Below are 57,671 nucleotides of genomic sequence, written 5' to 3' on the forward strand. Positions count from 1 at the left end.
CGGGATGGACGCACCGCTGGTGTACCAGTTGTTCCGCCAGGAGCATAGCTGGGTAGCTATGTGCGGAAGGGATAAGCGCTGAAAGCATCTAAGCGTGAAGCCCCCCTCAAGATGAGATTTCCCAATTTAGTAAGACCCCTTGAAGACGACGAGGTAGATAGGTTGGAGGTGGAAGCACAGCAATGTGTGGAGCTGACCAATACTAATCGGTCGAGGGCTTATCCTAAAAGATATACCCCAAAAAGTGACGTGAAGCTTTGCAGCAACACCGATTACTTTTCGGGGGCCCCGGATGAACATCTTAACACGAACTTTCGCATTCAGTTTTCAGGGTGCAATGTTTTGGAGTCTGACTAGTGCAGATGAAGAAACGCACACAGCACTTGGTCGTGCTGAACCTGAATTAAATATTGGCACTAAGCCAATGCTGTTTGGTGGCGATGGCGGAGGGGTTCCACGCGTACCCATCCCGAACACGACCGTTAAGCCCTCCAGCGCCGATGGTACTTGGACCGCAGGGTCCCGGGAGAGTAGGACGCCGCCAAGCAATATTCCCTGATAGCTCAGTTGGTAGAGCACTCGACTGTTAATCGAGTTGTCACAGGTTCGAGTCCTGTTCGGGGAGCCATGGAGAGATGTCCGAGTTTGGTCGAAGGAGCACGATTGGAAATCGTGTAGGCGCCACAAGCGTCTCGAGGGTTCGAATCCCTCTCTCTCCGCCAGTTATCTGGCCCGTTGGTCAAGGGGTTAAGACACCTCCCTTTCACGGAGGTAACAGGGGTTCGAATCCCCTACGGGTCACCATATGGACACTTAGCTCAGCTGGGAGAGCACCATCTTGACAGGGTGGGGGTCAGCGGTTCGAACCCGTTAGTGTCCACCATAAAAAGCTATGAATAATGGTTAATAGATTAAGATACATAGCACTTATATGAACTAGTATATGGACGCTTAGCTCAGCTGGGAGAGCATCTGCCTTACAAGCAGAGGGTCGGCGGTTCGATCCCGTCAGCGTCCACCATCATATCGCGGGGTGGAGCAGTTGGTAGCTCGTCGGGCTCATAACCCGAAGGTCGCAGGTTCAAGTCCTGCCCCCGCAACCAAATATGGAGCTGTGGTGTAGAGGCCTAACATGCCTGCCTGTCACGCAGGAGACCGCGGGTTCGAATCCCGTCAGCTCCGCCATTTTCTCTTTTGGGAAATGAAAGAATAGAATAAGGCCCGTTGGTCAAGGGGTTAAGACACCTCCCTTTCACGGAGGTAACAGGGGTTCGAATCCCCTACGGGTCACCATTTCTCTCTTATGAGAGCCATTAGCTCAGTTGGTAGAGCACCTGACTTTTAATCAGGGTGTCGAAGGTTCGAGTCCTTCATGGCTCACCAGTTTGTGCAATATTCAGTCTGATGCGGAAGCGTCAGGCTTTTTTGTCGTTGTTCGGACAAGAAGAGCTGATTCGAGAGAGCGTAAGATGCTATGAGTAGGCAATATTTGATGTATGGGTGTCAATTAGTACTACCCTTAGAATTATGATAGTGTCATGCTCTATTGATGTTTTTTTCTAAAGACATTATGATAAAAAGAATAGATAACTAACTCCTTTTATAAAAGGGTTTCAATAAGGTGGGACGCTATGATGGGAGACAAAACCGTTAATATTAAGGAATTCAATCGAAATCGAATATATAAGCTGCTGCGGCAAGAAAAAAACTTATCTAAGCAAGATATTGTGCAGCTTTTGCAGATTAGCTTGCCAACGATTACGCAGAATTTAAATTATTTGCTGCAGGAGAAGCTGATCGCGAATACGGGAACCGTCGGCAATACCGGAGGACGCAATGCACAGGTTTATTCTTATATCAGCGATGCCAAAGTGGCCATTGGCTTAGACATTACGCGGAACCATGTCACAACTGTGGTTGTTGATTTAAATGGGGATATTATCCGTATCAACAGAAGAAGACAAAAATTTGAAACCTCTGACCCTTATTTTCAACTATTGGGAAATATCATTCAGGAAGACGTAAAGGAACTGGATATTGACGATTCGAAAATATTAGGTGTCGGTATCGGGGTGCCAGGATTAATTACGGAAGATCATCAAACTGTTTTTTATGGGAAGATCCTGAATTTCACTGGAGAGACGCTGCAGCGCTTCGCCAAGTACATACCATATCCCGCCATTCTTGTGAATGATGCGAATGCAGCTGGGTACTCAGAAATATGGGCAACGCCGGATACGCAAAATGCTTTTTATATTTCACTTAGCAATAATATTGGCGGAGCCGTTTATATTGGAAATAAGGTGTTTGCCGGAGAGAATCAAAAGAGCGGAGAAATCGGACATATTACGATTATTCCGGACGGTCTCCCTTGTTATTGCGGTCAAAAGGGGTGCCTAGAGGCTTATTGCTCGGCTTCTTTATTAGCAGATACAGCTGATGGGAGTTTGGCACGTTTTTTTGAGGGGGTACAGAATAGCGACCGTGAAAAGCAGATCGTATGGGACAACTATTTGCGCCATCTTTCAATCGCCATTAATAATATTCGTATGCTGTTCGACTGTGACATTATCCTTGGCGGTTACGTAGGGGCTTATATGGAGGATTATATTGATACGTTGAAGGAGCTGGTGGCCAGCCGCAATACGTTCGAAGATCATGCAGATTATGTTCGCATATGCAATTATAAAACGGAGGCTATTGCCGCAGGGGCTGCCCTGCCTTTCATCGATCGGTTCATTAATCAAATATAAGAAGATGCCAAGCTTACAGCATATCGCATGGAGTCGGTCAAATGGAACCAAGTTCCTTTACCTGCTTCATGCGATTTTTTTATCCTTCAATCGGCTGAACAAGAAGGGAAATGCTTCGGATCTTGTTCTCCAAAATAAATTATTTTTTTAAAGCATATTGACAAGAACGACGAGAGGGAATATCCTTGCATTAAGTAGTTTTATAAAATAGTTTAACAAAACTAGTTTACTTATGGGGAAGGCGGATGCATAATGAATCAACAATCTACCAGCTTAAAAGCCACAACAGGAAACGTACCGGCAACTATGAAAGCGCTTGTAGCCTATGGGAAGCATGATTACCGCTTTGAAGCCAACTATCCTACACCCGAATGCGGGCCAGACGATATGATTATTAAAACGGAAGCTTGTGGCATTTGTGCAGGAGATCTTAAGTGCATGCACGGGGCAGCAATGTTCTGGGGCGATGAGACACAGCCGGAATGGGTGAAGCCACCGTTTATTCCGGGTCATGAATTTTTAGGAACGATCGTAGAAATTGGTGAAAATGTAACCGATTTCAAAATAGGCGATCGAGTAACTGCGGATCAGATCGTTCCTTGTCAAGAATGCAGATTTTGCAAAAGAGGGGAGTACTGGATGTGCCAGCCCCATAATATTTTCGGATTCCAAGGTACAAACAACGGGGGAATGGCGGAATATGTCCGATACCCGAAAACGGCGGTTGTCCATAAGGTGCCTGGACAGATGGAATTGGAGTCCGCGTTGCTGATTGAGCCTTATGCTTGCTCGAAGCATGCCGTGGATCGGGCGCAAATCGGATGCGAAGATGTCGTCGTGATCTCTGGGGCAGGGCCTCTGGGCTTAGGAATGATCACGTATGCGAGAATGAAAAATCCAAAAAAATTGATTGTACTGGATTTGATCGAGAACCGTTTGGAAAAGGCGAAGGAATTCGGCGCGGATATCGTCCTCAATCCGAAAGAGACGGATGTGGTTCAAACGATTTTGGATATGACGGAAGGTTACGGTTGCGACATCTACATTGAAGCGACAGGGCATCCATCCAGCGTGACGCAAGGATTGAGCATGATTCGCAAGCTAGGACGCTTCGTGGAGTTTAGCGTGTTCGGGGAGCCGACTACCGTAGATTGGTCCATCATTGGCGACCGCAAGGAACTGGATGTATTAGGCTCACATTTGAGCCCCTATTGTTACCCATTCGTCATTGAAAATGTTGCGAACGGCAATTTGAAAACGAACGGCATTGTGACTCGCAAGTTCCCGATTGAGCAATGGGAAGAAGCCTTTGAATATGCATCCGGGAAGCATGGTGATTTCAAGGTCGCGATTACGTTCTAAAAAGGGTGAATGCTAAATGGAGAAATATGTAGTTGGAATTGATTATGGCACATTAAGCGCCCGTACGATACTTGTTAACGTATCCACCGGAGAGATATGCGCTTCTGCAGAGATAAGCTATCCTCACGGCGTAATGGATCAGGTGCTGCCGGACGGCGTAACGAAGCTGGGGCCGGATTGGGCTTTGCAGCATCCGCAGGACTATATACAATGCACCTCTGCAACGCTAACAAAGGTTCTAGAAACGAGCAGCATTGATGCTAGGCAGATTATTGGCGTCGGCACCGATTTTACGGAATGCACAATGCTTCCCGTAAAGAAGGATGGAACACCTCTGTGCATGCTGGATGCATACAAGAACAATCCGCATGCGTATGTGAAGCTGTGGAAGCACCATGCGGCGGCAGAGGAAGCCGATCGGCTCAATGAAATAGCCCGTATGCGGGGCGAGGAATTTTTGGATTATTACGGTGGGAAAATCTCCTCAGAATGGATGTTTCCAAAAATATGGCAAATTCTGAATGAGGCACCTGAAGTATATGATGCTGCAGATCGCTTTATGGAGCTTGCCGATTGGATCACACTGCAGCTTACTGGTACAGAAACACGGAATAGCTGCACAGCTGGATATAAGGCCATATGGCACAAACAGAACGGATTTCCATCGAATGCATTTCTGAAATCGCTCGATCCAAGGCTGGAATACGTCGTTGACGAGAAAATGTCGAGAACCATTTATCCGGTCGGCACCAAAGCAGGATCAATTACAGAAGAAAGTGCAAAATGGACGGGACTAGCTGCAGGGACAGCGGTGTCCGTAGGAATAGGCGATGCCCACTGTGCCGTAATCGGCTGCGGGATTACGACCCCCGATATTTTATTGATGGTAATGGGGACCTCCGGCTGCGATATGCTGGTCAGTGAAACGGCAGTAAAGGTGCCGGGCATTAGCGGCATTTGCGAGGATGGCATTTTGCCTGGGTTCTACGGCTATGAAGCAGGACAATCTTGCATGGGAGACCATTTCTCATGGTTTGCGAACCATTGTGTGCCAGAGCGCCTGGAGCAAGAGGCAAGAGCAGCGAACAAGCATGTGCTGCAGCTTCTCAATGAGAAGGCTGAGAAGATTAAGCCAGGCGCCAGCGGCTTGATTGCGCTGGATTGGTGGAATGGGAACCGTTCCGTTCTGGTGGATGCGGATCTGACAGGATCGATGTTCGGCATGACGACGGCTACGACAGCCGAAGAAATGTACAAAGCATTGGTTGAAGCCGTTGCGTTCGGTAAGCGGATGATTATTGAGAATTTTGTAGAGCACGGAGTTCCGATCACCAAAATCATGGCTACAGGCGGGATTGCGGAAAAAAGCCCATTCATTATGCAGACCTTCGCGGACATTATCGGCATGCCGATTCACGTGGCGGCAACTCAGCAAGGGACAGCGATGGGGGCCGCCATGCTCGGAGCCGTCGCAGCAGGCAGTACTAATGGGGGATATGATTCCATTCAGCAGGCTGGGAAATCAATGGGCGGAGGCATTAAGAAAACGTATGAGCCGCAAAGGAAGCACCGGGACATTTATAATCGACTCTATGCCCAGTATGTGCGGCTGCATGATTATTTCGGTCGCAATGAGCAGAGTCCGATCAAACAATTGAAAGCGATTAAATTAGAAGTGATGAGTAAGGATCGTTCAATTAAGACCTCTATTGATTAACTGCATTGCGGACAAAGAAGGAAATGATCATTCAGGAAAGAAGTGATGCACTTGAAAGGCAGACATATTTTGGACAAAGTAGGTATTCCTTCTTCTCTAGCTTGGGGCTATCTCGGCATTCTGATCTTTATGATGGGGGATGGGTTGGAGCAGGGATGGTTAAGCCCATATCTGGTTGAACAAGGTCTCACCGTACAACAATCTGGAATTTTATTTACGGTATACGGGGTTACGATTGCATTGTCTTCTTTCCTGTCCGGATTATTCGTTGACGCGATAGGCCCTAAAAAAGCAATGTTGACCGGGTTAATCCTATATATTCTCGGATCCGTAGGCTTTATCGGTTTAGGAATTACCCAACTTTCGTTTGCAACGATGCTGCCGACGTATGCGTTTAAAGGACTAGGCTATCCTTTGTTTGCCTATTCGTTTCTTGTATGGATCGCTTATCGGACACCGCAGAAGAAGCTGGGCACGGCTGTCGGCTGGTTCTGGTTCGTGTTCACTGGTGGCATGAACGTGCTCGGCGCATACTATTCCACCTGGGCATTGAAGAACTTGGGGCATATTAACACACTATGGAGCGCAATCGTATGGGTACTCCTTGGGGCATTGTTCGCACTGGTTATCAATCCCGGCGGCAAGCTGGATAAGACTAAGGCAGAGCAGCACGACAACAACAAATTAAAAGAGCTTGCAAAAGGATTGGCAATTGTCAAACAGGAACCGAAAATCGTATTGGTCGGCTTGGTTCGTATTATTAATACGGCTGCACAATTCGGCTTCCCTGTATATATGCCGCTGTACATGGAGAGTCAGGGCATAAGCATTGCATCTTGGCTGCATCTATGGGCAATGATCTTTATTGGCAATATTGCGTTTAACCTGCTGTTCGGCATTGTGGGCGACAAGCTTGGCTGGCGAAATACGGTGATGTGGTTTGGATGCGCGGGTTCGGCCTTCTTTACGATTGTGCTCTTTTACGTTCCTCAACTTGCGGCAGGAAATGTATGGCTTGTGCAAATTGTCGGGATTTTGTGGGGAGGATGTCTGGCAGGATTTGTGCCATTGTCCGCGATAGCCCCGTCTTTGGTAAAGGAAGAAAAGGGTGCAGCGATGTCAATCTTGAACCTAGGAGCGGGATTGAGTGCATTCGTTGGCCCGGCTCTTGTTGCTTTATTTATTGGAAGCCTTGGTTACGCTGGCATTACGTGGCTTTTCGCTGGGCTGTTTGCGGCGGCAGGCATTATGATGATCTTTGTAACGCTTCCTGCTGAGAAAAAAACAACAAAGGACGCGAGTGCACACACCGAAATTGTAAGCGTTTAATAATGTAATCTAAAAAAGCAGCTCTTCTCCACTTGGTAGAGAGCTGCTTTCATCATAATGCTAGCGATCTATTCTGTGATAACTATTGTTTGTTCTGTATAGGGTAGGACTGATTCCGTACACGCAGGAAAATTGGTTTGAAAAGTAATGGATTGAATCGTACCCCAGCATCAGCGCGATTTCCGTAATCGATTGGCGGCTTTCCATCAGCAGAACGGCTGCCTTTTTCATGCGAGCCTGCAGCAAATACGTTTTAGGAGATATTCCTGTCTCTTGCTTGAAAAGCCGATAAAATTGGGATTTTTCCAATCCACATTCGCTACACCAGTAATCAACCGAATGCCGCTGCTCGGGATGCTCGTCCATGCGTTCCAAGATTCGAGCTATACGATAATCCGAAGGATTGGGCAATCTGCTAGCATCGTACCATTGGATCAACCAGGAGTAAAAGCTAGCTGATGCAGCCTGCTTCGTATAGCAGCCGCGCCGATTATATGCGGCAAGCACATGCTTCACCAACTCAATGAAGTATGGATAAGGGCGAAGCGAAGTGCAGGTCGGCAATGATTCCAGTTCTGTGCAAGGCTTCTGTGCGGTTAACCACTTCGGATCGAATTCATCCCATTCATAAGCAAAGGTAGGCTGGTTTGGTGGGGGAGCCTCCCAGAGATCGCAGTAGATATTGCATGCATTCATCGTTTCATTTGGTGCATGCTCGAAGGAATGCCATTGGCCAGGACGGACAAAGATGAGCGTGCCGTTTGAGACCGCATATCGATGGTCATCTATCGTCATGTGCCCATGGCCGTCCAAGAATAAGTGGAATGCATAGCTGTATCCTCTGCGCAGCTGTTCCTCTCGCGTTCCCCGATAATTATACATATGCGCTGCACGGATGTATGGCCTTATATCCGCAATGGTATTCATGCCTATCCCTCCGGTTCGTTAGCGGAAATTTTTATAACTGACAGGAACTTGTTATAAATACGAGCAGCTAGGAACATGATACTATGTTTGCAGAGTTATGTCATGATAGGGGAAGTCTGCAAACGAAAATGATGACAGCATGTGTTGACGAGGAGGAACAATCATGGTTGATTTGGGCAAGGTGTTAGTAGAAGAATCACGAGGCGGTTGGTTGGAATGTGCATATACAGGACACATTGTGGGGGTAAACGAGCAAGCAGAAACGCTTTTCCATGTCGGTAATCCCGACTATGTGAGCTTTATGCGTTCCTCATCTAAGCCAGTGCAGGCACTTCCTGCTTTGATGGCTGGTGTGCCAGAGCATTATGGACTAAATGAGGAAGAAATCGTCCTGATGACCGCATCCCATCGTGCACAGCAGTTCCATGTCCAAGCCCTCGAATCGTTCATGAAGAAGACCGGGATCACTGAGGAGCAATTTGTGTGCAAACCAACCTATCCGCTCAATAGTGCTGCTAGAGACGAGCGGATTGCCAATGGGCAACCACCGCGTTCCTTATATCACAACTGTTCGGGCAAGCACTTGGGCGTACTTTCGTTATGCAAAATGATGGGCTGGTCGACCCATGATTACGCTGAGCCTGAGCATCCCGTTCAACAGCAGGTGTTGCGCTTGATGTCTCAACTTGCTGATGTTCCTGTAGAGCAAATTAAACTAGGAACGGATGGCTGTGGATTCCCGGTATATGCGATTCCAATTCGCAATATAGCCCTCTTGTATTTGAGACTGGCTTGTCCGGATTTAATTGCAGATGAGCAAGTACGCAGAGCAATTACACGCTTAACGGGCCTAATGAACAAGCATCCACTTTATGTGTCAGGCACAGAGCTTATTTGTCCTACATTGTTGCAGGATCCGAATATCGTTGCCAAGGGAGGAGCCAAGGGCATTTATTGCTTCGGCTTGCGTGAACAGAGAATGGGAATCGCTTTTAAGGTAATGGACGGTTCAGAAGACCAATGGCCGATGATTGCAGCTGACATCTTACAGCAGCTCGAGTACCCGACAAAAGCAACCATCGAACGTTTGAAAAAGCTAAGCCCTGCCGAAACGAAAAATGATAATGCTAGGGTAGTGGGACTTCGTAAGCCTGTCTTTACGCTTGAATGGATAAAGAAATAGAATACAAGAATATACTATTAGAACCTGCTTATACGAGCTGAAAAATGGCTTGTTAAGCAGGTTTTGCTGCAAGAAAAAAATACCATCATAAAATCTTTAAAAAACATTTGCAATTCGATATTCAGTCTGATATATTATTACTTGTCCTTGTTGAACGGAAACGACGACAACGAAGTGAATGAAGTCGTCAAGTTTGTATAAGATGAGGAAATATGCGGACATAGCTCAGTGGTAGAGTATCGCCTTGCCAAGGCGAGGGTCGCGAGTTCGAATCTCGTTGTCCGCTCCATTATATATGCGCCCTTAGCTCAGCTGGATAGAGCGTTTGACTACGAATCAAAAGGTCGGGAGTTCGAATCTCTCAGGGCGCGCCACTTAATTTCATAATGGATATCTACTAAGCCGGTGTGGCGGAATTGGCAGACGCGCGCGACTCAAAATCGTGAGGGAAACCGTGGAGGTTCGAGTCCTCTCACCGGCACCATCCATTCGGGACGTAGCTCAGCTTGGTAGAGCACCTGGTTTGGGACCAGGGGGTCGCATGTTCAAATCGTGTCGTCCCGACCATTATCATTAACCGTTGGTTATTAGCCGGCGGTTTTTTGCTATGTTCCTTCCTCTTTCTTCCTTCTATTATTTGCTTATAATTTCCTTGATTTCATTTGAACGATTTATCAGTGTAAACCGTAATATTAATGCTTGACGGCAAAGTTCTTTGTGAACGGATGACAAGGAAAGGGGCGAATGCATGTCTGAGCAGCATCGAATAGAGCAGGCAGTACGAGGAGATATGAATGAACTCGCTGTGCTGCTGCATGAAAATTACTCCTTCCTATTTAAATATGCCTTGAAATTAACGATGAACTCCGCCTGTGCAGAGGATTTGGTTCAAGATACGATGGTGCGTTGTATGGAAAAGATCCATACGTACAACGGAGAATCACGCTTTTCATCATGGCTCATTACCATTGCAACACGCTTATATTATGATATGATGCGCCGCAAGAAAGTCGAGAACAGATGGCGGGAACAGGAGCAGGGGTTACGGCAGCTGCGATATCAAATGGAATCTTGCAATATCGAATGGACAACTGCCATGGAGCTATTGGGAGAGCTGACTTATGAGCAGCGGGCTCCCATAGTGTTAAAACATTATTATGGGTATCAGGTGAATGAGATTGCAAATATGTTGAACGTGCAAGCTGGGACTGTCAAATCACGCCTACATTACGGCTTGGAGAAGCTGCGGAAGGAGTGGGAGCAAGATGAGTGAACAAGAAAATAAGAAGAAAGCAGGGAATGCTGATTCAAACCGCGAGTCATCTCTATCTGATGGAGATGCATCTCACCCAAAACATTCAGAAAATGTAGAAGTTCCTTCACAAGAACTGGAATGGGATAAAATGCTGCATCCCCACTGGGAACGTTTAGACGCTTGGAGTAATGTCCATGCTCCTCATCCGAGTTCAGCTCAAATTCAGCAGGTACTGCTTCAGGCTAAGATGAAAAACCGTAGGCGGCTATGGAAGGAACTGCTTGGCTTATGGAGCATTGCTTTGCTGCTCGTTGGCGGCGGCTGCAGCCTTGCAGCAACAAATTGGCAGGTATACGTATGGGCCCAAGTATTCCTGTTAAGCGGAGCAGTTATCATTTGGTTAACATGCATCCAACCAAGCAAGGAGAGTGAGCGGCATGAATAATGGTGCGGGAAATTTGCCTTGGTGGGCATGGATTCTCCTTGGAAGTATTCTGCTTGCTCAAGGAACGTGGTTGTTCCTGGATGCGCGCAAGCGCAACAAATATCCATGGTTCTGGGGGATATGGGGATTTTTGAATACCCCCCTCCCGCTTGTTCTCTATATTTGTTTTGTGATACGACCGTGGAGAAAATCCCGCTAAGTAGGTTAAAACGTGTATAACATCCCCTTTTTCTGGGCCACACTATAAGAAAAGCTACTCAGTATGGATAATAACATCTGGCGGCTTTTTCTTATATGCGAGAGAACAGATGATGGATCATCGGAGTCTGTTCTCTCAAATAAATAAGCAGTTAGAGGGGATTACTTATGGCTCGAGAACACCGTACCGGCTCTTGGTTCTATTTTCGAGTGAAGCAATGGATGAAGCGTCTGCGGCGCTTACGTAGACCAATATGGTCTTTAGCTGCAATTGTGCTGTTTGTTGTGATCATAGCTGTCGGCATACAACTGTCTGATCATGTACGGAATTTGATGGCGAAATATGATAAACCGACTTCAATTGAAACGTTCGCCCTCTGGAAGGATAATGAGGCCAAGCTTAATGAAACAGCTCAGTTTGTAATTGCACAGTTGGTTCAAGAGGATATTAAGCGTGAGGTCATTGCTCGCAAGCAATATATATGTGGAAAAAATGATGAAGTGCTGGGTATTAAGCCCACGCGCGACATTATTCAGCTTGTGCTGAATCACCCAGACTGGTCCGTTTCCATGGATGCGGATGGACGAGTTATTTTGGAGGAGCAGATTGAAGAATTATCAGGTACATGCAAGGATAGAGCGCATATTAGTCTTGATAAGGATGGGAATCTGACCTTGTATGATGGGCCTCCGGAAGATGGCAAAGTGATACGTACTTTTTTCCAATTAGACGTGGAGTCCATGGAGAGCTCGCTTCCGCCAAAGGTGATGAAGCAGTTGTACCAAGGGATTCGCATTACAGATGTCGATGCTTATCATAGTGTGCTGTCTACATTTAGCGATTATGCAATAGAAGAAACGAAGAAAGTCATGAAACCAACCCCTCCTAATGAACGTATTACAAAATAAGAAGCAGTAACGAGTAGGACGCCGTAACCGACGTCCTTCTTTTTTTGAACAGCGGGGTAGGTCATGTAATGTAAGAAATAGAGAATGAAGGTATGGATTGCCCTTAGCCACCTACAAAAGAAATGTCGGTTTACGGTCATAATAATTGTACAGCGGAAAGGGGAATGCCAATGGAACTTATTCTCATGTTGCTCATCATTTTGGCTTCGACAAAGATCGCAGGTGATCTCACTGTACGATTGGGTCAGCCAGCCGTATTAGGTAAACTAATTGTAGGGATTATTATCGGTCCAGCTGTGCTTGGATGGGTTACGGATGGCGAACTGATCAAGGAAATGGCGGAAGTTGGCGTCATTTTGCTGATGTTCATCGCTGGTTTGGAAACGGATTTAGAAGAATTGAAGAAAAACTGGAAGGCGGCATTCGCAGTAGCAGTTGGCGGCGTCATTCTTCCGTTTATTGGCGGATATAGTGGTGGTCTGATGTTAGGCCTAGATTCGAACCAATCGATGTTTATCGGCTTGCTGTTGTGTGCTACTTCGGTAAGTATTTCAGTGCAGACGCTGAAGGATCTAGGACAGCTCAGCACTAGAGAAGGTACGACCATTCTTGGTGCAGCAGTCGTGGATGACATACTTGTAGTCATACTTCTTGCCTTCATGCTCAGCTTGCTCGGTACAGGCGGAGGCGCGTCCCTCGGACTTATTATTGGTAAAAAAGTTCTATTCTTTGTAGTCGTTATTCTTGCAGGCATTTATGTGGTGCCGAAAATCATGAAATGGCTCGCGCCGCTGCGTGTTACGGAGGCCATAATTAGTGCCGCGCTCATTATATGCTTTGCATTTTCTTATTTTGCGGACTACTTGGGTGTTGCAGGCATTATCGGTGCATTCGCCGCCGGCATTGCTATTTCACAAACGAAGTTCAAGCATGAAGTCGAGCATCGTCTTGAGCCGATTGCTTACGGTATCTTCGTGCCGATATTCTTCGTCAGCGTAGGAATTAACGTTAGCTTCGATGGTATTGGAGAATATGTGTGGTTTATCGTGTTATTTACGATCATTGCGATTCTGACCAAACTGCTTGGGTGCGGATTGGGAGCTCGACTGACTGGATTCGATCGCAAGAGTGCCATAGGTATCGGTTCAGGGATGGTCTCCCGCGGCGAGGTTGCACTCATTATAGCGACAACGGGGCTCGAAGGCGCTTTGTTCGATAAAGTGTATTTCACACCTTTCGTCATTGTCATTATTTTAACAACACTGGTAACGCCGCCGATGTTGAAGGCTGCTTTTCGTCAGTCTACGGAAGTGCCGGCAGCTAATCAAGTATCTGCAGGGAAGTAAGTAATCGCTGTAATTAGGCTGTATTCCCTGCAAACATCATAGGATTGACTCATTCTCTTCTTCACGATCTATGTTATAATGGAGTGAACACATATGTTCGCTTACTGGTACATGGATGCGGTGAGGGAGAGATTTTTTTGCGTATTTTAGGAATAGACCCAGGGATTGCGATTGCAGGTTTTGGGTTTGTAGATAAGCAGGGGAGCCGGATTGTACCTGTACAATATGGCTGTATTCAGACAGAGCCTTCGACTGCGCCAGAGATGCGGCTGCTTCAAGTGTATGAAGCAACCGAGCAATTGCTTGACAAATATAAGCCGGATGCAATGGGGATTGAGAAATTGTTCTTCAATCGAAATGTCACGAATGCGTTTTCTGTGGGACAGGCACGTGGTGTCATCATATTAGCAGCTGCCAAGCGCGGCATACCGATTGCAGAATATACCCCCATGCAGGTGAAGCAGGCTATTGTTGGATACGGAAAGGCAGAGAAGAAGCAGGTTCAAGAAATGGTGAAGCTGTTCTTAAAGCTGAAGGAAATACCGAAGCCGGACGATGTGGCGGATGCGCTTGCGGTGGCGATATGCCATGCGCATTCGAGTGGGCTTAATGACAAATTGAATGGAGTATGGCGATCATGATCGATTTTTTGCGTGGACAAGTTGCTCACTTAGAAACAGAATATATCGTCTTGGATGTCCAGGGGGTCGGATATCGAGTGTTTACACCGAATCCCTATGCTTTTGCGAAGCAAGACGGAGCAGTAACGGCATTTATCCATTATCATGTACGTGAAGATGCAACGCTGCTGTTCGGATTCAGCACGCGAGAGGAACAGAAGCTATTTCGCAGGTTAATAGATGTGAACGGGGTAGGGCCGAAGGTTGCTCTAGGCATCCTGGCTGGGTGCGGCAAGCCAGAGGCAGTCGTTACCGCCATTCAGCAAGAGAATATTACATTCTTGACGAAGCTGCCGGGGATTGGCAAGAAGACGGCTCAGCGCATCGTTTTAGATTTGAAAGACAAGCTGGACGGCATTGGATTGGATATCCATCCGAATTCGTTGTTCACACGTGTTACGGTAGCAGATGAGGACAGTTCAGATGGAAGCGCTTGGTCTGAGGCGAGAGAAGCGCTCAAAGCATTGGGCTATACGGAAGCAGAGCTTGATCGTGTATGGAAAGACTTGCAACATCGCATTCATGCGGATGAAAGTGTAGATTCTTTAATGAAGAAGGCGCTGCAGGCGTTGTTTAAAGGATAAGAAAGGCGGTTAAGATGGAAGAGCACGAACGCATCATATCAGCCAATTGCATGATGGAAGATCAGGCAGTCGAATTAAGCCTGAGACCGCGTTATTTGTCCGAGTACATCGGCCAATCACAGGTGAAAGACAATTTAAAGGTATTTATCGAAGCTGCAAAGCTCCGGAAGGAAGCGCTTGACCATGTATTGCTTTATGGTCCCCCAGGCCTTGGCAAGACGACTCTATCGAATATTATTGCCAATGAGCTCGGTGTTAATATACGGACGACTTCGGGACCCGCAATTGAGAGACCTGGAGATCTCGCTGCACTGCTTACGAACTTGCAGGAAGGCGATGTCCTCTTCATTGATGAGATTCATCGGCTGCATCGTACCGTTGAAGAAGTGCTGTACCCGGCAATGGAAGACTTTGCGCTTGATATCATTATCGGCAAGGGTCCAAGTGCCAGATCCGTGAGGCTCGACCTGCCAAAGTTCACCTTAATAGGTGCTACGACAAGAGCAGGCTTGCTCTCGGCGCCGCTTCGTGATCGCTTTGGTGTCGTCAGTCGCTTAGAGTTCTACAATAAGGACGAATTGAGCTACATCGTTTCTCGTGCAGCAGACATATTAGAGGTTCAAATCGTGGGCGATGCCGCCGATGAGATTGCGGTTCGATCACGGGGGACACCACGGATTGCCAACCGCTTGCTGAAGCGGGTGAGAGATTTCGCTCAAGTACGGGGAGATGGCGTGATCACAGCCGACATTGCGAAAGAGTCGCTGCGGCTCATTCAAGTAGACCCGCTTGGTCTTGATCAGATTGATCATAAGATGCTGCGCACAATGATAACGAATTTCCGCGGAGGGCCGGTTGGCCTTGATACGATTGCGGCTACGATTGGCGAGGAGAGTCAAACCATCGAGGACGTATATGAACCGTACCTGTTGCAAATTGGATTTCTCCAACGAACACCGCGGGGAAGAATGGTTACCCCCCAAGCCTATACTCATTTAGGATTGCCTATACCGGAACAAAGTTAAGGAAAACGCGTACAAATTGACGTATGCAGAGGAGACGTGGCAGAAGAGAAAGGAATGGGGAAACATGAATAACAACAGGAACGTTATCCGATCCGTTGCTAGTGTACTTACGGGAGTTCTGCTGCTAAGCGGAGCTCCGTATGCGCTTATGCAGCCAGCTAACGTCGCGTATGCGGCAGCAAGCAATGATGCAAGGCCTGAGCAATCAATAGTCAATAATCATATTCGTGTGGCATTATTCGCGAATTTGAGCAAGGGTTCTCCTGGACAAACGGAACTGCTCTCACTTGCCTCAACAGCATCTCTCCAATTAGAAGCACGATTGGGATCAAGCTCGAAGGGCAGTGTTGAAGTAGGCGGAGAACAGGTTCGCTTTAGTGCCGATGATTATAAAGTGAAACTGCTAGAGACCGATGACTTGTCAGCGGCGCAATCTGCATTAAAGAAGGCGCAGGCTTCAGGATCGGCGTACATCATTCAGATCCCAAGACGTGGGACGACATTTTTTGCTGTATATGCAGGAAGCTATGCCAGCAACAAATCGGCTAGTCAAGCAGCGGACAAGCTTCGCGGAGCATCGGGCATGAGCTCATTACTCCAAGGGTATGAGCCGTCCGTAGTAGGCCCTCAATATGTACAGGCTGGCACGTTCAGCTCACGAGACGAGGCTAAATCCGTTCAGCAAGCTTTGCTGGATGCCGACTTAGATGCATATGTGGTAACGCTAGCAACAGACAGCGGGGCGCGAACAGCGGTGTGGGCAGGGCAAGCAGCCTCTGATACGCAATTAACCGGGATTAAGAAGGTAGTTGCGTCAAAGGGGTATACAGCAGGTGCTGTACAAGCTCAAGGAGCTGTCATACATACCGTTGAAGTAGCTGGGAATAACACTACACCACATTATCGAGTGTTCGGGAATGCGAAATGGGTAGTCAAGCCAAGCACGCAAACCACGATTAAAGTAAACGAACGCAGCGGCAGAGCTTATCGTGGAATCATGGAGGTAAGCATCTATAAGGATAAGTTGGCGCTTGTTAATGAGGTGCCGCTCGAAGACTATTTGCTGTCTGTGGTTGGCGGCGAAGTATACTCGAGTTGGCCGATGGATGCGTTGAAAGCGCAAGCGGTAGCCGCTCGTACATTTGCCTTGTATCAAGGCAATAAATTTGAAATCGCCAATGTTGTGGATACGACACTGAGCCAAGCCTACTTTGGCGTAGAGAAGGAGCATCCAGACATTAAAAAGGCTGTTGAAGCAACAGCCGGCGAAGTTCTCATGCAAAATGGCAAGCTGATTGAAGCCATCTTTAATTCCAGTGCGGGGGGCAAAACAGCTGATCCAATGGAAGTATGGGGCGGATCTTATGATTATTTCCAAGTGGTAGACAGCCCTGATGATGTTGCCCAGGAAGGGGCAAAGTCCTGGTACCGTGTAACTCTTCCTGACGGCAAGACGGGATATGTTCGTGAGGATGTCGTGAAGCTCTCAGGGCAGACAGCGACCGTATTGGAGAACGAAACCAACGTCCGTCCAACACCAGCTATTCAGACAGGTGTACAGCCTGTTGGCAAAGTGGACAAAGGCACCAAGCTTACGGTTCTGGAAACCGTGTTTGAAAACAACGAAATGAATTGGGTACGCGGCCCTTATACGGCTGAGCAGATAACAAGCTGGCTGAAGGAGCGCACAGATACAGCATTGAGTGGGACAATAAAGACGCTTGCAGTTACAGAAAGAGGGCCATCTGGACGTGCGATCAAGATTGAAGCAGATGGCAAGCCGGTCGAGGTAAGTTACCCGGATAACTTCCGATATGCGTTTGGCGGTTTGCCTAGTACGTTATTTGATATTGTTCCAAATGGAACGGGTGTTGTATCAAATGTTCTGAGCAGTGGCAGTGGAACAGGTTCAGGCTCGTCATCCATCTCGATCATAGGAGCCGATGGAAAATTGCAGTCTGTCAAAGACTCCTCCAAGCTTCGTGTCGTAAGCGGCAGCAGCAAGACAGGCGAGAAACTACCAAACAGCATTGCTGCTGTGAACGGGAAGGGAACAACCGGCAAAGTAGGATCGGATAAGGTCGAGCAGAAGCCTGTTGTCGAAGCGAATTCATTCTTGTTTGTCGGCAAAGGCAACGGGCACGGGATTGGGATGTCGCAATGGGGAGCTAAGGGATTGGCTGATCAAGGGTATGACTATAAAGCGATTTTGCAATACTATTACAAAAATGTAGAGCTAGTGAAGCGTTAGGACGGATAGCAGATGAATGTGGACTTATTTGATTTTCATTTACCAGAGCATTTGATTGCGCAGACACCGTTGACAGATCGGACTGCATCTCGATTATTAACATTGGATCGCCATACTGGGAAGGTGGAGCATCACAATTTTCCCGAAATCCTTTCCTATTTGCAGCCAGGCGATTTGCTTGTGCTGAATGACACGCGGGTAATCCCTGCACGCTTGTTCGGTGTTAAAGAGGATACGGGGGCCAAAGTTGAGGTTCTTTTGCTGAAGCAAGAAGAGGATGACTGTTGGGAAGCGCTCGTTAAGCCAGGGAAGAGAGTCAAGGTTGGAATGACCGTATTGTTTGGCGACAAGCTTAAAGCAGAAGTGCTGGAAGAGCGTGAGATGGGAGCAAGATTGCTTCGGTTCACATACGAAGGCATATTTAATGAGATTCTGGACGAACTCGGACAAATGCCGCTTCCTCCATACATTAAGGAGCAGTTGAATGATCGCGAACGCTACCAGACGGTGTACGCGAAGCATGAAGGCTCTGCTGCAGCCCCTACGGCTGGGTTGCACTTTACGAAGGAGCTTTTGGCAGAGGTTGAGAAGAAGGGCGTTCACGTTGCTTACATTACCCTTCATGTTGGGTTAGGCACATTCCGTCCCATGTCTTCCGATACGATTGAAGAGCATGTCATGCATTCGGAGTATTATGAAATGAGTGCAGACACGGCGACAATAATTAATGAAACGAAACAGCAGGGCGGCCGTATTGTTGCAGTAGGAACTACATCAGCTAGAACGTTAGAAACGGTTGCAGGGAGATTTGATGGCAAGCCAATCGAGCCTTGCTCAGGCTGGACAGACATTTTTATTTATCCAGGATATGAATTCAAGCTTGTGAACTCACTCTTAACGAATTTTCACCTACCGAAATCAACGTTAGTGATGCTCGTCAGCGCACTGGCTGGCCGCGATCATATCATGGCTGCTTATCAGGAAGCGATTGATCAGGAATATCGTTTCTTTAGCTTCGGCGATGCAATGTTCATTTACGATCATGCACAGGAAACCTAATACAAGGATGAGATAAGACTATGGCAGCAGTAACATATGAATTAATCAAGACTTGCAAGCAGACGGGTGCTCGGCTTGGAAAGGTGCATACACCCCATGGCTCCTTTGAGACACCTATTTTTATGCCCGTTGGGACATTGGCGACAGTCAAGACGATGAGTCCCGAAGAATTGAAGGAGATGGAAGCCAAAATTATTTTGAGCAATACGTATCACCTCTTCCTTCGGCCAGGTCATGACATTATTCGAGAAGCTGGCGGGCTTCATAAGTTTATGAATTGGGATCGCGCAATTTTGACTGATAGCGGTGGATTCCAGGTATTTAGTCTTAGCGATATGCGTAAGATTGAAGAGGAAGGGGTTCATTTCCGTTCTCATTTAAATGGGGACAAGCTCTTCCTGTCGCCGGAGAAGGCAATGGAGATCCAAAATGCACTGGGATCGGATATAATGATGGCATTCGATGAATGTCCTCCATATCCGGCTGAACGCGAATATGTCAAGCCGTCATTGGAACGTACGACACGCTGGGCGGAACGTTGCTTGGAAAGTCATACTAGACCGCATGATCAGGCCTTGTTCGCGATTATCCAAGGCGGGATGTATGAAGACCTTCGTCGCCAGAGCGCGAAGGATTTGACTTCGATGGATTTCCCGGGGTATGCTATTGGAGGACTGAGTGTGGGCGAACCCAAGCACTTGATGTATGAGGTGCTGGATTACACAACTCCATTGCTGCCAGACAATAAGCCTCGCTATTTGATGGGGGTTGGATCACCGGATGCGTTAATCGAAGGAGCTATGCGTGGAGTGGATATGTTCGACTGCGTACTGCCTACCCGCATCGCTCGCAATGGTACAACCATGACAAGCCAAGGCCGTCTTGTCGTACGCAATGCGAAGTATGCTCGGGATTTCGGGCCGCTTGATCCGAAGTGCGACTGCTATACTTGCCGGAACTATTCGCGTGCGTATTTGCGCCATCTTATTAAGGCTGATGAGACATTTGGGCTTCGTTTGACAACGTATCATAACCTGTATTTCTTGGTGAATTTGATGAGTCAAGTGCGCGAGGCAATTCGTGAAGATCGACTTCGTGACTTCAGAGACGAATTTTTCGAAGCCTATGGCATGGATCGCAACGAGAGCGGGTTCTAACGATAGACATGCTGCCTGCTGGATTGTCCACATGGGTGGACTGTTCAGCTCGTTCGGCAGTCTATACATAATTGATTTCATTTTATGAAAGGGGGATACATACATGTTGATTGCAGGAGCAGAGGCAGGAGGAACTGGCGGGTTTCTTCAAATGTTATTGCCGTTCGTTTTGATGTTTGCTGTATTTTATTTCTTGTTAATCCGTCCTCAGCAGAAGAAGCAAAAGCAGCGGAACTCAATGCTTAGTGCATTGAAAAAAGGAGATAAAATCGTAACGATTGGTGGTTTGCATGGTACAATCGTTGAGATTACAGACGATACAATTGTATTGCGTGTTAACGATGTTACGAAAATGACATTCGATCGCAGTGCGATTAGCCAAGTTGTGTCAGCAGAAGAATCCGCAAGTGCATCCTAATACGATGCCAAATCATAGAAGAAGGGCTGCCCATTGCAGGAAAAGCAATGGACAGCCCTTTTTCATGTACCATCCCTCGTGAGAAAGTAAGAGGGTGACGCCATCGTAGTTTTACATTTCATTGGACTCAGAGTAAGATTTGCTGAACGTCTTCTGGCGATCTGGCAACAAGCTGTGCTTGGGCTGAACACCCGCAAGCTTCAAGCCAGTCCATGAAGCTGCTGTTGCAAGAACGGTTCCAGCAAGCATATCTGTCAGCCAGTGAATGCCTAGATAGAAGATAGAAAACACGATTATAACAGCACTTACAGCCGTAAAAATGGCCCATCTGCGATTGCCGGACTGAGAAGCCAGCAATGCAACCGTTATCGAGATGGACGTATGCAAGCTAGGGAAACAATTGTCAATGCCAGAGAAGGCGCGGTATTGCTCCTCAAAGTTCGGAAATACTTCCAGCATGCGGAAGTTGACGCCGGATGGCGGATAAGACCATACTTCGTTGACTGGGAAAAACAAATAGAATGGAATGGCCACGATGTAATTGATCATAATAGCATAACACACAGCATGCGCCATACGTAGGTTCCCATTCGTTGTATAAATGCCAAGTGAAGCTACAATAAGTGCTTGAAAGACAACAATATAGAAAAAGGATACAAATTGCGTTAATAACGGATGGTTAAAGATCTGCTGTACACTGTATACAAATTGTCCTTCAAGTTGATGAATGTTGGGAGTAAAATCCCAATTGATTTGCAGCATTTTCTCAAGCGTAAGTTCCATGCCGTTAACCATGAGAATAAGCACCATCGCAATGAAGGCGAAGAGAAAAGAACGTGATGTCCACAACGAGCGAAGAAATGCTCCAGCGACAGCTAGCGGCTGTGTGCGTGAACCGAACCATACGAGTGCAATGACGGTTACAATGGTCCACAGCGTGACAGTCTGCATGGATTGAAATAGAACCACGAGAATCCCCCTAATGTTAGGTCATATTGCCATTTTGTAAACTCCAATAGTATAACACAATTGGGTGGGGATTACATGGTGCGATTATCCGACCCTTAAGCTATAGCCTCCCTTACTGGGCGGATTTGCTCATATTTACACCGATAATTCCCCCGATAGCGCTGACTGCAAAGGCAGCTATCGTTTGGACGAATTTTTGTAGGCTGACCCCTGCATCCATCGCTAAAAATCCAATTAACATAACGAGCAGAGCATACGCAATTCCTGTCATTCCTCCATAGTACCAGCCTTTTTTGCCGCTTCTTTTGCCAGAAATCCAACCACCGATAAAAAGTGCGATACAATGGACAATATAAATATAGCCTTTCATTTCGTCTTCACTAGCTGAGCTGGAATACAGCAAGACTGACAAGGCGAGTGCTCCGAGAGCCATCCATACAAATGCGTAGACAATTCCCGCCAGCAGCGGGTGACCCAATTTCCAACGCGTCACATTCTGGATCGCATTCATTTTACACGCTCCTCCCATCATTTATTTGATTAGTAATCATCGTATGGGCAAGCTATCCAATTTAGTACAAGGCATAGACGAAAAAAAAAGACGGCGTTATAATGTGTGAACAAAAGGTCATGAGTGGAAAGTGCAAATAGAGCCTTAATAATGTAGAGAGGGATGGAGTATTGTGGGACATACATTAGCAAGCTGGCAGGTGACCGCTGCGGTCATTGTGTTTTTAATCACGTATGCCATCATTATTTCAGAGAAGATTAACCGGGCAGTCATTGCGTTGTTGGGCGCAGTTGTTATGCTCGTCCTGCAAATTGTAGATGTACATACAGCATTTACAACACACATCGAGTGGAATACGTTGTTCCTACTCGTTGGGATGATGATTTTGGTTGGGATTACCAACAAAAGCGGTATCTTTCAATATGCTGCTGTTAAGGCCGCACAAAGAGCTAAGGGATATCCGAAGCGCATCATGCTTATTATGTTTCTGCTCACTGCAGTAGGATCTGCATTTCTTGATAATGTAACGACGGTGCTGCTTATGGTGCCTATTACATTCTCAATCACTCGTATGCTGAAGATGAATCCAGTGCCGTTTCTTATCGCCGAAATCATTGCATCAAATGTTGGCGGTACTGCAACTCTTATCGGGGATCCGCCTAATATTATGATTGGATCAGCTAATAAGCATTTGACTTTTAATATGTTTTTGGCTCAATTGGCACCAGTTGTTCTTGTTATCGCACTCGTTATTATCGTATGCCTGCTGTTTATTTACCGTAAGCAGCTGCAGGTATCAGATGAGCAGCGGCAAGCGCTAATGGAGCTGTCGGCAGCCTCTTATATTACAGATGCCAAGCTAGTGAAGAAGTCTCTTACGGTGCTTATTCTTACGATCGTTGGCTTTGCACTCCATTCTGTTATTCACGTGGAGGCAGCCGTAGTCGCAATGGCAGGGGCTACGATTTTGATGCTCATTGGGTTGAAAAGTGAGGAAGAACTCGAAGAAGCGCTCCATCAGGTGGAGTGGGTTACAATCTTATTCTTTATCGGTTTGTTCATTCTTGTCGGTGGCTTAATCGAAGCAGGCGTAATCAACCGTCTTGCAGAACTGACACTCGGATTGACAAATGGAGATATGACGAAGACCTCCATGCTTGTATTATGGGTGTCAGGTGTTGCGTCAGCTACAATCGACAATATTCCGTTCGTAGCTACGATGATTCCGCTTTTGCAGGATATCGGCACACAAATGGGTATTACAGACCCAAATCAGTTGAATCCACTCTGGTGGTCGCTTGCTCTTGGAGCATGTCTGGGCGGCAACGGAACCTTGATTGGCGCATCTGCAAACGTAATTGTTGCAGGTATGGCGCAGCGTGAAGGCAACGGGTTCGGTTATATGGACTTTCTAAAAATAGGCGCACCAATTACGATCATTTCCTTGTTGATTTCAACAGGCTACATTTTGCTGTTCATCCTTTAATTGCAACAGGAAGAGTTGTAAGATACAGGATGGGAACAATTCGATAACAATGAAGCAGTATGCTTCACGATCATGGCGGTCAGAATACCAATGAATGCGACTATCGTAATCCGACAATCGGCAGCGAAGGAGGCGTTACATATGGATATTTGGACCGTCATTTTTCGTACAATATTAATGTATTTTGCGGTTTTTATCGTTCTTCGTGTAATGGGCAAGCGTGAAATTGGCAAGTTGTCTGTATTTGACCTCGTTATTTCGATCATGATAGCAGATATTGCAGTTATGACGATTGATGATTCTGAACGCCCTATCCTTGTGGAATTTGCACCTATTATAGTGCTGACGGTTATTCAAGTTACGCTGGCCTTTGTGACGTTGAAAAGTCCGAAAATGCGAGAAGTATTTGACGGAACTCCAAGCATTATTATCGCAAATGGAGTGCTGCAACAGGAGACGATGAAAAAGCAGCGATACAATTTGGATGATTTAATGCTGCAGCTTCGAGGGCAAGGAATCGACAACATCAATGATGTGGCCTATGCCATTTTGGAATCTACGGGGGAATTGTCAATATTTGAGGTGAGCAAGGATGAATCACAGCAAAATTCGTCAGGTGCTGACGCAAATAAGCAGGAGGGGCAAAAGCAAAGTAAGTCATCCAACGCCAAGCCCGCCCTGCCCGAAGCACAGAACTATCGTTTTACTTCACTTCCATTGCCGCTCATTATGGAGGGCAAGGTTCAAGATCACAATTTGCATAGCATTGACAAGACACGATTTTGGCTAAAAAATCAAATTCAGCAAAAAGGCGCTCATGATTTTAAGCAAGTTTTCTTTTGCTCCATTGACCACAAAGGAAATATCTACGTCGATAGCAACCCAAGTAAAATGAAACAATAACCTTATTTCGGATCGAGCTTAGCTGGAAAGAATCGACGAAAGATCGGGAAACGGGCAATATCGCTGCGGTTAATTAATTTCATTAGTATGAGCAGTAAAATATAAACAATAATCCCAACTATGCATGAAAGAATAAACCGAAGCAAAATATGCTCATCCGTAGAGCTGGACAAATGGATATAAACGGCTTGGATACAACCAGCAGTAATCACCATCGCGGCTCCAACCTTAATAAAGTCCATCCAGGGAAGCTTAAGGCCGATATGACGAACTACACTGAATGCATGTAAAGTTGTAACGACAACGATATTCACATTAATGGCAATGACCGCGCCTGTTATGCCGAGTTGTGGATTTGAGGCAAGCCATAGAATTAGCCCAATTTTAAGGATGGCTCCTATAAATGTATTGACGAGAGCTGTTCCAGGGCGCTCCAATGCTTGGAGAGCAGCTTGAAGCGGCGCCTGCAAATAAATGAAAATGGCAACAGGGGCCATCCATTTCAGCATAGGGGCAACTGTTGCGTCATTGTAAAGCAGAGCGCACAAGGGAACGGCCAGTACGAACATAACAACGGCAAAAGGAGCTCCGCTTACAAGTGCAAGCCGAACGGCTTGATGAATACGCTTCTGGATCGTAATGGTATCATTGCGGCCCAACGCCTCAGATAAGGCGGGAACGAGTGACACGGCAAGAGAATAAGTAAGGGCTCCCGGCAATGTTAGGATAGGAATAATCATACCTTGAAGCGCCCCGTATTGGGCAGTGGCAATTGCGGTAATGACACCAGCGGCAGCGAGGCTGCGTGCGATCGTGATCGATTCCAATAAATATGACAGAGATCCGACGAGCTTTCCTCCTGTAACAGGGAGGGTAATTTGCAACAAGCGTCGAAGGACGTTTGGCGGAGGGGCAGTTGGTGCATGTCCATTTTTAGCGGGTTTCAAAACCATATCTGTAGGCTCGGATGTACTGTTCGTACTACGTCTCCGAGATGTGTAATACATCCATGCCAGAACTGCAAATCCTCCGATTTCCCCAATCACGACACCTGCCATGGCGCCTGCAGCTGCCCATTCCAAGCCATACGGCAAGCATATATAAGCAAATGCAATAACCGTGAAAATTCGAATAATGGTCTCTACCACCTGAGAGGTTGCGGTTGGTATCATATTCTGCATCCCTTGGAAGTAGCCGCGAAACACGGATGAGGCAGCGATAACGATGATAATCGGAGTCATTACTAAAAACGTATAATACACCCTGCTGTCAGTTAAGACGTGTGTTGTAATCCATGGTGCAAGGATCAGAAGAGCTGCTGAAAATACAATAGAGGCACCAATTGTTATTTTAAGTGCCAATGACAGTATCCGTTTTACCCGCTGCTGATCGCCCACGGCATCTGCTTCGGCGATAAGCTTGGCCACTGCAAGGGGAATCCCACCTGTAATTAGGGTAATGATCACGATTAGGAAAGGGTATCCAAGTTGATAAATACCAACGCCCTCTGCACCGATGATGCGAGGCAGCATAATGCGCGGGATAAATCCTAGGATACGGTTAACAATGCCAGCAGCCAATAAAATAAGTGTGCCTTGAATAAATGTTTGCTTTTGTAAAGTAGATTTTAACAATGGTATCCCTCTTCTCACGCGAACTTCAGCGCATGATTGCCGCCCAATATCATTCATATGCGGTTGTCCACAAACCATACCGGATACATGATAGAGATTTTTCAGCCTTTGGAGCTCAGCGTTAGCAGGAATTTATAAAGGGCAGGTCGAATTATGTCTGACGAGGAGAAGGGAGTTAAGCGGCATGACAGAACTGATTAGTGATGCAGATCGTATTGAGGCAATTGAGCTGTGCTGTGAAAGCAAAGCAGAAGAGCTTCGTCTTATTGGATACGAGCATGTTACCGGAAAAGATGTATGGGAGTGTGTAAGTTCGAAATATGTAAAAAGCGGAAGTGAGCCGGCGCTGCATAAAGTTGTGAATGATATTTTATCGCTGAAAGCAACGCAATTCATGAATTATATGACAATTGCCGCATATCGGGGCTCTCCTTTTTTATAAGGCGAGGCCTTTTTTATGTTTTTTGCCATGACTCTTAAAATTGACTCGAAAAATAAGCGCCGATATAATAGGAATATTGAATATGAAAGGGGACTAGGGACGATATGAAAAGGGTGATCGCATTCCTGCTCATCGTTGTCGTTTCGCTAGGCGTCATTTTATGGACAAGCCCTTCGATCGTCAACAACATACGTCTTGGACTCGATTTGAAAGGCGGCTTTGAAATATTGTATCAAGCATCGCCGCTTGAGTCGGGTGGGAAAATTACAAATGAGGCGATGAAACAAACGGCAAAGAGCTTGGGTAAGCGTATTGATGCTCAAGGTACTAGCGAACCAGAAATTACGATTGAAGGTTCGGATCGGATTCGCGTCAAGCTGGCCGATGTGAAAAATGAAGAAGAAGTGCGTAAAAAATTGAAGGAACCTTCTGTATTGACGTTCCGCAGCAGCGATGGCTGTAAAAATGCAACGGATTATTGCAAAATTGAGTTGCAAGGTACAGACTTCAAAGAAGGCGGCGCTAGCGTCGTGTTTGATGATTTGCAACGTCCTATCGTAGCAATCAAGCTGAAGGATGCGAAGAAATTCTCTGAGATTACGAAGAGACTTGCTTCACTTGCAGATCCTGACCCTGCTAAAGCCCGCAATCATCTCGCTATTTACATGGACGAGCAAATGATTTCTGATCCTGCTGTCAACTACGAGATTCCAGGTGGCGAAGCAACGATTACGGGTCAACGCACGAATGAAGAAGCAAATGAGCTTCGCGATACGATTAACCTCGGCGCATTGCCGCTGAAGCTGACCGAGAAATATTCGCAAAGTGTAGCTGCTACACTTGGTAAGCTATCGTTGGAACAAACGGTGAAAGCCGGATTGATCGGATCGGCACTCATTCTCGTGTTCATGCTTCTAGTCTACCGTTTGCCAGGGGTAATTGCGAGCTTCTCGCTCATCTTGTTCACGTGGCTTCTGCTCGTGTTGTTCTGGCTGGCTGACATTACATTGACATTGCCGGGGATTGCAGCGTTCATTCTCGGTCTTGGTATGGCAGTCGATGCGAACATTATTACCTATGAACGGATCAAAGAGGAGCTGCGCAGCGGCAAGTCGATTAACTCTGCTCTCAAGGCAGGTTCCAAGAACTCGTTCAGAACGATTATGGATGCGAACGTAACAACCATTATTGCGGGTGTCGTTATGTACATTATGGGTGAAAGCTCTGTTAAAGGCTTTGCACTTATCTTGATGATGACGGTTATCTGCAGTATCTTTACAAACGTATTTTTATCTCGTGTGTTCCTGCATCTGCTTGCGAAATCGAAGCTATTGAGCAAGCCAGGATATTTCGGCGTAAAGGAGAGTGAAATCCGTGCGCTTTAAAGGAACATTCAACTTTGTTCATCAGAGTAAATATTTCTTTATCTTCTCGATCGTGATTACCATTCTCGGTGCGTTGTCTCTATCGATATTCGGATTGAACTATGGTGTTGATTTCAGCTCTGGTACGAATGTGGATATCAACCTGACCAAGAAAATTGAGAAGTCACAGGTGGAAGATCTGCTGAAAACGTATAATTTCAAAAAAGAACCTACGATCACAATGGGGACGGAGCGTATTACCATCCGTTTCACAGAGGTTCTTGATGAACAGCATGAGAAGCAGTTCAAAGCTGATATGAAGAAGCTAGATCAAGGCTCTTCGATGGAAGTCAATACGGTTGATGTAGAAATTGCGCGTGAATTGCAACGTAATGCACTGCTTGCTGTATTGATTGCGAGTATCGGCATTATTATTTATGTCAGCATTCGCTTTGAATGGCGCTTTGCCGTATCTGCGGTAGTCGCCCTGCTGCATGATGCTTTTATGGTTATCAGCTTGTTCTCTATCTTCCGATTGGAGGTCACGCTCCCATTCATTATTGCGGTGCTGACGATTATCGGTTATTCCATTAACGACACGATCGTTATTTTTGACCGGATTCGGGAAAACTTGCGGTTCTCAAAGATCAAGAGCATGGACGACTTGGCTCACTTGGTAAATGATAGTATTTACCAAACGCTGACCCGTTCCATCAACACGGTATTGACCGTATTGGTAACGGCGCTCTGTTTGTTCATCTTCGGCAGTGAGTCTATTCGGATGTTCTCACTTGCGATCTTGTTCGGACTCGGCTTTGGTGCTTACTCCTCTATCTTCATTGCGAGCCCATTGTGGGTCGTACTAAAGAACAAGGAAAACAAGAAGCCAAAAGCTGCTGCTAAACCGCAGGAAGCGAAGTAATGCGTTAAGAACCCATTTGTTTTTCTTTTCTCTCATAATCTGGAGTTAAGAAACATACGATAAAGCCGCGTCCGTTTGTGACGCGGTTTTGGCGTTGTGTAAGCCGCCATGATCACTATGATGACCAAACGAGGGATGCTGCATGTCTACTGATCGATTTGCCAAGGCGGAGATGGGAGCCTGGGTAGGAATTATCGGGAACATCTTATTAGCTGGAGTCAAGGGAATTGCTGGTTTTTTTTCCGGGAGTCAGGCGCTGATCGCAGATGCTTTTCATTCCGCCTCAGATGTAGCAGGCTCATTTGCTGTTCTAGTCGGCTTGAAGGCGGCTAAGCGGCCTCCAGACAAGGATCATCCGTATGGTCACGGGAAAGCCGAAACGATTGCTGCGATAGTAGTATCGGTATTGCTATTAGTTGTCGGCATCGAATTAGCTATTTCGGCAGTGAAGTCCATATGGCATGGGAGTGTCGTCGTGCCGGAATGGTATGCACTAGCAGCTATTATTTTGTCTATTGCAGTGAAGGAAGGCATGTTCCAATATAAATTCCGATTAGGAAAGCGATTGTCTTCGCAGGCACTGATTGCCAATGCATGGGAGCATCGCTCCGATGTATATTCATCCATAGCAGCGCTGGCTGGTGTTGCCGCAGCGATGATAGGCGGGAAGCTGGGAATCGGCTGGTTGCTGTATATGGATCCGGTGGCAGGCGCTGTAGTGGCTCTGCTTGTCCTGAGAATGGGTTATCGGCTTGTGCTTGATTCCATACACTCGACAATGGATCATGTGCTGCATGACGAAGATGCGAATCCGCTCATTCGTGCCGTGCAGTCAGTCGATGGGGTCATAACTATCGATGAGCTGCGGGCCCGTGAGCATGGGCATTACGTCATTGTAGATGTCAAAATTAGCGTCAATCCTCGCTTGACTGTGGCGGAAGGACATACAGTCGCCAAGCGAGTCAAAAAACATTTAATGCAGCGGTTTATTCATGTGGCAGATGTATTCGTGCATGTGAATCCATTTGATCCCGGATTCCCTTATCGACCACAGGAAGCGCGTGTCGGCGAGGATACATCCACATTGCTGCAATAAGGAATAAAGGAGAGAAGGAATGCTTCATCCACGTTCACGGTGGATTTGCGCGGAAACGTCAGACGAGCGTGTGAGTCAATTAGCCGAAGAGGCCAACATTTCACCATTGCTGGCTCGTATGATGGTCGTACGCGGGATTGACACTGCGGAGCAGATCCATCAGTTTTTATATGCTGATGTCAACCACCTGCATGACCCGTTCCTCATGGCAGGGATGGTAGAAGCGGTGGAACGGATACAACGGGCGCTGAAAAACGGGGAGAAAATCCGAATTTATGGCGATTATGATGCGGACGGCGTATCGAGCACCTCGCTCATGATTTTTCTCATGAGGGAGCTAAAGGCGAACTTTGATTATTATATCCCGCACCGTGCCAATGAAGGCTACGGACTGAACAATGGGGCGATTGATGATGCGAAGGCGCAAGGCTGTACGCTTATCGTCACGGTAGATACCGGAATAAGCGCTGTTGAGCAGGTGGCTTATGCAAAGGAGCTTGGCATCGATGTCGTCATAACGGATCATCACGAGCCTCCTGAGCAGCTGCCTGAAGCATACGCTCTCGTTAACCCTAAGCTTCCGTATTGCCCTTACCCATTTAAGGGACTGGCAGGTGTAGGTGTTGCCTTCAAGCTGGCGCATGCGCTTATAGGCGAGGTGCCGCAGCAATGGCTGGAGCTTGTTGCTATTGGGACGGTAGCCGACTTAATGCCGCTGCTTGGAGAAAACCGGGTCATTTTACAAGAAGCGCTGAATCGCATGAAGCGATCGCAATATGCGGGCATTCGCGCCTTGATGACAATTGGAGCGATAGATCCGAAAGATGTAACATCGACAAGCATTGCCTTCTCGATGGCTCCGCGCATTAATGCAAGCGGCCGGCTCGATCACGCGGATATTGCAGTGCAGCTATTGACGGCTGATGATGACGAGACGGCTATTGCTTATGCAACGGAACTGGATCGATTGAATAAGGAGCGTCAGAAGATCGTCGAAAGCATCGTGAAGGAAGCAGAGGTGCTGCTGTCAGAGAAAATGGCAGATACGGGAGAAATTCCGAATGTTATCGTTCTTGCAGCAGAAGGCTGGAATGTCGGGGTTATCGGCATTGTCGCTTCCAAAATAGTTGAAAGATACTATCGGCCTACCTTCGTGCTTGGGATTGATGAAGAATCTGGTTTATGCAAGGGATCGGCTCGCTCAATTGCAGGTTTTGATTTGTATGAAGCGATGACAGATTGCGCAGAAGTGTTCGAACATTTTGGCGGACACCAAGCTGCTGCTGGCATGACGCTGCATCGAGACCGACTGTCTGCGCTGGAGGAGAGCTTGAACCAGATGGCGGCGGATAAGCTGACGGAAGAGGACTATATTCCTTGCACGGAAGTCGATGCGGAATGTGAACTTGCAGATGTGCCGCTGGAAGTCATTGAACAGCTAGACCGTCTTGCTCCATTTGGAATGGGCAATCCTAGTCCCCGTGTGGTCATTCGCAACGCGGTAGTGCGTGACAAGCGCACAATGGGGAAAGAAGGACAACATTTAAAGTTGATGTTAGGCAAAGAGCGTGCTACATTGGATGCGGTGGCTTTTCACAAAGGGGCACTGTCTCACCGAATTGCCACTGATGTACAAGCTGATGTGCTTGGGGAGCTGTCAATCAATGAATGGAATGGACAGCGCAAGCCACAGCTGATGATGCAGGATATCCGCATCACGAAACGACAGCTATTCGATCACCGATCGACAGCACGTCCGCTTGAATCGGCGATAGAGCTGGCAAGAACATTGGAGCAGGATGAACCGCAAACTAGCGCACTGCTCATGACACGGGAACAAGCAGGTGTATATGCCGCCGAACCGTTCGTGTGGCTATACAGTGATGAATTAGAAGGGCCAACTGTAATACCGAGCTCTTGGGGATGGACAGCGGATAAATCGATGCTCGGGAATATGTCTAAGCATATTCATGAGTTGGTGCTGTGCAGCATCCCTCCATCCGAGTGGGAGTTGAAGCGGCTGGCGGAGCAGCTCCCGAACGTAGGCAGAATATATGCCATTCTCCCTCGACAGCCGGAAGGCGGACGACTGTTCACGCCAAGCCGTGATCGAATGGGCTACGCATATACCGAGCTCAAGCGGATCGGCTCTTGGAATATGGAGAAGTCCACACAGTCTTCGCTTGTGAAGCGATTGCGCATGAATGAACGAGAACTGCTGATGCTGATGGAGGTGTTCAAGGAATTGGACTTTATTACATGTACATCTTCTACGCACAATACCGTTTACAGCATTGTACAGCAGCCGAACCGTACATCACTTGAACAATCACAGCGCTATCAGGATTGGATGACCGCAGCTGCATGGGAAAGTCGCTGGTATGAGCCGGTTACTGAAGAATTGGCAGCATGGCTATGGTCATATTGGGATGAAGCGCGTTACAAGTAACGATATTTAAGTTGGATGATTATGAAGGAGGATTTTTACATGGAAGAATTAAAACAGTATATTCGGGTGATTCCTGATTTCCCGCAGCCAGGCATCAGCTTCAAGGATATTACGACATTGCTCAAGGACGGTCAAGCATACAAGAAGACAATTGAAGCGATGCATGAACTCGTAAAGGACAAACAAGTTGATCTCGTAGCAGGACCAGAAGCTCGCGGCTTCGTAGTAGGCGCTCCATTGGCGTTGTCTATCGGTGCTGGCTTCATTCCGATTCGTAAAAGCGGCAAGCTTCCGGGTGAGACAATTGAGGTTGGCTATGATCTGGAGTATGGCAAGGATAAGCTGGCTATGCACAAAGACGCGATTCAGCCTGGCCAAAAAGTGCTCATCGCTGATGATCTGCTTGCGACAGGCGGAACAATCAAATCGTCGATCGACCTTGTTCGTCAATTGGGCGGGGAAGTGGTTGGTGCAGTTTTCTTGATTGAGCTCAGTCATTTGAACGGCCGTGAAAAATTGGGCGAGGATATCGACATTATTTCTCTTGTGAAATATTAATATGCATAACTGACAAAAAAGTCATAAAAATCCCCTTGTTACCTTCTTCATCCGTTACAGGATGGAGATTTGGTGAGCAAGGGGATTTTTGCATTCATATTATTCGTTAGACAGATGCAGCTTGTCCAAAATGATGAAGAACACGTTCAGTACGATCGCGAGCACAGTTGCAAGCGCCATCCCTTTCAATTCTACAGCACCGAACTGTAGCTTGGCACCGCTGATACCGATGACAATGACGAGTGTTGTTAGCAGCAGGTTTTTCGGCTTGCTGAAGTCAACCTTCGAGTCCACCAGAACGCGGAGACCTGATGCGGCAATGACCCCGAACAAGAGCAGGGAAACGCCGCCCATAACGGGAACTGGAATGTTCGCAATTAGTGCGGATACATTGCCGAAAAACGACAGGATTACCGCAAATACAGCAGCGCCGCCGATAACCCAGACCGAATAGACGCGAGTCAGCGCCATAACGCCGATATTTTCACCGTATGTTGTATTTGGTGTAGAACCGAAGAATCCGGAAATGACCGTCGATATTCCGTTGCCAAGCAAGGAGCGGTGCAGACCAGGCTCCTTGGATAAGTCTTTGCCAACAATGTTGCTCGTTACCATCAAGTGACCGATATGCTCCACGACAACGACGAGCGCTGCTGGAACGATAGTAAGTATGGCAGTCATATTCCATTCTGGAGTTGTAATCGTAGGCAGTGAGATAAATGATGCTTCAACGACCTTATCCATATTCACGTAGCCCATAAAGTAAGCTGATACATAACCAGAAATAATGCCGATCAGTATCGGGATTATTTTGAAAAATCCACGGAACATGACATTGCCGATTACGGTTACACCCAATGTGATCAATGCGAGCGTTACCGCTTTTCCATCCAACGCGGCATCTGGGCCCGCAGGAATGAAGCCAGACATGTTTGCTGCAACCGGCACAAGTTCCAATCCGATAACCGCAACAATGGCGCCCATCGCTGCAGGGGGGAACAATACGTCAAGCCAGCGGGTGCCTGCCATTTTGACAATGAGGGACACCAGGATAAATATAATGCCCGATACGATAAAGCCGCCCAATGCTTGCGCATAGTTCTCCGCATGACCAGCGAGAACAACTAAGACCGGCGAAATGAAGGCGAAGCTGGATCCCAAATAAGCGGGAATCATACCGCGGCACAGTATGAGATAGAATAATGTGCCTAGCCCGTTCATCAGCAGCACAATCCCTGGATCGACTCCGAACAGGTTAGGTACGAGCACGGTTGAGCCGAACATGGCGAACAAATGTTGAATGCTTAGCAGCAGTCCTGGAGCGAAGCCAGGTTTTTCATGCACTTGAATTTCGCGTTGCAAGCGAATGCACTCCTTTTTCAGATATGTAGTTGTGATAGGGACGGGTTTTACAATCAATGTTCAAAAGTTTGTGATCAAAATGGACTTTTTGAACTACCGCTTACAGACCCAACTATATAATTTACAGGTTAAGGCCCCTTCATTTCAACAACATTTTACTCGTTTTGCATAAAAAAACGTCAAATGCCCATAAAATTCGAGAATAATCTACAAATTTCGACATATATAAGCAAGATCTATGAACGATGAAGATCGGAAACCATTGACGAGTGACACCGAATAAAGGCATAATTATAGGATACTCTGTAATCTAGGGGAGGTGCCCCCGGATGAAGAAAGGAACCGAGTCGACTCCAATGGGTATCGAGCAATTAATTGAGAAAGCTGCGACCTATATGAAAGAACCGGATCTCGATCGCATCCGCGAAGCATACGATTTTGCGGACAAAGCGCATACCGGACAAGTCCGGAAATCTGGTGAACCTTATATATTGCATCCGCTGGCTGTTGCAGACATTGTCGTAGGCATGCAGATGGATCCTACCTCTGTCGTTGCCGCCTTGCTGCATGATGTCGTCGAGGATACATCCGTATCCCTGGAGGAAGTGCGTGCTAAATTCGGGGAAACATGCGCGATGCTCGTTGACGGGCTGACGAAGCTGGAACGCATTCAATTCCGCTCCAAAGAAGAGCAGCAAAATGAAAACTATCGCAAAATGTTCGTAGCTATGGCGAATGATATTCGAGTCATCGTGATTAAGCTTGCGGACAGACTCCATAATATGAGAACGCTCAAATATCAGTCGGAGGAAAGTCAGCGTCGGATTGCATACGAAACGCTGGAAATCTTTTGTCCGATTGCGCATCGTCTCGGTATTTCCGCGATCAAATGGGAGATGGAGGACATTGCGCTTCGATATTTGAATCCGCAGCAGTATTATCGCATTGCCAATTTGATGCATAAGAAGCGGGCAGAGCGAGAGCAATATATTTCGGATGTCATTTCCCGAATTAAGGAAAAGCTTGATGAGATGGGCATTACGGCTGACTTGTCTGGACGTCCAAAACATATTTATAGTGTGTACAAAAAAATGACGGCGAAGAGCAAGCAATTTAATGAAATCTATGACTTGCTTGCGATTCGAATTATCGTCGACAATATTAAAGACTGTTACGCGACCTTGGGGATTATCCACACATTGTGGAAGCCGATGCCGGGTCGCTTCAAAGATTATATTGCGATGCCGAAGACGAATATGTACCAATCCTTGCATACCACGGTCATTGGGCCTACGGGCGAGCCAACAGAAGTGCAGATTCGCACCTGGGATATGCACCGTACGGCTGAGTATGGTATCGCGGCTCACTGGGCTTACAAAGAAGGCAATGGTACGATTGGCGGCAGCTTTGAAGAGAAGATGCACTTCCTGCGTGAGATCTTGGATTTGCAGCAGGAAACCAAGGATGCTCAGGAATTTGTTGAGTCGCTTAAAATGGATTTCTTCTCAGATCTCGTATTCGTATTTACGCCTAAGGGGGAAGTCATTGAGCTTCCTGCCGGATCTGTACCGCTTGATTTTGCATTCCGTATCCATACAGAGGTCGGAAATCGGACAATCGGTGCGAAGGTGAATGGGCGGATTGTACCGCTAGATCATCAGCTAAAGACCGGAGATATTGTTGAAATCTTGACTTCGAAGCATTCCTATGGGCCTAGCCCAGACTGGATTAAGATTGCCCAGTCCTCACATGCGCGCTCGAAGATTAAGCAGTGGTTCAAGAAGGAGAAGCGGGAAGAAAATGTGCAGAAGGGCCGGGAAGCGATTGAGCGTGAGCTGAAGCGTCTTGGACTCGAGCCATTCGTATGGATGTGCGATGAGAAGCTGATGGAAGCAGCTAAGAAATTCAACTTCAACGATATTGAGGATATGATGTCTGCTGTCGGTTTCAGTGGGATAACTGCAGCGCAGGTCTGTACGCGTATGACAGAGAAGATGCGCAAAGAGGCCGAGGAAGCAAATCAGATTGAATTGACGCATGAAGTGAAGGAAGTGAAGAAGGAGCCGGTTCGCAAACATCGGCCGACTCACGGAATTACGGTCAAGGGCATCGATAATCTTCTTGTCCGCTTTGCAAGATGCTGCAATCCTGTGCCGGGTGATGACATTGTAGGTTATGTAACCCGGGGGAGAGGCGTATCCGTTCATCGTGCGGATTGCGTGAACGTCGTATCGACAACCGACGGCGAAGACGCTGCGCGCATGATTGATGTAGAGTGGGGAGAGTCTGCTGAGGCGAACTACAGTGTCGATATTGAAATAACAGGCATGGATCGTCGCGGCTTCCTGAATGAAGTGCTGCAGGCTGTGTCGGAAAGCAAGACAAATATTGCGGCGGTATCCGGTCGTTCTGACCGCAATAAGCTGGCAATGATTCATATGACAATTTTGATTCGGAATACGGATCATTTGCAATCTGTAGTGGAGAAGGTTAAACGAGTAAAAGATGTATATACGGTGCAGCGAATTATGCAATAATTCGCTGCCTTTTTGTCATGTAGGGGAAGTTGACATTGCGCAGACAAACTGTGATGCATCTGCAAGATGAACAGGTAAGCCAAGCGATGAAATTGCTTCGATAGAAGTTATTTGGTCAGAACAGTATTCGGTTGGCATTGTATGGCGGAATTACAAGGAGGAAGCGATATGAAGGTAGTGGTGCAGCGCTGTAAAGAGGCGCGTGTAGATGTTGACGGAGTAACGGTTGGCCGAATTGAGCATGGATTAATGCTGCTAGTTGGTATTACTCATGAAGATACAGAGCGTGATATCGAATGGATGGCGGAAAAATTAGCAGGTCTTCGTATTTTTGAAGATGAAACGGGGAAAATGAACAGCTCTGTGCAGGACGTAGACGGCAAAATTTTGTCGGTGTCGCAGTTTACATTGTACGGGGATTGCCGGAAGGGCAGGCGTCCTAACTTTATGGCAGCGGCTCGTCCTGAGCAGGCAGAACCCATGTATGATTCGTTCAATGAGCGCCTTCGCACGCTTGGCTTAGAGGTTGCGACAGGGAAGTTCGGTGCTATGATGGACGTGCATTTAATCAATGATGGGCCGGTTACGCTTGTCCTCGACAGTCGCTCTGAATAACAGCTTCCTGGCTGGCTATACTAGGACTGGTACTTATGTACTTATTTGACGTCCTAGGCAGAGGAGCGATTCGATGCGCCAGTCATTGCATCAGTTAGCAATACAGTATAGTTGTTTATCAGGAATGCAATCAATGCGTGAATCCGCTGCGGCATTGCAGCAGGAGGAAGAGCATCGGCAAGCGATGCGTCGGGATGGGGCAGGGGTGAAGCGATAGTGGCCCATGCCCAATTGCAATCTCAGCTTTACTTCTAAACTTCTGGATAATGCACTGTGCCCATTAGAGCGCGTATGCTTTCGGAGGAGATAGAAAAAATAAAGCGCTTTATTTTTTGTAATCTGATTGTAATCTTTGTTTCATGTTTCTTTAACATTGGATACCTATAATAACAGACATGACCCCCTTTTAAAAATATATCTTATTGATAAACCTACAGTGATGTAGGTTTTTTTCTTGACTTTAGCGTGCTACATCATTACAATGTTCTTTATATTCCGACTTTACATGTAAAATGAAAATGATGATTTGATGACAGGAACAAGTAATTCGAACCCACATGTGCAGAGAGAGGTTCCACGGCTGGAAGAACCTTACTGATGGACGGATGAATGACATCCTCGAGAACCTGCGGCGAACGGAAATGCATCGGACTTATCGAACCGAAGCTTTCGTGTTAGGACAATAGTGATGTCCAAATTAGTAGCCGTACGGCGTATGACGTACGTTACACGTGAATGAAGCGTGATCGGAGATTACATCTGTGTGCACATGTTTTTAGAGCACTGATGCTTACGATTGCGGAATGTGGGTGGCACCACGGGTGAATGGAACATACCATCTCTCGTCCCTTTGCAAATGAATCATTTGCGGGGCGGGAGATTTTTTTATTTTACAGACAAAACAATTAGGAGGTTAGCGCTCATGGCATATCAAAAACCTACGGGTACGCAGGATTTGCTGCCAGGGACGGTTGAAATTTGGCAAACGGTCGAGCAAAAAGCTCGGGATATATGCCGCCGCTTTAACTTTAAAGAAATCCGGACTCCGATCTTCGAACAGACTGAGTTGTTTGAGCGCGGAGTTGGTGAAACAACGGATATCGTTGAAAAGGAAATGTATACGTTCCGTGATAAGGGTGACCGCAGCATGACGCTGCGCCCGGAAAATACAGCAGGCGTAGTTCGCTCGTATGTAGAGAACAAGCTGTATGGCGACCCTGACTTGACGAAGCTGTATTACATTGGTCCAATGTTCCGGTATGAACGCCCGCAAGCGGGACGTTATCGCCAGTTCCACCAATTCGGTGTGGAGGCCTTCGGGTCTGTTGATCCTAGCTTAGACGCCGAAATTGTTGCGCTTGGCTATCAGTTTATGAAAGATATTGGCTTAAGCGGTGTACGCGTCGAGATTAATTCTGTCGGCAACGCAACAAGCCGTGCGGCTTACCGCGAGCGCTTGCTCGACTTCCTGATGCCGATGAAGGAGACGCTGTGCAAGGATTGCCAGTCCCGGATGGAGCGTAATCCGCTGCGTGTGCTTGACTGTAAGGTCGATCAGAACAAGTTCACGAATGCACCATCCATTCTAGACAGCTTGGACGAAGAGTGCGCGACACACTTTGAGAAGGTGAAGCAGCATTTAACGGCGATGGGCGTTGATTATGAAGTGAACCACCGTCTTGTACGCGGGTTGGATTACTACACGCATACGGCATTCGAATATAAAGCGCAAGGTATTGGAGCAATTGACACCGTAGGCGGCGGAGGTCGCTACAACGGTCTTGTCTCTGAAATTGGCGGGCCTGAGCAGACAGGTATCGGCTTCGGTATCGGGATGGAGCGAATTGTGCTTCTGCTTGATAAGCAAGGCATTGCCTGCAATGAGCAGCCTCCGCTTGATATTTATCTTGTCGGCTTGGGTGAACAGGCCGAGGATGAGGTGACGAAGGTATTGTACGCATTGCGTACAGCCGGGATTGCCGCCGAGAAGGACTACCAAGGCCGTAAGATGAAGGCGCAAATGAAGTCTGCTGACCGGATGCAGGCTCGATATGCAGGGATTCTCGGCGACGACGAGCTGTCGCGCGGTGAAATCGCATTGAAGAACCTAGCTACTGGCGAGCAGCAGTTCGTGAAGCTGGAAGAATTGGCTGAAGCGATCGTACGAGCTTAACAAGGCTCGATTCCATTCGTTTAATGGACTGACTATATTGAAGTGAGGAGCGTGCATCCTATGATGTACAAAACGCATCAGTGCGGAAAGATTACAAGAGATCAAATTGGTGAAACGGTTACCCTGAATGGTTGGGTACAACGTCGCCGTGACTTGGGAGGCGTATTGTTCATCGATTTGCGCGATAGAAGTGGTCTTGTCCAAATCGTATTTAACCCAGATTTTTCTCAAGAAGCGCATGATATCGCAGATCGTGCTCGCAACGAATATGTGCTTGCTGTACGCGGTACGGTTGTTGAGCGTGATGCTGAAACAGTGAACCCTAACCTGCCAACTGGCGAAGTAGAAGTTCGTGTAACGGAAATTGAAATTTTGAATGCTGCGAAGAATCCACCGTTCTTCATTGAGGACGGTATCGAAATTGATGAATCCCTTCGCTTAAAATATCGTTATTTGGATCTTCGTCGTCCGGAAATGCAGAAGACGCTGATGCTTCGTTCCAAAGCGACGAAAGTATTCCGTGATTTCCTGGAAGAGAATGAATTCATCGATGTAGAAACACCAATCTTGACGATGATCACGCCAGAAGGTGCGCGTGACTACTTGGTACCGAGCCGTGTGCATCCAGGCGAATTCTACGCGCTGCCGCAATCTCCGCAAATCTTTAAGCAGTTGCTTATGGTATCCGGCGTTGAGCGATACTATCAAATTGCGCGCTGCTTCCGCGATGAGGACTTGCGTGCAGACCGTCAGCCAGAATTCACTCAGGTGGACATCGAAACGTCCTTCATGTCTACCGAGCAATTGCACGAGATGATGGAACAATTGATGGTTCGCTTGTTTAAAACAACGGTTGGTGTAGATATCCCTACGCCATTCCAACGCATTACGTATCAAGACGCAATGGAGAAGTACGGTTCCGATAAGCCGGATCTTCGCTTCGGTCTTGAGCTTGTGGATGTGTGCGATATCGTACAAAACAGCGGTGTGAAGGTCTTCGCGTCAGTGATCGAAAAGGGCGGCGTTGTAAAAGTCCTGAATGCCAAAGGCTGCGGAACATGGAGCCGCAAGGACATTGACGATTTGGCGCCGTTTGCAGCACGCTACGGGGCAAAAGGCTTGGCTTGGATTCAAGTGAAGGACGGCGAATTCCGCGGTCCAATCGTGAAGTTCATGAGTGAGGAAGAAATCGCATCCCTTCGTGAGCGTACAGGCGCAGAAGAAGGAGACTTGCTGCTCTTCTCAGCGGACAAGCGTAAAGTCGTATACGATGTGCTCGGCAACCTTCGTCTCTTGATCGGCCGCCGCTTGAATCTGATTGATGACAGTGTGTTCAAGTTCGCTTGGGTTGTTGATTTCCCATTGCTCGGCTATGACGAAGAAGCGAAGCGTTATGTGGCTGAACATCATCCGTTCACACGTCCGAAAGACGAAGACTTGGCATTGTTCGATACAGATCCAGGTCAAATTCGCGCTCAAGCTTATGACCTTGTCTTGAACGGCTATGAAATCGGCGGTGGTTCGATGCGTATTTACAACCGGGATGTACAGGAGAAGATGTTCGCGGCGCTTGGCTTCACACCAGAAGAAGCACAGCAAAAATTCGGATTCTTGATGAATGCCTTTGAATACGGTACGCCTCCGCATGGCGGTATTGCGTTTGGCTTGGATCGTCTCGTAATGCTGCTTGCAGGTCGTACGAACTTGCGTGAAACGATTGCATTCCCGAAAACGGCAAGTGCGACAGACTTGATGACAGATGCGCCTAACGTCGTTGATAAGTCTCAGTTGGACGTATTGCATATTAAGTCGACGTACAAGAAAAAAGAAAAAGAAGAGAAGACACAAGAGAATAACGAAGAGCAATAAGCCGGACGGCTGAAAAGAAGCTGTTAGCACATAACGCCCCTCGCCCGAAATTCCTATCTAGCGGATGCTTGGGCAAGGGGCGTTACGCTATGTTCTTGGGCCTGTCTATGATACGATATAGAGTAGAAGATTAAGCATCTAGGATGCGAACTTGATGCATGATGGCTTTTTGTGCAGAAGAGTGTTGCCATTTGTGCAGAAGTGTGCCAATTGACGGGCAAATTTGCACATGACACGATGCATAAACCATGCATGGATAATGAGACGCAGGAGGAAAAGGACGTTATGCTGCATCAATTTTCACGTACGGAACTTGCGATTGGGCCGGAAGGCTTGGAGAAGCTTAAAAACAGCACAGTCGCCGTTCTAGGAATCGGCGGTGTTGGCTCAATGGCTGCAGAGGCATTGGCACGCACCGGTGTAGGTCGAATTATTCTCATTGATAAAGATACAGTCGATATTACGAACATTAATCGGCAAATTCACGCCTTGACGACTACTGTTGGTCAGAAGAAGGCGGAATTGATGCGTGATCGGATTAAGCTAATCAATCCAGATTGTGATGCGATTGCACTTAACATGTTCTATACGGAAGAAACATACGAAGAACTATTTAAGTATGAACTGGATTATGTTGTCGATGCATCGGATACGATTGTATATAAAATTCACTTGATCAAAGAATGCTTAAAGCGGAAAATACCTATTATTTCCAGCATGGGTGCGGCGAATAAGATGGATCCTTCGCGTTTCCAAGTGGCTGATATTTCGGAGACGTCTTACGACCCGATTGCTCGCGTTATTCGGCAAAAACTGCGTAAGGATGGCATTCGAAAAGGGGTCAAGGTTGTGTTCTCTACAGAGGAGCCAATCAAGCCGCGTGAGGATGTTACGGAGCGCATCGTACCGGATACTGCCCCTGATATTCGCAAGGCGAAGCAGCCACCTTCCAGTAACGCATTTGTGCCGCCAGTGGCTGGGCTTATTATGGTCAGTGTCGTGATCCGCGACATGCTGGCAGATTTGTAATTTGGGTGACAGATATGGATTTATTCTCTTATGGGGAAGAACAGCAGCATCCGACGATGCGATTGCTGGCTGATCGAATTCGGCCAAGGACATTGGAAGAGTATATTGGCCAAGAACATATAGTAGGGCCGGGAAGACTGCTGCGAAGAGCGATTGAAGCGGATCGAGTCTCCTCGATATTGCTGTATGGGCCGCCAGGCTGCGGCAAGACGACGCTCGCTAATATCATCTCGGAGCAGACGAAGGGTGAATTCGTTCGCTTAAATGCAGTCGATGCATCAGTTAAGGATGTTCGAGCAGTTATTGAACAAGCTGATACGAATAAGAAGATGTACAATACCAAGACTATTCTGTTCTTGGATGAGGTTCATCGCTTTAATCGATCACAACAGGATGCATTGCTGCCTGCCGTTGAAAAGGGGACGATTATATTCATCGGCGCAACGACGGAAAATCCATTCCATCATGTAAATGGGGCGTTAATCAGCCGCTCGACCTTGTTCCAATTGAAGCCGCTCACGAAGGAGCACTCGCTAATTGCGATGAAGCGGGCTTTGGTTGATAAGGAGCGGGGACTTGGATTCATGCCGGTTCAGGCAGACTCGGATGCGCTTGAACACATTGCTTCCATGGCGAATGGCGACATACGCCGTGCATTGAACGCGCTGGAGATGGCGGCAATGACGACGACACCGAGGGAAGACGGGACAGTCCACATTACATTGGAAGTGGCGGAAGAATCTGTTCGAAGGCCGATTGTACAGGCAGATGAATCGGTACAGTATGATGTATTGTCTGCCTTCCACAAGAGCATTCGCGGATCAAGTGATGCGGCCCTGTTCTGGTTCCTGTATGCGGTCGAGAAGCTGGGCATGGATCCAATGACATTCATTCGCAGATTAACCGTTGCATGCAGCGAAGATATTGGACTAGCGAACCCGCAAGCAATGGTGCAGGCTGTTAGTGCGCTGGAGGCCTATCATCGAATAGGCTGGCCGGAGTCGAAGTACATCGTGGCGCAAGCTATTTTATTCGCGGTTGAAAGTCCAAAGTCCAACTCGATCCCGCTTGCCATTGCTCGCGTCATGCAGGCGTTTGAAGATATTAAGACGGCTGAAGTGCCATTGCATTTGCGCGATACGCATTACAAAGGCGCGGACAAGCTCGGACACAAGGGCTATCAGTATCCACACGACTATCCAGGACACTATGTGGAGCAGCAATACCTGCCTGACGCAATAAAGAAGCGGGTATTCTTTATGGCGAACGAGCAGGGGACAGAAGCCAAAATGCGCATCAACCAAGAGCGGAGAAGGGGCTCGCATGGTCGAGGCGACGCTTAGTTTAGACAGACCTTTATATTGAATTTGAAATGAATACTTTGGTGGGGGGTATTTTCATGTTCAGTCACAGGCAAAGAGCTAACAAAGAACAAAGTCGCAATCGAATCCCGAAACTGGCACTCGTTATTAGTTTACTGGTATTGGCAATTGTAACTGGCTGTGGGAACTCCTCTGATAGCAAGGAAGCGGAAGGTCATGCGGATACTTCGAAAGGACAGCATGATCGGTTGATGAAAAATGGTGATTTGCGTCAAATTACGGCGTCTGTTGATGAGCTTCCGCCATTCTTGAAGGATAAGCAGAAGGAAATGCAGCAAATTTATCAGCTTGCAGCTACGAACAGTGAACTGCTGCAATATATGCCTTGTTATTGCGGCTGTGGAGAAGTGGCTGGACATAAGAGCAACCTGAATTGCTTCGTTGCATCGAAGGAAGAAGGAAAGATTGAATGGGATGATCATGGCACTCGCTGTGGCGTATGCCTTGATATCGCCGTTGAAGCTTCCCTGATGCTCCGTGATGGCAAGTCGATGAAGGATATCCGTCAAACGATTGATACTAAATACAAAGAGGGTTATGCAGAACCTACTCCTACACCGCTTCCTTCCGTGTAGAAGAAGAATTCATGCATGCCCAATTTCCAATTGGCATGGATTCCTAAGGAATCCATGTTTATTTTTCTTCGCTTTGTCATAACCTACTGGCAACAGTGCCATACATATGTAGGTATGTTCATCTCGTTCTCACGCATAGCAGCAAGATATGGATGAACAACACAAAGGAGAAGAAGAAGATGAATTATTTCCTGGGAAAAGATTTGGATGCAGAAGTGCTGGAAAGGGTATCGCAAACGTTCAAAGCGCTGGGCGATCCAACACGTATTCGAATTTTGTCGCTTCTTGCGCGTGAAGAATGTGCTGTGAACCAAGTGGCAGACGCGCTGCAGCTATCTCAGTCTGCAGTATCCCATCAGCTCAAGACACTGCGGGCATATCGTTTTGTCAGATATCGCCGGGAAGGACAGAACATTTTGTACACATGCGATGATGCCTATATTATCGAACTGTTAAATGAGGCGGTTCGATACGCGACCGAACAATAGTGAATGTATTAAACTTTATGTTCCGATTCATCTTCAACAAAATTGGTGATAGGACGATATAAAGAAAGAATATACATAATGAAAATCCCATTAACATTCATATGTTCAATGACTGGGTGGATGAGAGTAGGATTCTTATGTATTTTCTTATATAATAGATGTATGTCTTTATTTTATTGTATGGGGAGGTGTTCCTGTCCGTTTCGAATAGGGAGTGGGCAGGAGATCGGGTGAGTAGTGATCCGTTACCGATATTTTGGGGAATGTTGTTTGTTCTGCTGTTAGTATTTTTGAATGGCTTTTTCGTTGCGGCGGAGTTCGCGATGGTGAAGGTGCGCGGGAGTCGTCTTGATACACTCGTGCAGGAGGGGAACGCAAAAGCAAAGCTGACGCGGCATGTGACAGAGCATTTGGATGCTTACTTGTCAGCCTGCCAATTAGGCATTACGCTTGCTTCGCTTGGCCTTGGTTGGATCGGGGAGAAGACAGTTGCTCAACTGCTGTATAAGCCATTGACGGCATTAGGGGCAGGAACAGCGGTTATCACTTCCATATCAACTGCTATCGCGTTTATTTTCATCACGGTGCTGCATATCGTTCTTGGGGAACTTGCGCCGAAGACTTTGGCAATACGCAAGTCTGAACGAGTAGCGTTATGGACTGCCGGTCCATTAAGCTTATTCTATAAGGTGATGTATCCGTTCATCTGGCTATTAAATGGTACGGCCAACCTGGTACTGAAGTTGTTCGGTATCGAGCCGGCTTCAGAGCATGAATCGGCACATACGGAAGAGGAAATTCGTATCTTGGTCAAGGAAAGCCATAAGAGTGGGTACATTGATAATACTGAACTGGCACTTGTGGACAACATTTTCGATTTTACGGAAACGCATGCACGTGAAATTATGATACCAAGAACGGATATGATTTGTTTATATGTACAGGATTCGTTTGAGGTGAACAAGACGAAGGTTCTTACGGAAATGCACACACGCTATCCGGTGTGCGATAACGATAAGGATAATATTATCGGCTTTATCCATATCCGTGACATTGTGAAGGCGCCAGAAAACTTGGACAGCATTCGTTCCATCGTACGACCGATGTTAAGTGTTCCGGAGTCAATGTCCATTAGCGCATTGTTGAAATTAATGCAGAAAAATAAGGTGCAGATCGCGCTGCTTATCGATGAATTTGGTGGAACAGCGGGTTTGGTCACGTTAGAAGATATTATGGAAGAAATCGTAGGCGAAATTCAGGACGAATTCGATGAGGAAAGGCCACAAATCGAGAAGAAAAACGAAACAAACTTTTCGATTGACGGACGGTTGCTGATCGAGGAAGTTAATGCTTATTTCGGCACAGAGATCAGTTCTGAAGACTACGACACGATTGGTGGCTGGATGTATGCCATGGTCGAGGTTCCGCCACGGGTTGGCCAACGTACTCGAGTCGAAGGCGCTTTTGAGTATGAATTTATCGTTGAAGAAACCGATCATTTCCGGATTGCGCGTCTCCATGTGAAAAAGCTGGGGGCAGCGAGCAATCATGATTCGATGATGAATACAGCTTCAAGCATATAGCATAATGACGAAGGGGGTTATCCCGAGCTGGTTTTAAAGCGCAGCTGCGGGATAACCCCCTTGTTGTTGATTCCTATGAATATGAATTGGTTATGCCTTTAATTTGTGAACGATATCGATTGTGCCGCCGCCTAGACATGTGTCCCCATCATAGAAAACGACAGCTTGTCCAGGGGTTACTGCACGCTGATTGATATCAAAGGTAACCTCTACCGTTCCGTCCGCGTTCTTTTGGAGTGTGACACCTTGATCCGGCTGGCGGTAACGGAATTTGGCTGTGCAGCGGATTGGCTCATTTGGCATGTCGCCAGCAATCCAGTTGACTTGAGAAGCGACAAGTCCTGTAGAGTAGAGGCTAGGATGATCGTCACCCTGCACGACATACAGCACGTTATTAGTCAAGTCTTTCTCTGCTACGAACCAAGGCTCTCCGCTACCTGAGCCGCCAATGCCCAAGCCTTGGCGTTGACCTAGGGTGTAGTACATGAGTCCGTCGTGGCGGCCTTTCACCTCATGTGTTCGAATATCGATCATTTGACCTGGTTGTGCAGGCAAGTATTGGCTTAGAAACTGCTTGAAGTTGCGCTCTCCAATAAAGCATACGCCGGTGCTGTCCTTTTTCTTGGCAGTGGCCAGCCCTGCTTCTTCGGCAATACGGCGAACTTCCGGCTTCGGCAAATGTCCAATAGGGAACATCGCCTTTGCCAACTGCTCCTGATTCAAGGCATTAAGGAAGTATGTTTGATCCTTATTGCTATCAACACCGCGCAGCAGGGTATGCTTGCCATCCTCGTGGAGGACGCGAGCGTAATGGCCTGTCGCCAAATAATCCGCGCCTAGGTCGAGTGCTTTTTGCAAAAATTCACCGAACTTAATCTCGCGGTTGCACATAACGTCTGGATTTGGCGTACGGCCGCGACGATATTCGTCCAAGAAATAGGTGAAGACCTTATCGAAATATTCCTTCTCAAAGTTCACCGTATAATAAGGGATGCCAATCTGTTCACAGACGCGGCGTACATCTTCCGCATCGCTTTCGGCTGTGCACTGACCGAATTCGTCCGTGTCATCCCAGTTTTTCATGAATATGCCGATGACATCATAGCCTTGTTGCTTGAGCAGCAGAGCCGTCACCGAGGAATCTACGCCGCCTGACATGCCGACGACGACGCGAGTGTCCGCATTAGATTTTGTCATTGTATCACCGTCTTTGCTGCGAGCTGTGGCAATTGCGGCCCGTTTGAAGGCTGTCGGCTCGCGAATTTATAATAAAGGATTGCTACAAAGGCACGCCTTATTCACATCCTTTTGTATTATACCATAAGGGGGTATATACCGGAAATATGACATGTTGTCAAGAAAATTTCAAGCAAATGGAAATAATTTGTGAATGCCGAAGCAGAATATTGTCCATAAAGGGAAGAGTTATGTTACGATATACAGGGTGCCTTAATCGGAATACATTGGATTGATACGATATTAAATAATGAGGTGTACAATATGAAAATTTCAACAAAGGGTCGTTATGGCCTTACCATTATGATGGAGTTGGCAAGGAGTTGTGGAGAAGGTCCAACATCGCTAAAGAGCATTGCGGAGAAAAACCAACTTTCTGAGCATTATTTAGAGCAATTGATTGCTCCGCTGCGTAATGCAGGATTGGTAAAAAGTATTCGTGGGGCCTATGGCGGCTATGTGCTAGCTGGAGTGCCTGAGCATATTACAGCAGGTGAAATTATTCGCGTGCTGGAGGGTCCAATCTCGCCAGTCGATTTTACAGAAGAGGACGATCCGGCGAAGCGTGATTTGTGGCTGCGTATTCGTGACAGCATTGCACAGGTTTTGGACTCCACGACACTGGCTGATTTGGTTAACTACAAGGATGAGGGAAGCCAAGACAGCTATATGTTCTATATTTAATATTGAAAGATAAACAGCAAGTTTCTTATCGTAATAGATAAGCTTGATAAGGATATATGGATTAGCAGAAACGAGGGAATACAATGGAACGCATCTATTTCGACCATGCAGCAACAACCCCACTTCATCCGGATGTCTTGCAAGCGATGACCGACAGTATGCATCAAGTGTTCGGAAACGCTTCCAGCGTTCATGCGTTCGGGCGCGAAGCGAAGCTCGCTTTGAATCAAGCTCGTGATCGCATTGCCGCGCAGCTCGGGTGCCAGCCTCAGGAGCTTATCTTCACGAGCGGAGGGACGGAAGGGGATAATGCTGCCGTCTTCGGTGCCGCATGGTCTGCTTGGCTGCAGCAATGTTCGGATCACAATCAACCAGCATCCGCTCGCAAGCCGCATATCGTGACGACGCAAATTGAGCATCATGCGGTGTTGCATGCGTGCGAGCGATTGGAGCAATTCGGATTTGAAGTGACTTATGTGGCGCCGGATCAGACTGGGAAAGTATCGGTTGAAGCAATTAAGGCTGCGCTGCAGCCCCATACTTGTCTTATAAGCGTCATGTACGGCAACAATGAAGTAGGCACAATTCAACCAATTGAGGAAATCGGGCGTTTGGCTCGTGAGCGTGGAATTGCTATGCATACTGATGCTGTGCAAGTGCTGGGTCATTTGAAATTTCGATTGTGCGAGATCCCCGTAGATTTCGCAAGCTTCTCTGCCCACAAAATTAATGGTCCTAAGGGCGTGGGTGTTCTATATGTGCGTTCGGGTGTGCATTGGGATCCGCTGTTATATGGAGGAAGCCAGGAACGCAAGCGCAGAGCGGGAACAGAGAATGTAGCGGGTATCGCTGGTATGGCCAAGGCGCTGGAAGTGGCGAATGCTTCGCTGAGTGAGAAGCTTGAGGGGCTCGGACAAATTCGCAATACATTGTGGATGGAGCTGTCATTGGCACTTGGGGATCGCGTAGTCATGAACGGGCATCCTACTGAGCACTTGCCGCATGTACTGAATGTCAGCTTCTTGGACGTGCCAACCGAGACAATGCTGATGAACTTGGACTTGGCTGGCATTATGGCCTCAAGCGGATCCGCCTGTACTTCAGGTTCGCTGGAATTGTCGCATGTACTTGAAGCTATGGATTTACCGGATGAGCGCAAGAGAACGGCTGTACGATTCAGCTTCGGATTGGGCAATACTAATGAAGAGGCTGCTTGCGCTGCGCAACAAATTGCAACCATCGTATCACGTGTTCGTACTAGACAGTAAGGGACTGTCACAGCGTGAAAGGAGGGGCGATTGAGATAACGCGGCATGCTAGCCGAGGTCGTACTCGAAGAAGGGTTTCATCAATTTCGAACCTAGAACGACCTGCATGATTTTTGTAAAATGCCGTTAGCTGAAGAGGGGGCCCCGATATGAAGCTGTTGGAACTGATCGGCCTTCCCGTGTATGCAATTGAGACGGGGAAGCGATTGGCCAAGGTGAAGGATATCCGCATTTCGAATGATTGGACTATAACGCATATAGAGCTTGATGGTCGTTCCCGTAAGGGTTCGCCTCCTCCATCGGTTAGCTGGGAAGAGGTAACTGCCTGCGGAGAAGACGCAATAATGATCGCGAATGATACAGCCATCCGCCAGACGGAGGCTATCCATATAGAGAGGACTTTCTTGACAGGGAATGGAGCGTTGAAGGATTTGCCTGTCATGACAAGTGAAGGATCGCAATTAGGATGGGTCGCTGATGTTTATTTTCAGCCAAATATGGGTAACCAAGTAACAGGTCTGGAAATTTCAGACGGTTTGCTGTCTGACCTGCTGGAGGGCAGACGGCGGATAGATGGGACAAGCCGCTTGAAATGGGGGACTGATGTTATTGTCTTCGAGGATAGCGGATAGCCTGCACGGTACGAACAAATTAGTCAACGGACGGAATGGTGAGAACGATGTTGCGATGCCCGAACTGCAATTCCAAAGATATCGGGAAGATTGGCTCCCACCAATTTTATTGCTGGGGATGTTATATAGAGCTGACGGTGAACGGAGACAAGATGTCCGTGTACCAGGTTGAAGAGGACGGTACATTAAGCTCTCTGGATGATTTATTTTTTGGCGATGAATTTGCGTCGCCTGCGTTCCCGGAAGCACAGGCCTCGTCCTAAGGATTGGGCAGAACAAATATCCATCATATGGAACATTGGCGCTCGTAATCGCTTCGTAGAGGCGAGAACGGGCGCTTTTTGCATGCTCGTCATTTTGTCCGTGATGAATCTCATATTGTGAGAAAAAGAGTTCGTTCATAATACATATTGTGCTCATTTTCAAACAAACACACTAGATATAGTTGACATAGACGATTTGCACTGAAAATGAAGGTACATAATGTGAAAGGACTGAGTTGATATGACGATGGTATCCATGAAACGAACAAGCACGGTATGGGAACGGAACAAGCCGACGGGCACGGAGCGGTTAACGGCATCGCTACATGACATCGTAGACGGCGGAAATCAGGATCTGATGCAGGAAAATGCGAATGTGGATGGACGTTCGCCTATGGGGATGATGGGTAAAATCGCAAGCGAGAGCGCGCGTTGGTATACGATTCAGCATCTGCTGTCTGCTGACGTAAGAGAGGCAGTGGAACAAAACCTGATGTATCCGCATGACCTCGATTTCTATGCTTCCGGTACGACAACGTGCTGCCAAATCCCGCTTGGCAAGCTGTTAAAGCAAGGGTTCAACACGGGTCATGGATATATGCGCGAGCCGCAGGATATTAAGAGTGCGCTTGCGCTGGCGTCGATTATATTGCAGGCGAACCAGAATCAGCAGCACGGCGGGCAAGCATATCCGATGTTCGATTATGATGTAGCCCCTTATGTACGCAAAACTTACAACCGGCATCTTCGTTATATGGAATCGCTGCCGCTGCCAGAGGATTTCGATCTTGCAGCAGAAGTATGGCGATTAACGGAGCGGGATGTATATCAGGCTTGTGAGGCATTCATTCATAATGCGAATTCCATGCATTCCAGAGGCGGCGGGCAGGTGCCCTTCATCTCGCTCAACTATGGCACGGATACATCCTTGGAAGGACGAATGCTTGTGAAGCAGCTTCTGCTGGCGACACAAGCTGGACTAGGCAGAGGGGAGACGCCTATTTTCCCTATTCAAATTTTCAAAGTGAAAAAGGGAGTCAACTTCGACTCATCTGATCCGAATTACGATTTATATCAGCTTGCACTGCAAACGACAGCGCAGCGGTTATTCCCGAACTTTGCCTTTCTCGATGCTCCGTTTAATGCACAGTACGATAATGGTACGCCAGAAAGTGAGGCCTGCTATATGGGCTGCAGAACGCGCGTCATGGGGAATGTGAACGGAGAGGAAACGGCGATCGGCAGAGGGAATCTGTCCTTCACCTCGTTGAATCTCGTTCGTCTTGCTATGCTGTCAAGCAGTATAGATGATTTCTTTATTCGCTTGGACACTATATTGAAGCTGACGGTCAAGCAGCTGACGGAGCGGCTGGAGTACCAATCGAAGAAGCAGGTAAGAGACTTTGCATTTTTGATGAAGCAGGGTGTATGGCGTGGCAGTGAAAACTTGCAGCCAGAGGATGAGCTTGGGGAAATCCTTAAGCAAGGGACACTTAGCGTTGGCTTTATCGGACTTGCAGAAGCTCTGGTCGCGCTTACAGGTACCCATCATGGCGAGTCTGAGGAAGCACGCAAACTAGGAATGCGGATCGTGACTCATATGCGTATACGAATGGATGAGGCAATTACAGCGACAGGTCTTAATTTCTCATTGATCGCGACACCGGCAGAAGGACTATCTGGGAAATTTACAAGCCGGGATCGGGCTGATTTTGGTGTAAGAAAGGGCATTACGGATCGGAAGTATTACACCAATTCCTTTCATGTGCCTGTATATTGCTCCGTGAAGGCGATCGATAAAATCCGGATTGAAGGGCCTTTCCATGAGCTGTGCAATGCAGGACATATTACTTATGTGGAACTGGACGGCAGTGCCAAGGCTAATCCAAAGGCGCTTGACCGAATCGTGCGTGCGATGGCGGCCAGCGGAATTGGCTATGGCTCTCTTAATCATCCTGTCGACCGCTGCCGCACTTGTGGCCATCAAGATACAATTGAGGACAGCTGTCCGGTATGCGGAAGCTCTGGCAACCAAATCGAGCGCATTCGCCGCATTACTGGATATCTGGTTGGGGATATGAACAAATGGAATACCGCAAAGCGGACAGAGGAGTCGGAGCGGGTGAAGCATCAATGAGCCTGCGCGTTCTATCCATTTTGCACGACAGTGTTGTTGACGGGGAGGGTCTGCGCACAGTCATTTTCTTCAGCGGATGTCCCCACCAGTGCAAAGGATGCCATAATCCGCAATCCTGGAACATGATGAACGGTACGGAGATGACTGTAGAGGAGGTGGCAGCCGAGGTGCTGTCCAATCCGCTTACAGATGTAACCCTATCCGGCGGAGAACCGTTCATGCAGGCAAAGGAAGTGTCGGAGTTGGCCCGGCTGCTGCGTCAGTCTGGCCGACATATATGGTCATATACAGGGTATACGGTCGAGCGGTTGATGGAGCACGGTACTCCAGATCAACAGGAACTGCTTCACAGTATTGATGTCCTGGTCGACGGGCCTTTCATAGCAGAGCGCCGTTGTCCCGGACTCCCTTTCCGCGGCAGCGACAATCAGCGTATCTGGCGAATAGAAGATGGAACTCCTGTTGGATTAATTTTTCCCTAGGCTACACATACTTTACTGTATTGCAAGCATTCTACATACTAGCTAGTTGGAACGGAGTGTATGGTACAGTGGAGCGTTTTTGGAAAAACCGTCTATTCGTCATGAGCATCTATTGTCTGCTAGGTCTTATCATCCTCTATTTATTGTTTATGATGAAACCTCTAATTGGGCATGTCTATGGCTTTCTTAAAGCTATACTTGCCCCTTTCTTCGTGGCGATGATTATTGCTTACGTGCTCAATCCGATCGTAACCCTGCTCAATGAGCGTAAAGTTCCCCGCACAATGGCGGTCTTGCTTATTTATGCGGTATTCATTGCAGTCGTGACAGTCATTTTAGTCAATATGATCCCGATGCTGGTGAAGCAGCTTGCAGAGCTTAACAATCAGATGCCCCATCTGAATGCGAAGGCGGAGCAGATGATGGATGGTGTAGGAAAAACGATGCCGCCTTCCGTACGTTCTGGATTAAACAACTCGATTTACGCGCTTGAGGAGCGCATCGGCAAGACGATTTCAGACTTTATGGAAAATATCGGAGCTGCCATTAATATGCTCTTCATTGCGCTTATCGTTCCCTTTCTCATTTTCTATATATTAAAGGATTTCGATGTGTTCGAGCGTGCTGTTATCGCCTATGTGCCGCGCTCGCATCGGAAACACACGGTACTGCTGTTCCGGGAAATCGATGAGGCGTTGGGCAGCTACATACGGGGACAGTTCCTTGTATGCGTCATTATTGGCGTGCTTGCTTATATTGGCTACTGGATCATCGGCATGCCTTATGCACTGCTGCTTGCCTTATGTGTTGCGGTGTTCAACATTATTCCCTATCTCGGGCCATATTTCGGTGCAGCCCCTGCGCTTATTTTTGCAGCGACTGTATCGATCAAGATGATTATTTTGGTCATTGTGGTCAATACAATCTGTCAAATCGTGGAGGGCAATATTATTTCGCCTCAGGTAGTAGGCAAAACCCTGCATATGCATCCACTCACAATTATTTTCGCTCTGCTGGTCGGCGGCGAGCTTGCTGGCGTTGTAGGGCTTATCCTTGCAGTACCCTTTTTTGCAGTGATTAAAGTAATCTGTCAGCACATTGTAGCTTATCAGATTCGCCGCAAAACCGTGTAAATCAATTTTGGATAATCAAGGAGAATGTTAAAGATAAAAACCCCTACTTTAGTCCTGTTTTTCAGAAAGTTTCGCAATCTTGAACAACAAATTCGTTGTCAGGCGCGTTTAAAGAAGTGGATGCGGCGTTTAAGGATATTGGACGCCGTTATTTTATTCGTGAATGATTGCAGATGCCGCGTCCTGCGAAATGAAATAGGAATGATTAGGAGGAGAGTTCTTACGTGAAACGAACACTTGCGATATTATTGACTATTGCTTTAGCAATGGAACTTTCTGCGAATGCCGCGATGGCATTGCCGCAGACGGGATCAAGCACAACGCTTAAAGATGCATGGAAAGACAAAATAGAAGGCTTAAAAACAATTAAGGTGTCGTCCATGATCCCTGCCGCAGGGGCGACAGATGTCAACGTCGGAACTGAGTTGATTCTTGCGTTCAATACTGAAGTAGAAAAAGGAAGCGGAAACATCACCTTGCGGAAGAAGAATGGTGACAAGGTTGAGGATATTGCAGTAGACAGCAACCAAGTTCGCTTGGATGAGTCGAAGAAAAAAGCGACGATTACGTTATCAAAGCCGTTGGAGGCTGGGAATGCTTACCGGGTACAGGTTGATTTCGGTACTTTCAAATCAGGCACTTCAGAGTTCCTCGGTGTTTATGATCCAACGGAGTGGACCTTCACGACTGCAGCCGATGCTGGTGCCCCTCAACTGGATGTACTGGCGCCATCGATTGGGCAGCGAGATGTCCGTGTGGACTCTAAGCTAGTGTTGACCTTCAAGGAGAAGGTATGGAAGCAATCCGGCGGAAGTATCATCATGAAGCAGGCGAAGGATGGCAAAGTGTTTGAGGCGCTGCCGATGTCCTCCAATCGTGTTGCTGGTGACGGCACAAATACGATTACGATTGATCCGGTACAGCAATTGAAGCCGAGCACAGAGTATACGATAGAAATCGCGGCAGATTCCCTGCGCAATGCAAGCGGAAAGTCTTACCCGGGATTGAATACATGGAAGTTCACAACGGGCAATGAGGACGCAGGGGCTCCTACTTTGAAGTCTGCTGCACTTAGTAAGCTGGATACCGTTCGTTTAACGTTCAATAAGAGTTTGAATAAGAACTCACAGCCGCCAGCCGCCAGCTTCGAAGTAACGGTGAATGGAAATTTACGCCGCGTTACGGGGACAGCTATTGGGGACAATTATGTCGATGTCAGCGTAGAAAGCGGGATTGCAGCCGGGCAAAATGTGCTCATCTCCTATCGTCCGAGCGCTGAACGCAAGCCAATACAGGATACGGCAGGCAATCCAGCAGCCGCATTCGAGAAGGCGGCAGTCAGTAATGATGTTGACCGTACTCCACCTATCGTTAAACAGGCTAGTGCGGAAGGAATGAAGGTAATTCTGGACATATCGAATCCGATGGATACCGTATCTGCCCGTGCATATGAACAGTTCAAGGTTACCGTGGATGGGAAGGAAAAGTCGGTAAGCCGTATTTCAGTGGATGGTTCTAGAGTTACGTTGTCGCTTATTTATCTGATCCGCGACAATCAAACGGTAAGAGTGAGCTATAAGCCGGATCGTTATCCATTGAAAGATCGCAGTGGCAACCAGCTTGAGGCATTTACGGATCTTTTGGCGCGAAATGATGCAGATACGAAGGCGCCTGTGGTTCAAAGGGCAGAGGTTAGCGGGAGCCTGCTGACGTTGACTTATAATGAATCATTGGATACGAGCAAGGTACCGCCTCGCAGTCATTTCTCGGTGTATGTCAATCGTTCATCCCAAAGTGTCGATTCTGTTCAAGTGCGAAATAATGAGGTTCATCTCGTCTTAAGCTCCAGTGTTGGCGACAACGATGATGTCACAGTATCGTACTTGCCAGGGGAGCCTCGAATTTCTGATTTGGCTGGAAATAAGGCATCCGGATTCGCATTGATGAAGGCTGATAACCGTTCTGACCGAACCGCGCCAACGTTGCGTTCGGCTTCAGTGAAGGGCAGTGCGATAACGCTTGTCTTTTCCGAGCGGCTGAAGGAATTTCCTTCTCCTGACGCATCACAATTTGTGGTACAGTCAGACAACCGGACAATTAAAGTAAAGCGTGCTTCTACTCGCAACGAAGAGGTTACCTTGACACTGGACGAAGCGGTCAATGCCTACAGCACGGTAACCGTTGCTTATTTGCAAGGGAAAAACCCGATTAAAGATTTGGCAGGCAATTCCTTGCAGTCGTTCGCATCTACCGCTGTGACCAATAAAACGGATGGTTCCACCACACGCCCGGGCGATATACAACCTGCTTCCTTCCGTTGGTTTTTGGATGATGGCTGGTATTTGCTCTCGAGCTCGTCAGCGGACACTAGCTCTGATCGTTCATTAAGCGGCAGTTCTGTTAAGCGTTATACGATACCGGCAAACAAGTTGAAATCATCCTTTGAATATGTACTCCAAAACGGTACGCGCAATCATCTGGCGTTCGATGTTCCGACATCCGAACGCGGAGCGGTGGTCGCTGTTCCATTGCAAACCTTGAATGAGGTATACAGTAAGGCAAATGATGCGGTATTCTCTATTCGTTATGGAGATATCCTGATGTCGGTTCCGTTGCGAGAGTTGGACTTTCGTGCTCTCGAGCGGGAGTGGGGGAACAATCAGGCATACCTGCTGCTCCAAGCAGAATCGGAATCTGGATCGGATTCTCGTGCATTGCTGCGCAGCCTGAATGATACAGGTGCACGCGTACGAGTCAATCCGATTGAATTCCGCTTGTCGGCATTCGCAGGCTCCGCCACGCCGCGTACGATTGAGGCGAATTTGAAATACAAGGTGCGCAACGTACAATTGGTACAACGAGGAAATGCATCAGCCGTCCGTTATGATTCCGTGCTGAACAAGGCGGGATATGTGCCAACGGTAACGAAGCAGGAACTTGGCGTTACGGTGTACGCTTTCCAGTTCAAAGGCAATCGTTCTGTGGCCATGATGGATCGTACGAAAGATTTCTCTGACATTAAAAGCCACTGGGGACGCGACGCTATTCGCGAATTGGCATCAAAGTATATTATTGAGGGTGTTAGTAATGACGCATTCGCACCGAATGCCAACATTACACGCGGACAGTTCGCGATCTTGCTGGCACGCTCGCTTGGGCTTCAAGCTGATGCGTCTGGAGCTTCCGCCTATCGTGATGTGAATCCGTCCAGCATGATGGCTCCTTATATTGGGGCTGCAACCAAAGCGGGAATTATTGGCGGTTATGAAAATGGCATGTTCCGTCCAAATG

General features: G+C 47.4%; 49 protein-coding genes, 13 tRNA genes and 2 rRNA genes (1 of these 64 running past the window's edge). 58 read left to right on the forward strand and 6 right to left on the reverse strand.

Annotated elements, in window-relative coordinates; genetic code table 11:
• The 15 genes from ACQ5BJ_RS07425 to ACQ5BJ_RS07495 form a co-directional block, all read left to right on the forward strand.
• A 23S ribosomal RNA gene (locus ACQ5BJ_RS07425) occupies positions 1-226 on the forward strand; the annotation flags it as partial.
• Between the two features lie 204 nt (positions 227-430).
• Positions 431-547: ribosomal RNA gene (rrf, locus tag ACQ5BJ_RS07430) — 5S ribosomal RNA — on the forward strand.
• A 5-nt stretch (positions 548-552) separates the two neighbouring features.
• Positions 553-628, forward strand: a tRNA-Asn gene (locus ACQ5BJ_RS07435).
• Between the two features lies 1 nt (position 629).
• Positions 630-722, forward strand: a tRNA-Ser gene (locus ACQ5BJ_RS07440).
• Between the two features lie 7 nt (positions 723-729).
• Positions 730-804, forward strand: a tRNA-Glu gene (locus tag ACQ5BJ_RS07445).
• 3 nt (positions 805-807) lie between these two features.
• Positions 808-883, forward strand: a tRNA-Val gene (locus tag ACQ5BJ_RS07450).
• Positions 884-945: 62 nt separating this feature from the next.
• Positions 946-1,021: transfer RNA gene (locus ACQ5BJ_RS07455), tRNA-Val, on the forward strand.
• A 6-nt stretch (positions 1,022-1,027) separates the two neighbouring features.
• Positions 1,028-1,103: transfer RNA gene (locus tag ACQ5BJ_RS07460), tRNA-Met, on the forward strand.
• A 5-nt stretch (positions 1,104-1,108) separates the two neighbouring features.
• Positions 1,109-1,185 (forward strand) — tRNA-Asp (locus tag ACQ5BJ_RS07465).
• A 33-nt stretch (positions 1,186-1,218) separates the two neighbouring features.
• Positions 1,219-1,293: transfer RNA gene (locus tag ACQ5BJ_RS07470), tRNA-Glu, on the forward strand.
• A gap of 14 nt (positions 1,294-1,307) precedes the next feature.
• Positions 1,308-1,383, forward strand: a tRNA-Lys gene (locus ACQ5BJ_RS07475).
• Positions 1,384-1,631: 248 nt separating this feature from the next.
• Positions 1,632-2,753: an ROK family protein gene (locus ACQ5BJ_RS07480; protein WP_289354873.1), complete on the forward strand. Its 1,122-nt coding sequence runs from the start codon at positions 1,632-1,634 to the stop codon at positions 2,751-2,753.
• Positions 2,754-3,005: 252 nt separating this feature from the next.
• On the forward strand, positions 3,006-4,115 hold the full coding sequence (locus ACQ5BJ_RS07485) for an MDR/zinc-dependent alcohol dehydrogenase-like family protein (protein ID WP_268599161.1): 1,110 nt from the start codon (positions 3,006-3,008) through the stop codon (positions 4,113-4,115).
• 16 nt (positions 4,116-4,131) lie between these two features.
• A complete protein-coding gene (locus tag ACQ5BJ_RS07490) occupies positions 4,132-5,832 on the forward strand; it encodes a ribulokinase (RefSeq protein ID WP_430110318.1) in 1,701 nt (566 codons plus the stop codon).
• 45 nt (positions 5,833-5,877) lie between these two features.
• Entirely contained in the window at positions 5,878-7,161 is a 1,284-nt protein-coding gene (locus tag ACQ5BJ_RS07495) for an MFS transporter (RefSeq protein ID WP_430110315.1), read from the forward strand.
• 60 nt (positions 7,162-7,221) lie between these two features.
• On the opposite strand, the gene ACQ5BJ_RS07500 is transcribed toward ACQ5BJ_RS07495, so the two are convergent.
• Positions 7,222-8,088 (reverse strand): helix-turn-helix domain-containing protein, encoded by an 867-nt coding sequence (locus tag ACQ5BJ_RS07500; RefSeq protein ID WP_430110312.1) that lies wholly within the window; start codon positions 8,086-8,088, stop codon positions 7,222-7,224.
• Between the two features lie 163 nt (positions 8,089-8,251).
• Here ACQ5BJ_RS07500 and ACQ5BJ_RS07505 point away from each other — a divergent pair, with 163 nt between their 5' ends.
• The 17 genes from ACQ5BJ_RS07505 (at position 8,252) to yajC (ending at position 20,598) form a co-directional block, all read left to right on the forward strand.
• Entirely contained in the window at positions 8,252-9,271 is a 1,020-nt protein-coding gene (locus ACQ5BJ_RS07505; RefSeq protein WP_005547409.1) for an asparaginase, read from the forward strand.
• Between the two features lie 214 nt (positions 9,272-9,485).
• A tRNA-Gly gene (locus ACQ5BJ_RS07510) sits at positions 9,486-9,560 on the forward strand.
• Positions 9,561-9,568: 8 nt separating this feature from the next.
• Positions 9,569-9,645 (forward strand) — tRNA-Arg (locus ACQ5BJ_RS07515).
• Positions 9,646-9,672: 27 nt separating this feature from the next.
• Positions 9,673-9,755, forward strand: a tRNA-Leu gene (locus tag ACQ5BJ_RS07520).
• A gap of 6 nt (positions 9,756-9,761) precedes the next feature.
• Positions 9,762-9,838: transfer RNA gene (locus ACQ5BJ_RS07525), tRNA-Pro, on the forward strand.
• 181 nt (positions 9,839-10,019) lie between these two features.
• On the forward strand, positions 10,020-10,544 hold the full coding sequence (sigY, locus tag ACQ5BJ_RS07530; protein ID WP_005547411.1) for an RNA polymerase sigma factor SigY: 525 nt from the start codon (positions 10,020-10,022) through the stop codon (positions 10,542-10,544).
• Positions 10,537-10,971 carry a YxlC family protein gene (locus ACQ5BJ_RS07535; RefSeq protein ID WP_005547414.1) on the forward strand — a complete coding sequence of 145 codons (435 nt, stop codon included), beginning with the start codon at positions 10,537-10,539 and terminating at the stop codon, positions 10,969-10,971. The genes sigY and ACQ5BJ_RS07535 overlap by 8 nt, the downstream gene beginning before the upstream one ends.
• A complete protein-coding gene (locus ACQ5BJ_RS07540; RefSeq protein WP_367667708.1) occupies positions 10,964-11,170 on the forward strand; it encodes a sigmaY antisigma factor component in 207 nt (68 codons plus the stop codon). Before ACQ5BJ_RS07535 ends, ACQ5BJ_RS07540 begins: the two co-directional genes overlap by 8 nt.
• A 167-nt stretch (positions 11,171-11,337) precedes the next feature.
• The gene (locus tag ACQ5BJ_RS07545) at positions 11,338-12,078 is read left to right on the forward strand and encodes a BofC C-terminal domain-containing protein (protein WP_005547418.1); all 741 of its coding nucleotides are present in this window, start codon (positions 11,338-11,340) and stop codon (positions 12,076-12,078) included.
• Positions 12,079-12,248: 170 nt separating this feature from the next.
• On the forward strand, positions 12,249-13,424 hold the full coding sequence (locus ACQ5BJ_RS07550; RefSeq protein ID WP_040735981.1) for a cation:proton antiporter: 1,176 nt from the start codon (positions 12,249-12,251) through the stop codon (positions 13,422-13,424).
• 137 nt (positions 13,425-13,561) lie between these two features.
• The gene (ruvC, locus tag ACQ5BJ_RS07555; protein WP_005547421.1) at positions 13,562-14,065 is read left to right on the forward strand and encodes a crossover junction endodeoxyribonuclease RuvC; all 504 of its coding nucleotides are present in this window, start codon (positions 13,562-13,564) and stop codon (positions 14,063-14,065) included.
• Positions 14,062-14,688: a Holliday junction branch migration protein RuvA gene (gene ruvA / locus ACQ5BJ_RS07560; protein WP_430110306.1), complete on the forward strand. Its 627-nt coding sequence runs from the start codon at positions 14,062-14,064 to the stop codon at positions 14,686-14,688. The genes ruvC and ruvA overlap by 4 nt, the downstream gene beginning before the upstream one ends.
• 14 nt (positions 14,689-14,702) lie before the next feature.
• Positions 14,703-15,713, forward strand: coding sequence for a Holliday junction branch migration DNA helicase RuvB (gene ruvB, locus ACQ5BJ_RS07565; protein WP_005547426.1), 1,011 nt, complete (start codon positions 14,703-14,705; stop codon positions 15,711-15,713).
• A 64-nt stretch (positions 15,714-15,777) separates the two neighbouring features.
• The gene (locus ACQ5BJ_RS07570) at positions 15,778-17,964 is read left to right on the forward strand and encodes a SpoIID/LytB domain-containing protein (protein ID WP_430110303.1); all 2,187 of its coding nucleotides are present in this window, start codon (positions 15,778-15,780) and stop codon (positions 17,962-17,964) included.
• Positions 17,965-17,976: 12 nt separating this feature from the next.
• Positions 17,977-19,023 carry a tRNA preQ1(34) S-adenosylmethionine ribosyltransferase-isomerase QueA gene (gene queA / locus ACQ5BJ_RS07575; RefSeq protein WP_268599155.1) on the forward strand — a complete coding sequence of 349 codons (1,047 nt, stop codon included), beginning with the start codon at positions 17,977-17,979 and terminating at the stop codon, positions 19,021-19,023.
• Between the two features lie 20 nt (positions 19,024-19,043).
• Positions 19,044-20,180 (forward strand): tRNA guanosine(34) transglycosylase Tgt, encoded by a 1,137-nt coding sequence (gene tgt / locus ACQ5BJ_RS07580; RefSeq protein WP_163977342.1) that lies wholly within the window; start codon positions 19,044-19,046, stop codon positions 20,178-20,180.
• A 103-nt stretch (positions 20,181-20,283) separates the two neighbouring features.
• Complete coding sequence (gene yajC / locus ACQ5BJ_RS07585) at positions 20,284-20,598, forward strand: preprotein translocase subunit YajC (protein WP_005547434.1); 315 nt, start codon at positions 20,284-20,286, stop codon at positions 20,596-20,598.
• Between the two features lie 111 nt (positions 20,599-20,709).
• Here yajC and ACQ5BJ_RS07590 read toward each other — a convergent pair whose 3' ends face one another.
• Positions 20,710-21,567, reverse strand: a complete 858-nt coding sequence (locus ACQ5BJ_RS07590; RefSeq protein ID WP_430110299.1) for a phosphatase PAP2 family protein — start codon at positions 21,565-21,567, stop codon at positions 20,710-20,712.
• A gap of 112 nt (positions 21,568-21,679) precedes the next feature.
• Positions 21,680-22,078, reverse strand: a complete 399-nt coding sequence (locus tag ACQ5BJ_RS07595; protein WP_268599153.1) for a TIGR04086 family membrane protein — start codon at positions 22,076-22,078, stop codon at positions 21,680-21,682.
• Positions 22,079-22,250: 172 nt separating this feature from the next.
• Between ACQ5BJ_RS07595 and ACQ5BJ_RS07600 the strand changes: the two genes are divergently transcribed.
• On the forward strand, positions 22,251-23,564 hold the full coding sequence (locus ACQ5BJ_RS07600; protein WP_430110296.1) for an ArsB/NhaD family transporter: 1,314 nt from the start codon (positions 22,251-22,253) through the stop codon (positions 23,562-23,564).
• 141 nt (positions 23,565-23,705) lie between these two features.
• The gene (locus tag ACQ5BJ_RS07605) at positions 23,706-24,467 is read left to right on the forward strand and encodes a DUF421 domain-containing protein (RefSeq protein ID WP_268599152.1); all 762 of its coding nucleotides are present in this window, start codon (positions 23,706-23,708) and stop codon (positions 24,465-24,467) included.
• Between the two features lie 2 nt (positions 24,468-24,469).
• Here ACQ5BJ_RS07605 and spoVB read toward each other — a convergent pair whose 3' ends face one another.
• Positions 24,470-26,158 carry a stage V sporulation protein B gene (gene spoVB, locus ACQ5BJ_RS07610; RefSeq protein WP_430110293.1) on the reverse strand — a complete coding sequence of 563 codons (1,689 nt, stop codon included), beginning with the start codon at positions 26,156-26,158 and terminating at the stop codon, positions 24,470-24,472.
• Positions 26,159-26,285: 127 nt separating this feature from the next.
• On the opposite strand from spoVB, the gene ACQ5BJ_RS07615 reads away from it, so the two are divergent.
• The 6 genes from ACQ5BJ_RS07615 (at position 26,286) to ACQ5BJ_RS07640 (ending at position 32,932) form a co-directional block, all read left to right on the forward strand.
• Positions 26,286-26,543: a post-transcriptional regulator gene (locus tag ACQ5BJ_RS07615; RefSeq protein WP_005547446.1), complete on the forward strand. Its 258-nt coding sequence runs from the start codon at positions 26,286-26,288 to the stop codon at positions 26,541-26,543.
• A gap of 104 nt (positions 26,544-26,647) precedes the next feature.
• Positions 26,648-27,928, forward strand: coding sequence for a protein translocase subunit SecD (gene secD, locus ACQ5BJ_RS07620; RefSeq protein WP_005547448.1), 1,281 nt, complete (start codon positions 26,648-26,650; stop codon positions 27,926-27,928).
• Positions 27,918-28,829: a protein translocase subunit SecF gene (gene secF, locus ACQ5BJ_RS07625; RefSeq protein ID WP_005547451.1), complete on the forward strand. Its 912-nt coding sequence runs from the start codon at positions 27,918-27,920 to the stop codon at positions 28,827-28,829. Before secD ends, secF begins: the two co-directional genes overlap by 11 nt.
• A gap of 142 nt (positions 28,830-28,971) precedes the next feature.
• Positions 28,972-29,925, forward strand: coding sequence for a cation diffusion facilitator family transporter (locus tag ACQ5BJ_RS07630; protein ID WP_430110290.1), 954 nt, complete (start codon positions 28,972-28,974; stop codon positions 29,923-29,925).
• Positions 29,926-29,944: 19 nt separating this feature from the next.
• On the forward strand, positions 29,945-32,374 hold the full coding sequence (recJ, locus tag ACQ5BJ_RS07635; protein WP_268599150.1) for a single-stranded-DNA-specific exonuclease RecJ: 2,430 nt from the start codon (positions 29,945-29,947) through the stop codon (positions 32,372-32,374).
• A gap of 39 nt (positions 32,375-32,413) precedes the next feature.
• Positions 32,414-32,932: an adenine phosphoribosyltransferase gene (locus ACQ5BJ_RS07640; RefSeq protein ID WP_005547456.1), complete on the forward strand. Its 519-nt coding sequence runs from the start codon at positions 32,414-32,416 to the stop codon at positions 32,930-32,932.
• 99 nt (positions 32,933-33,031) lie between these two features.
• On the opposite strand, the gene uraA is transcribed toward ACQ5BJ_RS07640, so the two are convergent.
• Positions 33,032-34,294, reverse strand: a complete 1,263-nt coding sequence (gene uraA / locus ACQ5BJ_RS07645; RefSeq protein WP_005547458.1) for a uracil permease — start codon at positions 34,292-34,294, stop codon at positions 33,032-33,034.
• Between the two features lie 356 nt (positions 34,295-34,650).
• Between uraA and ACQ5BJ_RS07650 the strand changes: the two genes are divergently transcribed.
• The 10 genes from ACQ5BJ_RS07650 to ACQ5BJ_RS07695 all read left to right on the forward strand — a co-directional run bounded on the left by ACQ5BJ_RS07650 (position 34,651) and on the right by ACQ5BJ_RS07695 (position 46,545).
• Positions 34,651-36,831, forward strand: a complete 2,181-nt coding sequence (locus tag ACQ5BJ_RS07650) for a RelA/SpoT family protein (protein WP_430110382.1) — start codon at positions 34,651-34,653, stop codon at positions 36,829-36,831.
• Between the two features lie 168 nt (positions 36,832-36,999).
• The gene (gene dtd, locus ACQ5BJ_RS07655) at positions 37,000-37,446 is read left to right on the forward strand and encodes a D-aminoacyl-tRNA deacylase (RefSeq protein WP_430110286.1); all 447 of its coding nucleotides are present in this window, start codon (positions 37,000-37,002) and stop codon (positions 37,444-37,446) included.
• A 73-nt stretch (positions 37,447-37,519) separates the two neighbouring features.
• Positions 37,520-37,663 (forward strand): hypothetical protein, encoded by a 144-nt coding sequence (locus ACQ5BJ_RS07660; RefSeq protein ID WP_005547463.1) that lies wholly within the window; start codon positions 37,520-37,522, stop codon positions 37,661-37,663.
• Between the two features lie 705 nt (positions 37,664-38,368).
• Entirely contained in the window at positions 38,369-39,619 is a 1,251-nt protein-coding gene (hisS, locus tag ACQ5BJ_RS07665) for a histidine--tRNA ligase (protein WP_430110283.1), read from the forward strand.
• Positions 39,620-39,679: 60 nt separating this feature from the next.
• Entirely contained in the window at positions 39,680-41,488 is a 1,809-nt protein-coding gene (gene aspS, locus ACQ5BJ_RS07670; RefSeq protein WP_268620193.1) for an aspartate--tRNA ligase, read from the forward strand.
• A gap of 285 nt (positions 41,489-41,773) precedes the next feature.
• Positions 41,774-42,517: a tRNA threonylcarbamoyladenosine dehydratase gene (locus ACQ5BJ_RS07675; RefSeq protein WP_430110379.1), complete on the forward strand. Its 744-nt coding sequence runs from the start codon at positions 41,774-41,776 to the stop codon at positions 42,515-42,517.
• Between the two features lie 14 nt (positions 42,518-42,531).
• Complete coding sequence (locus tag ACQ5BJ_RS07680) at positions 42,532-43,860, forward strand: replication-associated recombination protein A (RefSeq protein WP_430110281.1); 1,329 nt, start codon at positions 42,532-42,534, stop codon at positions 43,858-43,860.
• 56 nt (positions 43,861-43,916) lie between these two features.
• Positions 43,917-44,474 carry a PCYCGC motif-containing (lipo)protein gene (locus tag ACQ5BJ_RS07685; RefSeq protein ID WP_367668131.1) on the forward strand — a complete coding sequence of 186 codons (558 nt, stop codon included), beginning with the start codon at positions 43,917-43,919 and terminating at the stop codon, positions 44,472-44,474.
• A 179-nt stretch (positions 44,475-44,653) separates the two neighbouring features.
• Positions 44,654-44,962 carry an ArsR/SmtB family transcription factor gene (locus ACQ5BJ_RS07690; protein WP_005547475.1) on the forward strand — a complete coding sequence of 103 codons (309 nt, stop codon included), beginning with the start codon at positions 44,654-44,656 and terminating at the stop codon, positions 44,960-44,962.
• Positions 44,963-45,192: 230 nt separating this feature from the next.
• Positions 45,193-46,545, forward strand: coding sequence for a hemolysin family protein (locus ACQ5BJ_RS07695; protein WP_262866977.1), 1,353 nt, complete (start codon positions 45,193-45,195; stop codon positions 46,543-46,545).
• Positions 46,546-46,635: 90 nt separating this feature from the next.
• Here ACQ5BJ_RS07695 and mnmA read toward each other — a convergent pair whose 3' ends face one another.
• Positions 46,636-47,742 carry a tRNA 2-thiouridine(34) synthase MnmA gene (mnmA, locus tag ACQ5BJ_RS07700; protein WP_005547481.1) on the reverse strand — a complete coding sequence of 369 codons (1,107 nt, stop codon included), beginning with the start codon at positions 47,740-47,742 and terminating at the stop codon, positions 46,636-46,638.
• A 303-nt stretch (positions 47,743-48,045) separates the two neighbouring features.
• Here mnmA and cymR point away from each other — a divergent pair, with 303 nt between their 5' ends.
• From cymR to ACQ5BJ_RS07740, 8 genes are all read left to right on the forward strand, one after another.
• Complete coding sequence (cymR, locus tag ACQ5BJ_RS07705; RefSeq protein WP_005547485.1) at positions 48,046-48,465, forward strand: cysteine metabolism transcriptional regulator CymR; 420 nt, start codon at positions 48,046-48,048, stop codon at positions 48,463-48,465.
• An 83-nt stretch (positions 48,466-48,548) separates the two neighbouring features.
• Positions 48,549-49,733 carry a cysteine desulfurase family protein gene (locus ACQ5BJ_RS07710; RefSeq protein ID WP_005547487.1) on the forward strand — a complete coding sequence of 395 codons (1,185 nt, stop codon included), beginning with the start codon at positions 48,549-48,551 and terminating at the stop codon, positions 49,731-49,733.
• 149 nt (positions 49,734-49,882) lie between these two features.
• A complete protein-coding gene (locus ACQ5BJ_RS07715; protein ID WP_005547490.1) occupies positions 49,883-50,365 on the forward strand; it encodes a PRC-barrel domain-containing protein in 483 nt (160 codons plus the stop codon).
• 47 nt (positions 50,366-50,412) lie between these two features.
• Positions 50,413-50,628 carry a hypothetical protein gene (locus tag ACQ5BJ_RS07720; RefSeq protein ID WP_040735985.1) on the forward strand — a complete coding sequence of 72 codons (216 nt, stop codon included), beginning with the start codon at positions 50,413-50,415 and terminating at the stop codon, positions 50,626-50,628.
• 247 nt (positions 50,629-50,875) lie between these two features.
• On the forward strand, positions 50,876-52,765 hold the full coding sequence (locus ACQ5BJ_RS07725; RefSeq protein ID WP_430110377.1) for an anaerobic ribonucleoside triphosphate reductase: 1,890 nt from the start codon (positions 50,876-50,878) through the stop codon (positions 52,763-52,765).
• The gene (gene nrdG / locus ACQ5BJ_RS07730) at positions 52,714-53,247 is read left to right on the forward strand and encodes an anaerobic ribonucleoside-triphosphate reductase activating protein (RefSeq protein ID WP_005547496.1); all 534 of its coding nucleotides are present in this window, start codon (positions 52,714-52,716) and stop codon (positions 53,245-53,247) included. The genes ACQ5BJ_RS07725 and nrdG overlap by 52 nt, the downstream gene beginning before the upstream one ends.
• 68 nt (positions 53,248-53,315) lie before the next feature.
• Positions 53,316-54,380 (forward strand): AI-2E family transporter, encoded by a 1,065-nt coding sequence (locus ACQ5BJ_RS07735; RefSeq protein ID WP_005547498.1) that lies wholly within the window; start codon positions 53,316-53,318, stop codon positions 54,378-54,380.
• Between the two features lie 224 nt (positions 54,381-54,604).
• Positions 54,605-57,671: the 5' portion of a SwmB domain-containing protein gene (locus ACQ5BJ_RS07740; RefSeq protein ID WP_430110273.1), read on the forward strand. Its footprint extends 272 nt past the window's final position; only the first 3,067 of its 3,339 coding nucleotides appear in the window; it begins with the start codon at positions 54,605-54,607; the stop codon falls past the right edge of the window.

The organism is Paenibacillus sp. B1-35 (assembly GCF_050474385.1).
Lineage (GTDB): Bacteria > Bacillota > Bacilli > Paenibacillales > Paenibacillaceae > Paenibacillus_B > Paenibacillus_B alvei.

What these genes read in the sequence shown, in the direction of transcription:
- ruvA (WP_430110306.1), top strand. Translation starts at nt 14,062, where the DNA reads ATGATCGATTTTTTGCGTGGACAAGTTGCTCACTTAGAAACAGAATAT.
- ACQ5BJ_RS07615 (WP_005547446.1), top strand. Translation starts at nt 26,286, where the DNA reads ATGACAGAACTGATTAGTGATGCAGATCGTATTGAGGCAATTGAGCTG.
- ACQ5BJ_RS07710 (WP_005547487.1), top strand. Translation starts at nt 48,549, where the DNA reads ATGGAACGCATCTATTTCGACCATGCAGCAACAACCCCACTTCATCCG.
- ACQ5BJ_RS07490 (WP_430110318.1), top strand. Translation starts at nt 4,132, where the DNA reads ATGGAGAAATATGTAGTTGGAATTGATTATGGCACATTAAGCGCCCGT.
- ACQ5BJ_RS07650 (WP_430110382.1), top strand. Translation starts at nt 34,651, where the DNA reads ATGGGTATCGAGCAATTAATTGAGAAAGCTGCGACCTATATGAAAGAA.
- aspS (WP_268620193.1), top strand. Translation starts at nt 39,680, where the DNA reads ATGATGTACAAAACGCATCAGTGCGGAAAGATTACAAGAGATCAAATT.
- ACQ5BJ_RS07485 (WP_268599161.1), top strand. Translation starts at nt 3,006, where the DNA reads ATGAATCAACAATCTACCAGCTTAAAAGCCACAACAGGAAACGTACCG.
- recJ (WP_268599150.1), top strand. Translation starts at nt 29,945, where the DNA reads ATGCTTCATCCACGTTCACGGTGGATTTGCGCGGAAACGTCAGACGAG.
- ACQ5BJ_RS07640 (WP_005547456.1), top strand. Translation starts at nt 32,414, where the DNA reads ATGGAAGAATTAAAACAGTATATTCGGGTGATTCCTGATTTCCCGCAG.
- ACQ5BJ_RS07595 (WP_268599153.1), bottom strand. Translation starts at nt 22,078, where the DNA reads ATGAATGCGATCCAGAATGTGACGCGTTGGAAATTGGGTCACCCGCTG.
- ACQ5BJ_RS07725 (WP_430110377.1), top strand. Translation starts at nt 50,876, where the DNA reads ATGGTATCCATGAAACGAACAAGCACGGTATGGGAACGGAACAAGCCG.
- ACQ5BJ_RS07680 (WP_430110281.1), top strand. Translation starts at nt 42,532, where the DNA reads ATGGATTTATTCTCTTATGGGGAAGAACAGCAGCATCCGACGATGCGA.
- ACQ5BJ_RS07495 (WP_430110315.1), top strand. Translation starts at nt 5,878, where the DNA reads ATGCACTTGAAAGGCAGACATATTTTGGACAAAGTAGGTATTCCTTCT.
- cymR (WP_005547485.1), top strand. Translation starts at nt 48,046, where the DNA reads ATGAAAATTTCAACAAAGGGTCGTTATGGCCTTACCATTATGATGGAG.
- ACQ5BJ_RS07715 (WP_005547490.1), top strand. Translation starts at nt 49,883, where the DNA reads ATGAAGCTGTTGGAACTGATCGGCCTTCCCGTGTATGCAATTGAGACG.
- ACQ5BJ_RS07605 (WP_268599152.1), top strand. Translation starts at nt 23,706, where the DNA reads ATGGATATTTGGACCGTCATTTTTCGTACAATATTAATGTATTTTGCG.
- hisS (WP_430110283.1), top strand. Translation starts at nt 38,369, where the DNA reads ATGGCATATCAAAAACCTACGGGTACGCAGGATTTGCTGCCAGGGACG.
- ruvB (WP_005547426.1), top strand. Translation starts at nt 14,703, where the DNA reads ATGGAAGAGCACGAACGCATCATATCAGCCAATTGCATGATGGAAGAT.
- sigY (WP_005547411.1), top strand. Translation starts at nt 10,020, where the DNA reads ATGTCTGAGCAGCATCGAATAGAGCAGGCAGTACGAGGAGATATGAAT.
- ACQ5BJ_RS07675 (WP_430110379.1), top strand. Translation starts at nt 41,774, where the DNA reads ATGCTGCATCAATTTTCACGTACGGAACTTGCGATTGGGCCGGAAGGC.
- ACQ5BJ_RS07540 (WP_367667708.1), top strand. Translation starts at nt 10,964, where the DNA reads ATGAATAATGGTGCGGGAAATTTGCCTTGGTGGGCATGGATTCTCCTT.
- ACQ5BJ_RS07545 (WP_005547418.1), top strand. Translation starts at nt 11,338, where the DNA reads ATGGCTCGAGAACACCGTACCGGCTCTTGGTTCTATTTTCGAGTGAAG.
- ACQ5BJ_RS07690 (WP_005547475.1), top strand. Translation starts at nt 44,654, where the DNA reads ATGAATTATTTCCTGGGAAAAGATTTGGATGCAGAAGTGCTGGAAAGG.
- ACQ5BJ_RS07535 (WP_005547414.1), top strand. Translation starts at nt 10,537, where the DNA reads ATGAGTGAACAAGAAAATAAGAAGAAAGCAGGGAATGCTGATTCAAAC.
- mnmA (WP_005547481.1), bottom strand. Translation starts at nt 47,742, where the DNA reads ATGACAAAATCTAATGCGGACACTCGCGTCGTCGTCGGCATGTCAGGC.
- dtd (WP_430110286.1), top strand. Translation starts at nt 37,000, where the DNA reads ATGAAGGTAGTGGTGCAGCGCTGTAAAGAGGCGCGTGTAGATGTTGAC.
- secD (WP_005547448.1), top strand. Translation starts at nt 26,648, where the DNA reads ATGAAAAGGGTGATCGCATTCCTGCTCATCGTTGTCGTTTCGCTAGGC.
- tgt (WP_163977342.1), top strand. Translation starts at nt 19,044, where the DNA reads ATGGCAGCAGTAACATATGAATTAATCAAGACTTGCAAGCAGACGGGT.
- ACQ5BJ_RS07505 (WP_005547409.1), top strand. Translation starts at nt 8,252, where the DNA reads ATGGTTGATTTGGGCAAGGTGTTAGTAGAAGAATCACGAGGCGGTTGG.
- ACQ5BJ_RS07630 (WP_430110290.1), top strand. Translation starts at nt 28,972, where the DNA reads ATGTCTACTGATCGATTTGCCAAGGCGGAGATGGGAGCCTGGGTAGGA.
- queA (WP_268599155.1), top strand. Translation starts at nt 17,977, where the DNA reads ATGAATGTGGACTTATTTGATTTTCATTTACCAGAGCATTTGATTGCG.
- spoVB (WP_430110293.1), bottom strand. Translation starts at nt 26,158, where the DNA reads ATGAATGATATTGGGCGGCAATCATGCGCTGAAGTTCGCGTGAGAAGA.
- ACQ5BJ_RS07685 (WP_367668131.1), top strand. Translation starts at nt 43,917, where the DNA reads ATGTTCAGTCACAGGCAAAGAGCTAACAAAGAACAAAGTCGCAATCGA.
- ACQ5BJ_RS07570 (WP_430110303.1), top strand. Translation starts at nt 15,778, where the DNA reads ATGAATAACAACAGGAACGTTATCCGATCCGTTGCTAGTGTACTTACG.
- ACQ5BJ_RS07480 (WP_289354873.1), top strand. Translation starts at nt 1,632, where the DNA reads ATGATGGGAGACAAAACCGTTAATATTAAGGAATTCAATCGAAATCGA.
- ACQ5BJ_RS07500 (WP_430110312.1), bottom strand. Translation starts at nt 8,088, where the DNA reads ATGAATACCATTGCGGATATAAGGCCATACATCCGTGCAGCGCATATG.
- nrdG (WP_005547496.1), top strand. Translation starts at nt 52,714, where the DNA reads ATGGAATACCGCAAAGCGGACAGAGGAGTCGGAGCGGGTGAAGCATCA.
- ACQ5BJ_RS07720 (WP_040735985.1), top strand. Translation starts at nt 50,413, where the DNA reads ATGTTGCGATGCCCGAACTGCAATTCCAAAGATATCGGGAAGATTGGC.
- ACQ5BJ_RS07550 (WP_040735981.1), top strand. Translation starts at nt 12,249, where the DNA reads ATGGAACTTATTCTCATGTTGCTCATCATTTTGGCTTCGACAAAGATC.
- ACQ5BJ_RS07660 (WP_005547463.1), top strand. Translation starts at nt 37,520, where the DNA reads ATGCGCCAGTCATTGCATCAGTTAGCAATACAGTATAGTTGTTTATCA.
- yajC (WP_005547434.1), top strand. Translation starts at nt 20,284, where the DNA reads ATGTTGATTGCAGGAGCAGAGGCAGGAGGAACTGGCGGGTTTCTTCAA.